The following is a 57,185-nucleotide window of genomic DNA, read 5'->3' on the forward strand; positions in this document are numbered from 1 at the left end:
TGGGTGTCTCCAATTATGGCGGCTGGTCGAACCCCGAAATCGACAAGCTGGTGGGAGAGGCGGCACAGGAACAGGACAACACCAAACGTCTGGCGCTTGAAGAAGCCGCATTGAAAATCGCCAAGGATGAGACCATGCTCGTTCCGCTGCATCAGCAACCCATTGCATGGGCCATGCTCGGAAAGGTCAAGAGCGTCGATTTCCGTGCCGATAACAAGCCGCGTCACTGGCTGACACAGCTCGACAAATAATGCAGACCGCTGGAAGGGCGTCGGCCGGTTGCCGAACGCCTTTCCAGCCTTTTCGGCGCAGTTCGTCTCAGCCGTTGAAACCGTGATCCTCACGGAAGGGACGGCCGAAACGCCATCCTCCGCCGGTACAATTGTCGACAATGTGACAGGCTCACGCGCAAGGCATCGTATCGTTGCGAAAGCTCTGCCCTGTCTCTGGAAGAGAATGGTCGAACCTGGCACGCGTTGTGGCGCGGGTTCGCATCCGAGAGGTAACCATGCTGGTTTTCATCATCAAGCGTTTGGGAAATGCCGTGCTCGTCATGCTTTCCGTCGCGCTTATCGCGTTTCTCATTTTTCGGCTCGCGGGTGACCCTGTTGAGCTGATGGTCGGCGAACAGACCTCGCAGGAGGATCGGGCGGCCCTGCGTGAGCGCCTCGGCCTCAATGACAGCCTGCCGACGCAATATCTGCGGTTCGTCAAAGATGCGGCAGAGGGCAATTTCGGCGTTTCCTATCGCAACGGCCAGCAGGTGCTGCCGCTGATAGCGGAGAGGTTTCCGGCAACACTGGAGCTTGTTCTTGTCGCCACTGTCCTTTCGCTGGTCGTCGGCCTTCCGCTCGGGGTGCTGACGGCAATCAGGCGCGGCAAATGGTATACGGAGGGCCTGCAGTTCCTGTCGATCGTCGGCGTTTCGCTGCCGAGTTTCGTCGTTGGCATTCTGCTCATTCTCGTCTTTTCGGTGTCGCTCGGCTGGGCGCCGGCCTTCGGTCGGGGAGATGTGGTGCAGATCGGCTGGTGGTCCACCGGGTTGCTGACCTCCTCCGGGCGTGCGGCCATCATTTTGCCGGCCATTGCGCTTTCGCTTTATCAGATCACGCTCGTCATGCGTCTGGTCCGCGCCGAGATGCTGGAGGTGTTGCGATCCGATTTTGTTAAGTTTGCGCGTGCCCGTGGCATTCCCCGCTGGCGCATCTACTTCCGCCATGCGCTTCGCAACTGTCTCATGCCTGTCGTGACGCTGACGACGATGAATGTCGGCTCGCTGATCGCCTTCGCGCTGATTACGGAAACGGTCTTCCAGTGGCCGGGCATGGGCATGCTGTTCATACAGGCGGTTACGTTTCTCGATATTCCCGTCATGGCGGCCTATCTCTGCATCATTTCCTTCATCTTCGTTGTTCTCAACACGTTCGTCGACATTGCCTATGCGGTGATCGATCCGCGTCTGCGCACCGCGCGTTAACCGAAGGGAGCCGGTTTCATGACAGACCTTCCACAAATGGCAAAACCCGCCCGCCGGTCGCTTTTCAGCCGCATGCGCGACAGCGATCTCTACTGGTCCTTCAGTCGCAGCAAATCGGCGAAGATCAGTGCGCTGGTCCTCTCAATCCTGATCCTCGCTGCCATATTCGCGCCGCTGATCGCGCCGCAAAACCCCTATGATGGCGCTTCGCTGGACATGTGGAAGGCCGAGTTGCCGCCGGTGTGGCAGGAGGGCGGCGAATGGCCCTATCTGCTCGGCACCGATACGCAGGGGCGGGACATGCTCTCCGCCATTCTTTACGGCACCCGCATATCGATCGTCATCGGTGTCGCTTCCGTGGCGCTGTCGCTGGTCATCGGCATGACGGCCGGGCTGGTCGCCGGTTATTTCGGCGGCTTTGCCGATAATCTCCTGATGCGGATCGGCGACATCACGCTCTCCATCCCGACAATTCTGGTAGCGATTCTTGTTTCCACGGTGGTGCGGCAGATGTTGCCGGACAGTCTGCGCGAGGTGGGGGCATCCGCCGTGCTCATTTTCGCCATCGCCCTTTCCGCCTGGGTGCAATATGCGCGCACCGTGCGCGCCCAGGCCATCGTCGAAACCGGCAAGGATTATGTGCAGGCGGCCAAACTCATCGGCGTTCCCGCCCGTCGCATCATGGCCAACCATATCCTGCCCAATACGCTCACACCAATCATGGTTGCCGCCACGCTCAATTTCGGCATGGCGATCCTCACCGAAGCGACGCTGTCCTTCCTCGGCATCGGCATGCCGCCCAGCCAGCCTTCGCTTGGAACGCTGATCCGCATCGGCAACCAGTTCCTGTTCTCGGGGTCGTGGTGGATCGTATTGTTTCCCGTTTTCCAGCTCTGTCTGCTCGTCGTCACCGTCAACCTTCTGGGTGACTGGCTGCGCGATGCGCTCAATCCGAAACTGAGGTGAGTTCCATGCACGATCTTCTGCTCCGCAACATCAGGCCCATGGCGGGCGATACCTGCGACATTCTGATCAGGCAGGGAAAGATAGCCGGTTTCGGAAAGTTCGAGGCCGAGCCGGGCATGCCGGTCGAGGAGGGGAATGGTGCGATTGCCGTTCCCGGCCTTATCGATGCCCATACCCATCTCGACAAGACGACATGGGGCATGCCCTGGCATGTCAATAATCGCGCGGCGATCCTGCGCCAGCGGATCGACTTTGAACGCGAAAACCGGACACAGATCGGCATCGATCCGCACCGCCAGTCCATGCGCCACGCCATCGGCCTTGCGGCCAATGGCGGTACGCATATTCGCAGCCACGTGGATATCGACCCGACCCATGGCCTGGCGCTTGTGGAGGGCATCTGGGAGACCCGCGAGAAGCTGAAGGGCATCATCGACATCGAAGTCGTCGCCTTCCCGCAATCCGGCGTCATGGTCATGCCCGGCACCGTGGAGCTTCTGGACGAGGCCCTGAAACAGGGCTGCGAAGTGCTTGGCGGCATCGATCCCTGCGGCATCGACCGCGATCCAAAGGGCCAGCTGGATATTCTCTTTGCGCTTGCGGTCAAGCACGGCGTGCCGATCGACATCCATCTGCATGAGGCAGCCGACCTCGGCGCCTTCACCATGGAGCTGATCTTCGAGCGTATCCGGGCCAACGGCATGGAAGGCAAGGTCGCTATCAGCCATGCCTTTGCACTCGGGATGAATGATTACCTGCGGGTCGGCAAGCTGATCGAAGAGATTGCAAGGCTCGACGTGGCGATCCTGACGACCGGTGCGCCTTCGGCAAACGTGCCGTCGATCATGCGGCTGAAAGAGGCGGGTGTGCGTGTGGGCGGCGGTTGTGACGGCATTCGCGATACCTGGGGTCCATGGGGTCAGCCGGATATGCTCGACCGGGCAAAGATCATCGGTATGAAGAACGGCCTGCGCTCAGATATAGAGCTTGCCCATGTGCTGCATGTGGTCTCGCAGGGCGGAGCCGATGTCATGGGGCTTGGCGATTATGGCCTCTCGGAAGGCTGCGCCGCAGACTTCACGCTGCTTACGGGCGAAACGCTCGCCCATGCCGTTGTTGATATTGCGCCCCGGCCGCTCGTCGTCAAAGGCGGCCGCGTTACCGCCAGAAACGGCAAAGCCATCGTGGAGGCGCCGTGATGAGTGCCGCTTTGCAATCTCTCGCGCTTGGCGAACGTCCGTCGGGCCGCACGCTGCTTACCGCAAGCTGGGTTGTCGGACACAAGGATGGATCACACCGGCTTTTGAAAAACGGCGAGGTGGTCTTCGAGAATGGTGAGATTCTGTTCGTCGGGCACGGTTTTCCGGGCGAGGTCGCCCGTCGCGTCGATTTCGGCAATGCCCTCATCAGCCCCGGCCTGATCGATCTCGACGCACTTTCCGATCTCGATACGACGATCCTGGGGATCGATCACTACCCCGGCTGGGCCAAGGGCCGGGTCTGGCCGCGATCTTATGTCGAGGCGGGTCCCTACGAGATGTATTCCGGGGAGGAGCTGGCCTTCCAGAAGCGTTTTGCTTTCGGCCAGCTGCTTCTCAACGGCATTACCACGGCTGCGCCCATCGCTTCCCTGTTTTATCGGCAATGGGGCGAAACCGTTGCCGAATTCGAGGCTGCGGCCGATGCTGCCGGCGAACTCGGCCTGCGCGTCTATCTCAGCCCCGCATACCGCTCCGGCGGCATGGTGCTGGAAGAGCCGGGGCGCATGGTGCCTGTTTTTGACGAAGAGCGCGGCTTTCAGGGGCTGAAGGATGCGGTGTCCTTCATCGAAAAACAGAGCGGACGGCATGGCGATCTTGTGCGCGGCATGCTCGCGCCGGATCGGGTCGAGACATCGACGCTCGCCCTGTTGCAAAGAACCGATGCGGCCGCGCGTGATCTTGGATGCAAGTTCCGTCTGCACATGGCGCAGGGCACGATGGAGGTCGATACCGTCCGCAGCCTTCATGGCTCCACTGCGCCCGTGTGGCTGGCCAAGGCCGGTCTCCTCAGCGACCGCCTTGTCGCGCCGCACGCCACCAATGCGACTGACGAAGATCTGGCGCTCTACGCTGAAAATGGCGTTTCCATCGTCCACTGTCCGCTGGTGTCGGCCAGAGGCGGCAGCAAGCTGTCGTCGTTTTCGTCGTGCCGGCAGCGTGGCATCAACATTGCGATGGGCACGGACACGGCACCGGCCGACATGCTGATGAACCTTCTGGTCGGGCTCATCACCTGCCGCATCAGCGACGGTGCTCCCGACAGGGTCCGCTCGGCCGATCTGTTCGACGCCGCCACGATCGGTGGCGCACGGGCGCTGGGTCGGTCCGATCTAGGACATCTCTCAAAGGGCGCCCGAGCCGATATCGCGGTCTTCGATCTCGATGATACCGTCATGGCGCCGAGCGTCGATCCGATTACGACCATCGTTACCGGCGGTTCCGGCAAGATCACACGTGCGGTCTTCGTTGATGGCCGCCTGTCGATGCGTTCAAGGCAGGTCGCGAATATCGACATGGAGCGCGCCCGCGTTCAGGCGCAGGCGCAGTTCGATGGGCTGATTGCGAAATATCCCGAACGAAGCTGGGCCAATCCGCCCGTTTCGGAAATTTTCCCCCCGAGCTACCCGGTGGAGGTTGACGCCAATGGATAATATGAACCAGTCGGTTATCGACGTTCGCAATCTGAAAGTCGAGTTTCCGGGACGCAGAGGCACGGTGACGGCCCTTTCGGATATCAGCCTGTCGATCCGCCCCGGCGAAATCCTCGGAGTGGTGGGAGAGTCCGGTGCCGGAAAATCCATGACCGGGCTTGCGATACAGGGCTTGCTGGAAAAGCCCGGCCGCATCGCCGAAGGCGAAATATGGCTTGGGTCGCGGCGTATCGACAAGTTGGACGACAGGGCGATGGAGAGCATTCGCGGCCGCGAGATCGGTGCGATTTTTCAGGATCCGCTCACCTCTCTCAACCCACTCTTTACGGTGGGCGCTCAGCTGGTCGAAACGATCCGCCAGCATCTGCCGCTCAATAAAAAAGAGGCGCGGGGGCGGGCGGTTCAACTCCTGAAAGATGTCGGCATTCCGTCTCCGGAAGACCGCATCGATCATTATCCGCATCAGTTCTCCGGCGGCATGCGCCAGCGTGTCGTCATCGCGCTGGCGCTGGCGGCCTCGCCAAAGCTCATCATTGCCGACGAGCCGACCACGGCGCTTGACGTATCCATTCAGGCGCAGATCATCTCGCTGCTGCGCAGGCTGTGCAAGGAGAAGCAGACGGCCGTCATGCTGGTCACGCATGATATGGGCGTCATCGCCGAAGCTGCTGATCGCGTTGCCGTGCTTTATGCCGGCAGGCTGATTGAGGTCGGGCCGGTCGAGCAGGTTCTGCATGCGCCGAAACATCCCTATACGCAGGGCCTGATGGCCTCCATCCCTTCCCTCGGCGCGCGGGTGGAGCGGCTCAACCAGATCGACGGGGCGATGCCGCGTCTTGATGCGATCCCCCCGGGCTGCGCCTTCAATCCGCGCTGTGGCTTTGCCGGCCCCCGCTGTCTTCGCGAGCGCCCGGAACTGGAAACGCAGGGCAACAGCGCAAGCGCCTGCTGGATGAATGCAGGAGGAACAGCATGAAAGCCCCGGTGACAAAAACGCCCGCACTGACGGTGAAGGGTCTGACCAAGACCTTCGATGTTTCCGCCCCATGGCTCAACCGCGTCATCGAGCGCAAGCCCCGTCTTTTTGTGCAGGCCGTCAACGACATCGACTTCACGGTGCCAGCCGGCGGCTGTCTCAGCATCGTCGGCGAAAGCGGCTGCGGCAAGTCCACGGTTGCGCGGCTGGTGACGGGGCTGTTCCGGCCGAGCGCCGGTGAGTTCCGCTTTGCCACGGGACGAAAGGGTGCGCCGCTTTCAGCGCAGATGATCTTTCAGGATCCTTATGCCTCGCTTAATCCGCGCTGGCGGGTGAAGAACATCATTGCAGAGCCGATCCGGGAACTGAAACTGCGCGCCACCCGTGCTGAGACGATGGAGCGGGTGGAGGAGCTGTTGCGAACGGTCGGTCTCTCTGCCTCGGACGGCGAGAAATTCCCGCATGAATTTTCCGGCGGCCAGCGCCAGCGCATTTCGATTGCCCGCGCCCTGGCAAGCGAGCCGGAGTTTCTGGTCTGCGACGAACCGACATCCGCGCTTGACGTGTCGGTGCAGGCGCAGGTGCTGAACCTGATGCGGCGGCTGCAGGACGAGCTGGGGCTGACTTATCTGTTCATCAGCCATGATATGAGCGTGGTTCGCCACATGTCGGACCGTATCGCGGTGATGTATCTCGGCCGCATCGTGGAGGAGGGCGATACGGAGGAGCTGTTCGCCCGCCCGCGCCACCCCTATACGCAGCTTTTGCTGCAGACCATTCCCAATATCGAGGCGCCGCGCCGCGACCGGGAACTGGTGGCAGGTGAAGTCCCAAGCCCGCTCAGGCCGCCTTCGGGCTGCACCTTCCATCCGCGCTGCCCGCTGGCAACGGCGCGCTGTTCGGCGGAAGTGCCGCAGGTGCGCACGCTTGCCGGCGGCACACGCGTTGCATGTCATCTGGTGGAGGACGAAGAGGTGTTGACGCAGGAACGGGAGCGCGCCTGACCGGCAAGGTCAGGCGAGTGCTGCCCGCAGATCATGGGAAAGGTCGCGGATTTCGCTGAGGTCGAGTTCCGCTTCCACATGTTCGAGGTGATGGGTCATCAGATGCGTGGCTCTCGACGGATCATTATTGGCAATCGCATCGACGATTTCCGCGTGCTCGTCAGGCCCGCAGTTGAAGCGGTCCGTGTTACGGTAAACGGCAGTGATGAGGGAGGAACGGGAAATGAGGTCGCGCATGGTGGTGAACAGGAAATCGGAACCGACCGTTTCCGCAAGCAGCAGGTGGAAGCCGCCGGAAAGCTTGATGATGTCGGTGGTGATATTGTGAGCATTGGCCAGGCGCTCCTTTTCGACATGGTCGCGAAGCCGTTTCAGATCAGCCTTGGTGGCCGATTTGCACAGTCGCTCAACGACGCATTGTTCTACCGTGCGGCGCACGAAGAACACGTCTCGCGCCTCTTCGACCGACGGTTTGGAAACGAAGGCGCCGCGATTGGGAACGATGGTGACGAGCCCGTCGCGCTCCAGCACGGAAAGCGCCTGGCGGATGCGCGCGCGGCTGACGCCGAAAATGGTGGCGAGCTGCTCCTCCTTCAGCTGCACGCCCGGGCGAAGCCGTCGTTCAGCGATCGACAGCCAGACTTTCTCGACAATTTGCTGCGTGGACTGGCCGTTTTGTTCGGTCATCGGGTTCACTCTCCATTGTGGGTAGAGAAGCGTGATGCGGTGGAAAAAGTCAACCGTTTCAACAGAGTTTTGGTTGCAAGATTGTCAACAATATGAAATAATATTGTGTACTATAAACAGGGCAGTTGTCATGGAATTCGACTTCACCACGCTCGAACCGCAGAGCCGTTATCGTCTGCTGACGAATTTTATCGGTCCCCGGCCGATAGCACTCGTCACGACGCGTTCGGCTGCCGGCCACAACAATGCGGCGCCGATGAGCTTTTTCAACGTTTTTTCCCATGATCCGCCGATCGTCGTCCTCGGTGTCCAGCCGCGTGTGACGGGTGAGGAGAAGGACACGATGGTCAATATTCGCCGCACCGGCGAATTCGTCATCAACATGGTGGACATGGCCCTGTCGGAACAGATGCTCGTCTGCGGCCTCGGCTTCGACAGCGAGGTGGACGAACTTTCCATGGCGCGGCTGACCGCGACCCCCTGCAACAAGATCGATGCAAGCTTTGCGGCGGAATCACCCTGCGCCTTTGAGTGCCGGGTGGAGCGCCTGATCGATTATCCGCGCCGCACGCTGGTTCTGGGTGAGGTTGTACACATGCATGTGCACAAGGATTGCCTTGATGAAGAGGGGCGTTATGTCGATCCGGACCGCTACCAGCCGATCGCACGTCTTCACGCCGACAATTACATTACTTCGGACCGCCAGTTCGTCCTCAAGGCGCCAGCGATGACCGACTTCATAAAGCCAGATGGCGCGTGAAGGTCCTGAAAGGCTTACCCCGATGCATATTCGCCTGATCAACCCCAACTCTACGGCCTCGATGACGGCGCAGGCGCTCGACAGTGCCTTGCGCGTCAAACACATGGATACGAAAATTTCCGCTGCAAATCCCGCCGATACGCCCGTGAGTATCGAAGGTGGGGCGGATGAGGCGCTGGCCGTTCCGGGCCTGCTGCAGGAAATCCGCAAGGGTGAACAGCTGGGCGTTAACGCCTATGTCATCGCCTGCTTTGACGACCCGGGGCTGCATGCCGCCCGCGAAGTGGCGCGCGGGCCGGTCATCGGCATCTGCCAGGCCGCCATTCAGGTGGCCATGACGATCAGCCGCCGATTTTCCATCATCACCACTCTGCCGCGTTCGATCCCCATCATCGAAGACCTTGTCGGCAACTATGGGGCGGAGCGGCATTGCCGCAGGGTCCGCGCCATCAATCTGCCGGTTCTTGGTCTCGAAGAAGATCCGCTCGCTGCCGAATTGATGCTGATCCGCGAAATCGAAGCGGCCAAAAAGGAGGATGCGGCGGAAGCGATCATCCTTGGATGCGCCGGCATGTCGGCTCTGTGCGACAGGCTGCGGGAGGCAACCGGCGTGCCTGTTATCGATGGCGTCACGGCAGCGGTGAAACTCGCCGAGGCGCTGGTGGGGGCGGGTTACGTGACCTCGAAGGTCAATGCCTATGATTATCCGCGCATCAAGGAAGCCATGCTGGTTGCCTGAGCCGGGAGAGGGCATACGGTTTCAGGCAATGTGGATGCCCGAAACCGCACTGTTTGCAGCCTTAATTAGCGGGCGTGCTTCAATTGCAGGCGTGATACGCCCGCTGCAATGTTTACACCCGTGCCGACCTCGGCGCTAATCGGCTGAAGCGCGAAATTCTTGGCGTTGCCGCCGATCAGGGCGTTTGCGCCAATACCGATGCCGACCGAGGCGGCGGCGGAAGCGCCAACATACTCGCCGCCAAGCGCGCCGTCGCCGATGCGGCTCGCCGCCGTGTTGAACACGATCCAGCTCATATAGGTCTTGCCCGTCACGCCGATATCGAGACCCAGCTTACCGATGGTGCCGGTGTAGCGCTCGGTCTTGCCGGAACGCTGGCGAAACTGGCAATCGACATTTTTGCTGGAACCGATCACAAGGCCGACCCCACCTGCGATTTCGCAGGACAAGGTCCCGACACGTTCCTTCTGGACGGTCTCAGTCGCGCGCTTCGAGTTGTGCTTGGTTTCGGCTGAAGCGAGCGGGGCAAGTGTCAGGGTTGCAATGGCGGTTGCGAGAACGAACTTCTTCATTGTTTATCACTCCTGTTATTGTTGGCGAGGTGGAGGCGCTGGGAGGCCGCGTCCAGCCTGATCGACGGCCGCTGGCGGATCGCCAGATCGGCGATGATGGGTCGCGATGCGAAACATTCGGCGATGATGACCGCACGTTCGAAGGCAGAGAGTGTTTCAACTTCGCCTGTGAGGACAATGCACCCATCAGAGGAACTGACGGAGATGCTGCTGTTTTCCTGCCCGTCCGCATAGGCGATCAGTGCCTGCAACGCGGCGCACAGGCTGATTTCCTGCGGATTGCAGCCCGGTGCCGTGTTTGCGTCCCATGAAAGCATCATCGTGAAACCTCCCGCCCTGAACAATCGGTAGATCACTTTAATGCTTTGGTGATGGCGTCTTTCGCCCGGCCAAGTTTCTCCTGTGCGTGGCCGGCGACTTTTTCTGCCTTGCCTTCCGCTTCAAGTTGCCCATTGCCGGTAATCTTTCCGGCCGCTTCCTTGATGGTTCCCTTGGCCTGGCGGGCAATGCCTTCGATACGGTTTTTGTCCATGATGCACTCCTTCCATCGTTGGATACTGCCGCTGCTGACAACGGCATGATGTGAAGGTAGTGCGGCGCAATGGCCTGAAGCAGAGCACTTTCTACTAGTTGAACTGGTATAAAGTGACCTATTTTTGCAAAAGCAGGCCGCTATTTTTCCCTGCGGCCGGAAAAGCCCCGTTCGCGTGCCCAGATGACCGCTGCAGTACGGCGGTTCACGCCGATCTTGCCATAAAGCGACGCGATATGATTACGAATGGTGTGCTTGGAAAGATGAAGCCTGTCGCTCATTTCCCTGTCGCTGCAACCGTCACAGATAAGCGACAGGATTTCCTCCTCGCGATCCGTCAGGTCCTTCAGCGATGCCGACGGCGTCGTGCTGCGCGCGTTCTGCCGCAGTCCCGCCAGTCTTTCGACGACGGTTCTGCTGAACCATGATGTATCGGTCATCACGCTTTCGATCGCCTCGATCAGTTCATTTTCCGAGCGTCTGCGTTCGGTCACGTCCTGTATTGCCCAGATGACGCATTGCTGGTCGTTGATCTCGGCGCGTTCGGCAGAAACGATGCATTCGGCAGCGCCGCCATCGCTCAGCTTCATGCGCATGTTTTCATTGCGGATGGGGATGTTGTCCTTCAGCCGTTTCTCTATATCCCGGCGTGCCGCCACGTCTTCCCAAAGTCGCAATTCGCCGGCGGTTTTGCCCACCACCTCCGGCTCCTTGCGGCCGCATAGTTGCAGGAAGGCGTCGTTGACTTCAGTCAGCACGAAATCCTCCAGCCGCGAAACGGCAGCCGGCGCGGGTGAAAGGCGGAAAGACTTGAAGAACCGTTCTTCGCTCTGGCGCAGCGCGTTCTGCGCCCTGCGACGCCCGTCAAGATCGGCGAAGGTGAAGAGCATGCAGGGCTCCTCGGCAACCGCGATGGTTTCGCCAGCGACGATCACCAGTCTGTCGCCTCCCGGTATGGGGATAAGCGCCTCCCGCTGGCGGATGATCCTGCCTTCATGCAGCCGCTTCAGCGCGTCCTCACCGGTGTCGCATTCGGAAAACAGTCCAAGCTCCTCGACGCTCACGCCGATAATCTCCTCACGTGTGAAGCCGGTCATTTCAAGAAAGCCCTGATTAACGCGGATGAAACGCTTGTCTTCCAGCCGGCAGATCAGGCCCGGGGCAGGGTTGGCGTTAAAGGCGCTTTCAAAGCGCGCTTCGGCCTCAAAACGGGGTGTTTCGTCCCGGATGATGAGGACGAGAACGTCGGGCCTGGCACCCGCATCCACAAGAACGAGGCCACGTATCGTATGGACCCAGCATTCCTCTTCATTGCCACTCGGCGATACTTCCACCGTCACGTCGTCGAAATCATCGCCGGCCAGAAGACGCTCGAGCGGATATTGTCCCTCCTCGAGCAGATGGTTGTTGCGATAACGAAGCGTAAAATTGCGCCTGTAGGCCGCTGCATCCTCTCCCAGATCCGTGAGCGCCTCGATCCGGTGCATACGAAGTGCCGCCCTGTTTACCCAGGCAATCGTTCCGTCCTTTTCGAGCAGGATCAATCCGTCGCTCAACCCGGCGATCAGATTTTGCAACACAAGCCGGTTGATCTTCGGAATGTCTGCGTGCTCGTCCATATTGCCCCCGGCATGTTGATCCCCGTGCGGGTTATAACGCATGGTTGAGGTAAGTGTTGCAGCAAACTCAAGGAGACGTGTCGCAATCCGGCGGTCTTTCGCTGCGACTGGATTTGCGACGGGGCTCACCTCACGTTAGTGTCGCCGTGCACGTCGTCCTACACAGCGACACGTGTTACGGGAGGCAGGATGATCGACAAGCTGGAGTTTTTCATCGCGCTTGCGCGTGCCGAGCACTTCGGGCGGGCGGCGGAGGAGTGTGGCGTTTCGCAGCCCACGCTTTCTGCGGCCATCCGGCAACTCGAGGATCAGCTCGGCGTCGTGCTTGTCGTGCGCGCGGCGCGGTATCAGGGCCTGACGCCGGAAGGCCAGCGGGTTCTGGAATGGGCAAGGCGCATCGTTGCCGATACACGCACCATGCGGGAGGAAATGCGGGCGGCGCGCAAAGGTCTTGCCGGTCATATCCGCCTTGCCGTCATCCCCACCGCCCTTGCCATGGTGCCGCGTCTTACCGAACCGTTTCAGGCGCGCCATCCGGCGGTCACCTTCTCCGTCACCTCCCGCACCTCGCTGCAGGTTCTGAGCCAGATCGAAAATCTCGAGATCGATGCGGGAATCAGCTATCTGGACAATGAGCCGCTCGGCCGGGTCACCACGGTTCCTCTTTATTCGGAGCGGTATCATTTGATCGCCGCAGCTGGCACGCCGCTTGCCGATCAGGAAAACGTGACCTGGAAGCAGGTCTCGGATCTTCGGCTTTGTCTATTGACTTCCGACATGCAAAACCGCCGTATTATCAACAAGCACATGGCCGAAGCGGGTGTCGAGGCGAAGCCCACGCTCGAATCCAATTCGATGATCGTGCTTTTTTCCCATATTCGCACGGGTCAATGGGCCTCGATAATGCCGCGTAACATTGCGGAATCGTTCGGTTTTCCAAAACAGATACGAATGATCCCCATCACCGAGCCGGATGCGGAACATCTGGTCGGGCTGATTGCGACCTATCGCGAACCGCATACGCCGCTCGTATCGGCGCTGCTGCACGAGGCGCGATTGCGCGCCGCCGCCTCCGTTTTTGATAGAAATTTCCTATCGACTGACGGAAAGGCGTTATTGACCTGATCTGGATCAGCTAGCCATTCTTTCCGGCATCAGGCGGGTGCGACGTAACGGGTCAGGATGTGGAGGTCCTCCGTTCGAACCATCTGCCCCAAGTCGGTTTGGGAGGACTGGCCTTATGAATATTCGTGCGGTGGCCGTGGATGAGGCGGCCCGTGTTTCCGCAATCATCGAAGACTGTCTGCATCTGGAAGGGCCGATGCTGCCCATTCTGCACAGGGTGCAGGAGGAGTTCGGTTATGTGCCTGAAAGCGCCAAGCAGATCATTGCCTTGGCCCTCAATGTCTCGCGGGCGGAAGTGCATGGTGTCGTCAGCTTTTATCCTGACTTCCGTGATCATCCCGGTGGACGCCATGTCCTGAAGCTCTGTCGGGCAGAGGCTTGCCAGTCGATGGGCGGCGAGTCTCTCAACAATACCATCAGACAAAAGCTCGGTCTTGACTGGCACGAGACGGCTGCGGATGGCTCGGTCACGCTTGAGCCGGTCTTCTGTCTCGGGCTCTGCGCCCAGGCGCCGGCCCTGATGCTGGACGGCGATGTTTATGCAAGGGTAGACGAGCACTGTCTTGGCGACATTCTGGCGGAGGCGCGCCGATGAGCATCACCGTTTTCGTACCCTGCGATTCCGCCGCTTTGGCTGTCGGTGCAGATCGCGTTGCCGAAGGCATCCGGAGCGAAGCGGCCGCCCGAGGCCATGATGTCCACATCGTGCGCAACGGTTCGCGTGGCCTGCTCTGGCTGGAAGTCTTGGTGGAGGTTCGCACCGATCACGGCCGTATCGCCTATGGCCCGGTCAAGGCTTCTGATGTTTCTGCACTTTTCGACGCCGGTTTTCTTGATGGTGGCGACCATGCGCTCTGTCTTGGGCCTACCAAGGATATTTCGTTCCTGAAAAGCCAGACGCGCCTGACGTTTGCGCGCTGCGGCGTCACCGATCCGCTGTCGCTTGAGGATTACCGCGCCTATCAGGGCATGAAAGGACTGGAAAAAGCCGTTTCCATGGCTCCTGCCGAGATCGTCGGCCAGGTAACGGAAAGCGGCCTTCGCGGGCGCGGCGGCGCGGGTTTCCCGACGGGCATTAAATGGAAGACCGTCGCCGATGCCATGGCCGACCAGAAATATATCGTCTGCAACGCCGATGAGGGCGACAGTGGCACCTTTGCCGATCGCATGATCATGGAGGGTGACCCCTTCGTGCTGATCGAGGGCATGGCCATTGCCGGGCTTGCGGTCGGGGCGACGAAGGGTTTCATTTACACCCGCTCCGAATATCCCCACGCCATCAGAACGATGGAAAAGGCCATCGAGATCGCCCGCCGCGAAGGCGTGCTTGGCAACTCGGTGCTGGGGTCGGGCCGCGCCTTCGATATGGAAGTGCGCATGGGGGCCGGCGCTTATGTGTGCGGTGAGGAAACCTCGTTGCTTAACAGCCTTGAGGGCAAGCGTGGCACGGTGCGCGCCAAACCGCCGCTTCCGGCGCTGCAAGGCCTGTTCGGCAAACCGACGGTGGTCAACAATGTCATCTCGCTCGCGTCGATCCCGGTGATCATGGATCGCGGCGCGGCCTTTTATCGGGATTTCGGCATCGGCCGTTCGCATGGCACGATCCCGATCCAGCTTGCCGGCAATGTCAAACATGGCGGATTATACGAGACCGCGTTCGGTTTGCCGCTCGGGCAACTGGTCAACGATATCGGTGGCGGCACGATTACCGGTCGTCCCGTCAAGGCGGTTCAGGTCGGCGGTCCTCTGGGCGCTTATTTTCCCGTCTCGCTGTTCGACACGCTGTTTGACTATGAGGCATTTACCGCCGCCGGCGGCCTGATCGGTCATGCCGGCATCGTCGTTTTCGACGACACGGCCGATATGCTGCGTCAGGCCCGTTTCGCGCTTGAGTTCTGCGCTGTAGAAAGCTGCGGAAAATGCACGCCATGCCGCATCGGTTCGACGCGCGGTGTCGAAACGGTCGATAAGATTTCCCTTGGAATAGAGCGGGAGCGAAATACAGCCCTGCTCGAAGACCTGTGCGAAACGATGAAGTTCGGTTCGTTGTGCGCGCTTGGCGGTTTCACGCCTTATCCCGTCATGAGCGCGCTGCGGCATTTCCCGCAGGATTTCGCACCCATCCCACGCATCGAAGCGGCGGAGTAAGACCATGGCCCTTGTTTTTGAAAACGACTACGGAACACCGAAATCCCTGTCCACCGAGATGGTGACACTGACTATCGACGGCCGTGAAATCACCGTGCCAGCGGGAACGTCGATCATGCGCGCTTCGAGGGAAGCGGGCATCGATGTTCCCAAGCTCTGCGCCACCGATATGGTCGATGCCTTCGGCTCCTGTCGTCTCTGTCTTATCGAGGTGGAGGGCCGCAACGGCACCCCCGCTTCCTGCACCACGCCGGTCGCATCCGGCCTTGTCGTGCACACCCAGACGGAGCGTCTGAAACAGATCCGCAAGGGCGTGATGGAGCTTTATATCTCCGACCACCCGCTTGACTGTCTGACCTGCGCCGCGAATGGCGATTGCGAATTGCAGGATATGGCCGGTGCCGTGGGCCTGCGCGATGTGCGTTACGGTTACGATGGCGACAACCATGTCAAGGCCCGTGCAGGTGATGGCCTTCTCAACGCCAACTGGATGCCGAAGGATGAGAGCAACCCTTATTTCACCTATGATCCGTCGAAATGCATCGTCTGCTCCCGCTGCGTGCGCGCCTGTGAGGAAGTGCAGGGGACGTTTGCGCTGACGATTGAAGGTCGCGGCTTCGAGAGCCGGGTGTCGCCCGGCGCGCATGAAGCGTTTCTCGATTCCGAATGTGTGTCCTGCGGCGCCTGCGTGCAGGCCTGTCCAACGGCGACGCTCACCGAAAAATCGGTGATCGAAATCGGCCAGCCGGAACATTCGCTGGTCACGACCTGCGCCTATTGCGGCGTCGGCTGTTCGTTCAAGGCGGAGATGCGCGGCGAAGAACTGGTGCGCATGGTGCCGTGGAAGGACGGGCAGGCCAATCGTGGCCACTCCTGCGTCAAGGGCCGCTTTGCTTATGGTTATGCCAGCCACCGCGACCGGATTCTCAACCCCATGGTCCGGGAGAAGATTTCCGATCCGTGGCGGGAAGTGACGTGGGAAGAGGCTTTTTCGCATGTCGCCTCGGAATTCCAGCGGATTCAGGGGGCTTATGGCCGCGAATCCATCGGCGGCATCACCTCGTCGCGTTGTACCAATGAAGAGACCTATCTGGTCCAGAAACTCATCCGCGCCGGTTTCGGCAACAACAATGTCGATACCTGCGCCCGCGTCTGCCATTCGCCGACGGGTTATGGTCTGGGACAGGCTTTCGGCACCTCTGCCGGCACGCAGAATTTCGATAGCGTCGAGCACTCGGATGTCGTCCTTGTCATCGGCGCCAACCCGACCGACGGCCATCCGGTTTTCGGCTCGCGCCTGAAGAAGCGGCTGCGCCAGGGCGCCAAGCTGATCGTTATCGATCCGCGCCGCATCGATCTCGTCCGCACACCGCATGTGGAAGCGTCTTTCCACCTGCCGCTGCAGCCGGGCACGAACGTCGCCGTGCTGACGTCGCTTGCCCACGTCATCGTCACCGAAGGACTGTTCGACGAGGCCTTTATCCGCGAGCGCTGCGACTGGTCGGAATTTGAAGACTGGGCCGCTTTCGTTGCGGAACACCAGCACAGCCCGGAGGAAACCGAAATCTTCACCGGCGTACCGGCAGAGGAGTTGCGCGGTGCCGCAAGGCTGTTTGCCAATGGTGGCAACGGCGCGATCTATTATGGTCTGGGCGTTACCGAACACAGCCAGGGCTCGACCACCGTCATGGCGATTGCCAATCTGGCGATGGCCACCGGCAACATCGGTCGGCCCGGCGTCGGCGTCAATCCGCTGCGCGGCCAGAACAATGTGCAGGGTTCCTGCGATATGGGGTCCTTCCCGCACGAGCTGCCGGGCTATCGGCATATTTCCGATGACGCCACCCGCGACGTCTTTGAAAAACTCTGGGGTGTGAAGCTCAACAACGAGCCGGGGCTGCGCATTCCCAATATGCTGGATGCTGCCGTCGACGGCAGCTTCAAGGGCATCTATATTCAGGGCGAAGATATTCTTCAGTCCGATCCGGACACCAAACATGTCTCCGCCGGTCTCGCCGCCATGGAATGCGTGGTGGTTCACGATCTATTCCTCAACGAAACGGCCAACTACGCGCATGTCTTCCTGCCCGGTTCGACCTTTCTTGAAAAGGACGGAACCTTCACTAATGCGGAACGCCGCATCAACCGCGTTCGTAAGGTGATGACGCCGAAAAATGGCCTTTCGGACTGGGAGGTCACGCAGAAACTTGCCCAGGCCATGGGGCTTGGCTGGAATTACACGCACCCGTCGCAGGTCATGGACGAAATCGCAGCCACCACGCCAAGCTTTGCCGGTGTTTCCTATGACTATCTGGAGGTCAACGGTTCGGTGCAGTGGCCCTGCAACGAGAAATTCCCGATGGGCTCGCCGATCATGCATGTGGACGGTTTCGTGCGCGGCAAGGGCAAGTTCATCCGCACCGAATATGTGGCGACGGATGAGCGCACCGGCCCGCGCTTCCCGCTGCTTCTGACCACGGGACGCATTCTGTCGCAATACAATGTCGGCGCGCAGACACGGCGCACGGAAAACGTCGTGTGGCACGAGGAAGACCGGCTGGAAATCCATCCGCACGATGCCGAACAGCGCGGCGTCAAGGATGGAGACTGGATCAAGCTCGTCAGCCGCTCCGGCGATACCACGCTCAGAGCGCTGATCACCGACCGCGTCGCCCCCGGTGTGGTTTATACCACCTTCCACCATCCGGGCACGCAGGCCAATGTCATCACCACCGACTTCTCCGACTGGGCGACCAACTGTCCGGAATACAAGGTGACCGCCGTGCAGGTGTCGGCTTCGAACGGGCCGACGGAGTGGCAGGAGGAATATGACGCGCTTGGCCGCCGGTCGCGGCGGATCACCGGCAAGCTGGAGGCAGCCGAATAATCGGGGCCGGGGGTGACCCGGTCATTTGAAACACGGACGCCGACCGGCAGGCGGCGCGGGGGAACAGCATGTTGCTTAATCACACCGACGAAAAACTGGTGAGGATGGCGAACCAGATCGCGACTTTTTTCCTCTCGCAGCCGGAGGGTGTCCGCATCGACGGCGTCGCCACCCATATCAACAAATTCTGGGAGCCGCGCATGCGCCGCCGGTTTTTCGAGATCGTCGATGCCGGTGCCGGAGAGTTTTTGCCGCTGGTGATAGCGGCCTCGCAGGAGATCAAAAGGCCCGGAACGCCTGTCGATGATGCGGTCGGCCTTGGGGAGGATGCCAAGGGTGCGCCGGGCGGCAAAGGGCCGGCTGCGGGTGAGTCCCTGTCCGAACCGAGCATTCCTGAAACCAGACATTGAGCGGCGGCGAGGGGGCCGCGTTCGCCGCATGGGAGAGCATTCGGCGGTTTCGCCCTGCCATACGGGGCGCGAAATTTGTCCAGACATCCACGAGGGAGGTAGTGTCAATGGCAGTAGCAGGCGTATCTGCGGGAGAACCGGTGCAGGCCGGAATTCTGGACCGCGAACGGATCATAGCGAAACCCGGATTTAACCGGTGGCTGGTGCCGCCGGCGGCTCTGGCCATTCATTTATGCATCGGCATGGCCTATGGCTTCAGCGTCTTCTGGCTGCCGCTGTCGAAGGCGCTGCCGGTGACGGATCCCAGTTGCTCCAGCATCACCCTTGTCGGTGCGTTGTTCACAACGGATTGCAACTGGCGTGTGGCCGATCTCGGCTGGATTTACACGCTGTTTTTTGTCCTTCTGGGTTGCTCGGCGGCAATCTGGGGCGGCTGGCTGGAAAGGGTAGGGCCGCGCAAGGCCGGTTTCGTCTCCGCCTGCTGCTGGTGCGGCGGCATTCTGGTTGCGGCGCTGGGCGTCATGACGCATCAATTATGGCTCATGTGGCTCGGGGCCGGCGTTATCGGCGGCATCGGGCTGGGGCTCGGTTATATCTCGCCGGTCTCGACCCTGATCAAATGGTTTCCGGATCGTCGCGGCATGGCGACCGGTATGGCAATCATGGGCTTCGGCGGCGGTGCGATGATCGGTGCGCCACTTGCCAATATCCTGATGAACACCTTCAAGACGGATGTCTCCGTCGGCGTGTGGCAGACTTTCGTCGTCATGGCCTTGATCTATTTCGCCTTCATGATGGCGGGTGCTTTTGGTTATCGTATTCCGCCCGCCGGCTGGCGTCCGGAAGGCTGGACGGCGCCCGCAGCCAAAAGCGCGATGATCACCCATCGTCACGTGCATCTGCGCGATGCGCACAAGACGAAGCAATTTTGGCTGATATGGGTGGTGTTGTGCCTCAATGTTTCGGCTGGCATCGGCGTCATCGGCATGGCGTCACCCATGTTGCAGGAAATCTTTGCCGGTTCGCTGATCGGCCTTCCGGGCGTCGGTTTTGCGGATCTGGATGCCGGTCAGAAGGCACAGATCGCCGCCATTGCGGCGGGGTTCACCGGCCTGCTGTCATTGTTCAACATCGGCGGGCGGTTCTTCTGGGCCTCCATGTCCGACAAGCTGGGCCGCAAGAACACATACTTCTGCTTCTTCATCCTCGGCATCATTCTCTATGCCCTGGCCCCGACATTTGCGACCATGGGCTCCAAGGCGTTCTTCGTTCTGGCTCTGGGCATCATCCTGTCGATGTATGGCGGTGGTTTCGCGACCATTCCCGCTTATCTAGCTGATATCTTCGGCACGCAGTTCGTCGGCGCCATCCATGGTCGGCTGCTGACGGCATGGGCAACGGCCGGCATCGCCGGACCGGTGGTCGTCAACTACATCCGTGAAGCGCAGATCGCTGCCGGTGTTGCACCGGGTCCGGCGCTATACACCAGCACCATGTATATATTGGCGGGCATGCTGGCGATCGGCCTTATCGCCAACGCGTTCGTGAAGCCGCTGCCGGAAAAATGGTTCATGTCGGATGCGGAGGTTGCCGCACTTCAGGCGAAAACCGCGGCCGCCAGCGCCGGCCCGACCGGCTCATTCGGCATCGGCAGGGGTGGTCTCGACGCCAAGGCCGCCTTCGCGTGGCTTGCGGTCGGCATACCGCTTCTCTGGGGCGTGTGGGTCACGGTCAGAAGCAGCCTTGCGCTGTTTGGCTGAGCGGATTTCGTTCGGTCATGCAGAATGAGTGCGCCGCTGACGAGGAATGCGTCTGCTTGTAGTCGGTGTGTTGCCTGATCAAGGCGCTAAAAAGAGGGAGGTGGTTCAGGTTCCATGAGCCGCTTCCCCAAACTCGCAAACACTGTCGGCCTCGTCGCAGGTTCAAATCTGAGCCACGCCAATGCGCGCTTTAATTTTCCGGGGGCTGAATTTCTCTTTTATTATCCCGGCCGGCCTTTGGTGGCCGCACCTCTTTCCGCTGATTAGCGCCCGCGTGCACGCTTGGCGAGGAGAGCGGACGTGGCCGAAGCGCGGTCCGACTGTTCTTTTGCAAGACGTGCTTCCCGAAGCCGCAGGCTCTTTGCTTCGCGGGATCGCGCAATGGAATCAAGCTCTTCGAATGCTTCTTCCTTCGCGAAAAACGGTGCCTGAATATGGCTGAAGGCAATCTCCGCCTTCTGGCGAGAGATGCTGTATTTTTCTGTCATCGGTGTTCCGGTGGTAAGGCTCGGCAAGCGAGCAAAAAACAAAAGGCCAGGCGATGTGCCTGGCCTTGATTGGGTTAGTATGCTTCCGGCAGTGCCAGTACATCCGTGGTCAAAGGAAAGCAAATACCCGTTCAGGCAGCCTGCAGGTTGCAGGCCGACATTTTACCCGACTTGTTGTCGCGCTCCAGATCGAAGCTGACCTTCTGGCCTTCGACGAGTTCACGCATACCTGAACGCTCAACGGCGGAGATATGAACGAAAGCATCGGTGCCGCCATTGTCAGGCTGAATGAAGCCGAAGCCCTTGGTGGAATTAAACCATTTAACTGTGCCAGTGGTCATGATGAACCCTTTCATAGCAATAGAGAAACCACAGCACTCAGGCGCTGCGGATGATGATAGCGATTTTGAAAGGAAAGGTTCGTTCAGAACGCGTTGCCAAGACACGTGATAAGCAAAGCTAAGCAAGCAAATTCGATTACCTCTTCTATCGGGTCGATGTCGCAATGTCAACTATTGGTTTCCGTATCGAAATCTTCGTCAAGAAATTGCGTCGCGGTGGGGATCGGTAGGTTGGCCGAAAGCTGAGCATTAACAAAGGCCAAGCTTGAGGCTCGGCCTTTGCAGATGGCTGGCTTGAGCGCGGATCGGTGTCACCGCCAGCTGGCAAGCAACCCTTCAAGTGTGGCGCGATCTTGCTTATCGAGACGCGCAAGCCCTGGCGCGCGAACGGGACCGACCGTAAGCCCGAGGATTTCCATCGCTTCCTTCACCACCGTCACATTCGCGCCGTTGCGGTACCGTGTCCGCAGCCGTTCGAACAGCTCGATCTTTTCGACGATCTTTCGGGCCGCGTCGAAATCCCCTGATGTCAGTGCGTCGAGGACCTGCAATGAAAACTGCGGCGCGACGTTGACGAGACCCGATGTGAAACCGCGTGCGCCGGCCGCGCAGAAGGCGGGCGCCCAGCTTTCCGCCAGTCCGCAGACGTACAAAGCGCCGTCCGGATCGGAAGCTGCAATCGCGCGTGACAACAGCATGATGTCGGTGGTGGCGAATTTGATGCCGGCGACATTCTGGTGGCTGGAAAGCCTGACCATGTCATCGACCGAAAAACCGTCGGCACGGACATAGGCCACCAGCGGCAATTCGCTGCCCTCTGCAAGGCCGATAAAATAGTCGATCTGTGATTGCGGAGCTGCAAAAGGGTCGACCGGCTGATGCGACATGACGGCAGAGGCGCCCATTTCCTTTGCCTGCCGCGCCATGGACAGTGCCTCTCGCTGCGAGCGCCCGATCGCCGCTGTTACCGGGGCTTTCCCGTTCACGCCTTTGATCGCGGCCTCATAGACCGTCAGAATTTCAGCGGGCGTCAGGGCGTAGAACTCGCCGGTATTACCCGCCGCGACGATATTATGGATGCCCGCCTTTGCCACGCGGGCGTAAACCTCGGCGGTGACACTGGCGTCCACTTCGCCGCCTGCATCATAAGCCGTCACGGGAACGCCGGAGATGCCTTGCAGGGCCTGGCGAAAATCGAATGTCGTCATCAATTTGTTCCTCAAGGTAAAAGGGCGTATCAGATGGAGAATTTGTGCACGGGCGTGCCGGCGACAGGCGCATCGAATGCAACGACCGTGCCCGCCGTGGAAACACCGTTGGTTTCGGTCACGAGACTGGTGAGATAGAGCGTCTTAAGGTCCGGGCCGCCGAAACACGGCATGGTCGGCCCCTTGAACGGCAGCCTGTAGATCTCGAATAACTCGCCTTCAGGCGTAAAGCGGTTGAGACGTCCGGCCTGAACGCCGGCGCTCCAGTAACAGCCTTCGCTATCGGTCGCAGCACCATCCGGCCTGCCTTCGTCGGGCGCGAAATCGTGAAGGCGTTCGGCCGGGCCGAGCTTGCCGGTGGCGACATCGAAATCGAATGCCTGATACATGAGCCCGCTGCTGTCGGAGTGATACATCCGTTTTCCGTCAGGGCTCCAGGCAAGCCCGTTCGATGTGAACATATTGCCGTTGATGATACGCTCGATGCCGCCGTCAGGCGCAACACGATAGAGACGCGCATTGCCTGTGGGTACGGCGGCCTCGTCGCGGGTTCCTACCCAGAAATGCCCGTCCGGGCCAACCTTGCCGTCGTTCAGGCGGCTGTCGAGTCGCCCTTGATCGGGATCGCACAGAAGGTCGAGCTTGCCACTTGCGGGGTCGAGCAGATGCACGCCGGTCTTGAGGCCCGCCACAACAAGGCCATTGTCGCACAGACCGAGACAGCCCACCTGGGCGGGCATGTCGAACCTGTCCAGCTTTCCGTCCGCATGCAGGCGGAAAATCGCCGGGGCGAGAATATCGACGAACCACAGATTGCCCGTCCGCTCGTCCCATGCGGGCGATTCGCCAACCTTCAAAGGCGTATCGACGAGGGATCGAAGTTTCGGTTCTATGATGCGCGGCTGGCTCACTGATTATTCTCCATCGCCCGTTTAGGCCTCGTTTTTTTGAATTGCGGGATCGGTTCTAGCCGCCGACGCCCTGAAACATGCGGGCGCGGGCTTTGAGGATGTGGTCTTTCATCGCGTTATGCGCCGCCTGCTCGCGCCGCGCAAAAATCGCTTCGACGATGGCAGTGTGCTCGTTCTGCACTTCGCGCACATGCTGCGGCGTGCGTTTGAGGCTGAGACTGCGTGTGACCGACTGGCCGATGGCGAAATGCGGTTTGAACCAGATCCGCACGGTGATGTGGAACTGGTTATGGCTTGCCCTCGCAATGGCTTCGTGCAGGGCGAAATCTTCCTCTGCGCCAAGATCGTTGCGCTCGAGACATTGTTCCAGAGCGGCAATTGCCTGCTCGATCCGCGTCTTGTCGGCCGCCTGCCAGTTGCGCGCCGCAAGTTCTGCCCCCGAGGCCTCAAGGCCGGCCCGGAACTCGAAAAAGCGTTGTACGTCGGCGAGCGAACCGACCGGCACCTGCTGCAACACCGATGAGTCGGGTTGCTGGCGCACGTAGGAGCCGGAGCCTTTCTGCGAAACGACAAGTTCGTCATTGCGCAGCCGCTCCAGCGCTGCGCGCACCACCGGCCGGGAAGCCCCGAACAGCGAGGCCAGGCTTTGTTCGGATGGTAGCCGCTCGTTTATGGGAAACCGCCCGTCCGAAATCATGCCGACGATCTTTTCGTAGACGATGTCGCTGAGCCGGGTCTCGCCGCGTGCGGCCGGCGATGTGGTCATATTGTCCATCAGCACACCTTTCGTTGCAAATCGCTGAAGTTGAACGGTTTCCTGTATGTCATCCGCAACAGAAATACCGGGGTTTTATCAGCGGGGGGCGCTGCCGTTCCGATCTTTATCGTCAAGCCTGTCTTCGAAAATCGCTCTACGAATAAAAAATATGTAAAAAGCTGTCAATACTTGTAATCATCTGAAAACGCCCATATGGTCTGCCCCTGCCGGTGGAGGATCGGCGTGCTGGCTGGCCGGGAGGGCCGTTGCGACACAGTGAAAGCTGTTTTGCTGCCGGTGATTTTTTGGGAGGATAATCGATGCGCGATGGGGATAAATTTTCGCTGGGCGTGACGCGCCGAACCTTTGTGGCGGGGCTTGGGGGTGTCGCTGCCCTTTCCGTCATCGGGACTTCGGCCAAAGCCGCCGCCGGCAAGGAAGCGCCGGAGCTGGCAGCTCTGGTAAAGGACGGCAAATTGCCGCCATTGGCCGAGCGCCTGCCTAAAAATCCGATGGTGGTGACGCCGCACGAAAAGATCGGCACCTATGGCGGCACATTGCGCCGTGGCCTGCGCGGCTCGTCGGACCATAACGGCATCCTGCGCATGGTCGGCAACCAGGGGCTGGTTCGCTGGAACATGGACTTCACCGAAGTTCTGCCCAACCTTGCTGAAAAATGGGAGGTCAATGACGACGCTTCGCAGTTCACCTTCCATCTGTTGCAGGGCGCAAAATGGTCTGACGGCCATCCCTTCACCGCAGATGACGTGGTGTTCGCCATCGAGGACTGCATCAAGAACAAAGAACTTTACAGCGCGACGCCAGCGCAGCTTTCCGTCGCCGGCAAGGCCGTCGATGTCGAAAAGGTCGATGATTTCACGGTAAGGTTCAAATTCGCAGCGCCAAATGCGCTCTATCTCGAAAACCTCGCCACGCCGCTTGGTCAGCACCCAACGCTGTTTGCCAAGCATTATTGCAGCAAGTTCCTGCCGAAATACAACACGTCGCTCGATGCCGATGTGAAGGCGGCCGGCGTTTCCAGCTGGACGGAACTGTTCCGCGCCAAGTGCGGTGACATCGAAATTCCATCCCGCTGGTCGAATGCCGAGAAGCCCACGCTTGACCCGTGGGTGGTGAAGGAACCCTATTCCGGCGGCGCGACACGCGTGGTGATGACCCGCAACCCCTACTTCTGGCAGGTCGATACCGAAGGCAACCAGCTTCCCTACATCGATGAAGTCAATTTCGGCATCTCGCAGGATGTCGAATCGCTGATGCTGAACGTCATTTCCGGCAAGATCGACATTCAGGAACGCCATATCAGCGTTCTCGCCAACAAGCCGACCCTGTCGCAGAACATGAAAAAGGGCGATTACCGCCTGCTGACGCTGGTGCCATCCGCCTCGCAGCAGTGCCAGATCTACCTCAACATCACCCATAAAGACCCGGCAATGCGCAAGATGTTTGCCGACAAGTCGTTCCGTCAGGCGCTGTCTGTCGCTCTCAACCGGCAGGAAATCATCGACATCGTCTATTTCGGCCAGAGCGAGGGATATCAGGCGGGACCACGCCCGACCCACCCCTGGTACAATGAGAAGCTGGCGCGTCAGTACACCGAATATGATGCCGCCAAGGCGAATGAACTTCTCGACAAGGCCGGTTACGACAAAAAGAATGGCAACGGCATGCGGCTTAGGCCCGATGGCCAGCCGATCTTCTTCTCGATCGATGTCATCCCGACGCTCTATCCCGATCTGGTCGATGCGCTGGAACTGGTGAAGGCGCAATGGGCGCAGATCGGCGTCGATATCAAGGTCAACACCATCGAACGCGCGCTGTATTACACACGCGGCGATGACAATGCCCATGATGCGGCGGTGTGGCCCGGCCCCGGCGGTCTCGATCCGATGCTCGACCCGCGCGATTTTTTCGCCTTCCATCCGCAGGGTTCGCGCTACGCCATTCCGTGGGCGCTCTGGTACACATCCAACGGCCAGAAGGGCGAGGAACCGCCGGAAAGCCAGAAGAAGCGCTTCAAACTGTTCGATGAAGCGCGCTCGACAGCCGACCTTGCCAAGCGCGGCGCGAAGATGAAGGAAATCTTCGATATCGCGGCGGATGAGTTCGAAACGATCGGCCTCTGCCTTGCGGTGGGTGGTTTCGGCATCATCCGCAACAATCTGCGCAACGTGCCGGAAACCGAGCCTGACAGCTGGTCGTGGCCCAACCCCGGCCCGGCGCTGCCGCAACAGTTCACCTTCACAAGCTGACACCGCCATATGGGCGTCGCTGCCTCACCGCGGCGACGCCTTTCAGGTTGTTTCTACCACCCACAAACCCGTCTCCTTAGCGGTGCGTGCGGTATAATGTGATTGCGAGAGCGACATGCTGCTTTTTATCGTCAAACGCCTGCTGTGGATGATACCGTCCCTGTTTGCCGTCAGTTTCCTTGCCTTTGTCCTGATACAGCTGCCACCCGGCGACTATGTAACGACCTATATCGCCACCCTGGCCGCTTCCAACGAGGTCATCGACCACAATACGGCGGCGCAGCTGCGTGAACGTTTCGGCCTCGATGATCCGATGATCGTGCAATATCTGAAATGGATATGGGGCATCATCAGCCGGGGTGATTTCGGCATCTCTTTCGAGTGGCAGCAGCCCGTTTCAGGCCTGATCTGGGAGCGTATGGCGCTGACGCTGGTTCTGGCCGTCGCCAGCCTTCTCGCCACCTGGGCCATCGCCCTTCCCATCGGTGTTTTCTCCGCCGTGCGCAAATATTCGATCGGTGATTATCTCTTCACCGCCTTTTCCTTTTTCGGCCTGTCCATACCGTCATTCCTGCTGGCGCTGGTGCTGATGTATGTCGCGGCGGTGGAGTTCGGGGCCGATGTCGGCGGGCTGTTTTCGGCGGAATATGAAACGGCGTCGTGGAGCATCGCCAAGATGATCGATCTGATGGCCCATATCTGGCTGCCGGTCGCCATCCTTGCCGTGTCGTCCACCGCAAGCCTCATCCGCGTCATGCGCGCCAACATGCTGGATGAATTACCCAAACCCTATGTGACCACAGCGCGTGCAAAGGGATTGTCCGAGTTCAGGCTGCTGACGAAATACCCGTTGAGAATTGCGCTCAACCCCTTCATTTCCACCATTGCATGGCTGCTGCCCAACCTTATTTCAGGCTCCGTGGTTGTCGCCATCGTGCTCAACCTGCCCACGGCCGCACCGCTGCTTTTGCAGTCGCTGATGGCGCAGGACATGTATCTCGCCGGCGCTTTCGTACTTTTGATCTGCGCGCTGACGCTGATCGGATCGCTGATCAGCGACATCCTGCTTGCGCTGGTCGATCCGCGCATCCGTCTCGAATAGGAGGGCGCCATGAGCGATATCGCTATTACCACCAACACCCGGCCGGACCGCGCCGCCGTCGCCTCGCAGTGGCAGCTCATCTGGTGGGCGTTCAAGCGCCACAGGCTGGCCATGGTCGCCCTGTTCATCACCATCGCCATGTATATCGTCGCGCTTTTGCCTGGTTTCTTCGCCATCAACGATCCGGTGTTGCAAAATGCGCGCGCCACCTTCCATCCGCCGCAACGCGTGCATTTCATCGATACGACGGACGGCTTCTCGCTCGGAATGCATTATTATCCGCTGAAGCTGACGCGCGATCCTGAAACGCTGGCTGCTGTGTTCGTCGAAGATACGGCGAAGAAAATCCCGGTCCAGCTTTTCGGTCGCGGTTACGAATATTCCGTGCTCGGCCTGTTCACCACGGATATCCACCTGCTGGCCTCGACCGACAAGACGCGGCCGCTCTTCCTTTTCGGTGCTGATCGCCTTGGCCGCGATGTTTTCAGCCGGGTGGTGCAGGGATCGCAGATTTCGCTGTCCATCGGCCTCGTCGGCGTGTTCTTCTCGCTGCTGCTCGGTGTCGTCCTCGGCGGTATCTCCGGTTATTACGGCGGCCGCATCGATTTCGTCATGCAGCGGGTGATCGACTTCGTTCTGTCGCTGCCCACCATTCCCATCTGGCTGGCGATGGCTGCCGCCCTGCCGCAGGGCTGGCCGGCAACGCTGCAATATATGATGATCACCATCATCCTGTCCTTGACCGGCTGGGCGCAGCTTGCCCGCGTCGTGCGCGGCCGGTTTCTGTCGCTGCGGACCGAAGAGTTCGTGGCGGCAGCGCGGCTGGATGGCGTGTCGGAAGGGCGCATCATCTTCCGCCACATGCTGCCGAGTTTTTCGAGCCATATCATCGCCTCAGTCACGCTGGCCGTTCCGGCGATGATCCTTGCGGAAACCTCGCTGTCCTTCCTCGGTCTTGGCCTCCAGCCGCCGACGATTTCCTGGGGCGTGCTGCTTCGCGAGGCACAGAATATTCGCTCGATTGCAACCGCACCGTGGCTGTTTCTGCCCGGCGTGGCTGTCGTCGTTGCCGTCATGGCGCTCAATCTGCTCGGTGACGGTCTGCGCGACGCAGCCGACCCCTATAACAAGTGAGGCCCCGGATGAGCGATATTCTCTCCATGAAGTCTGCCCGACCGCTGCTTGACGTCCGCAATCTGGTCACCGAATTTCCCGTGCGAAACGGCATTTTCCGGGCGGTCAACGATCTGTCTTTCTCCATCGATCCCGGCAAGACGCTCTGCGTCGTCGGCGAAAGCGGTTCCGGCAAATCCGTTACCGCCCGCTCGATCCTGCAGATCATCGACAGCCCCGGTTACATCGCCTCCGGGTCGATCATCCTCAACCGTGCCGACGGCACCTCGCTTGATCTCGCAAAGCTCGATCCGCGCAGCCGGGCCATCCGCTCGGTGCGCGGCGCAGACATCTCGATGATTTTTCAGGAGCCGATGTCATCGCTGTCGCCGGTGCATACCGTCGGTGACCAGATCACCGAAGTTCTGCGGCTGCACTTGAAGATGAGCAAGGCCCAGGCACGGGCGGAAGCCATCGAGCTGCTGCGGCAGGTGGAAATTCCCAACCCCGAAAAGGCGCTGGATCGTTATGCCTTCCAATATTCCGGCGGCATGCGCCAGCGCGCCATGATCGCCATGGCGCTGGCCTGCAAACCGCAACTGTTGATCGCCGACGAACCGACGACGGCGCTCGACGTCACGACACAGGCCGAAATCCTCGACCTGATATCGCGGCTGCAAAAGGCGCATGGCATGGCGGTGCTGTTCATCACCCATGACATGGGCGTGGTGGCGCAGATCGCCGATGACGTGCTGGTCATGCATCACGGCGTCGCCAAGGAATATGGCACTGTCGACGAGATATTCCATAATCCGCAAGACCCCTATACGCGCATGCTGATCGGCTCGGTTCTGAAACTGGAGCAGAAGGCGGAAATCCGGCTTGCCCGCCCGCCGCTCGATCTTGCCGCCGCCCCGATCCTCGAGGTGAACGACCTCTCCATGCATTTCGGTGAGATGAAGGCGCTGGATGGCGTTTCCATCAAGCTGCTTCCGGGCGAGACGCTTGGCATCGTCGGCGAAAGCGGCTCCGGCAAGACCACGATGGGCCGCTCGATCATGCGCCTCTACGATCCGAACGGCGGCGAAATGCTTTATCGCCGGGCGGATGGCACGGTGGTCGATCTCGCCAAGATCGAAGGTGCGGAACTGAAAGCCGCCCGGCGTGAGTTGCGCATGGTGTTTCAGGACCCGTTCGGCTCGCTCAATCCGCGCATGACAGTGGCGCAGGTCATCGGCGAGCCGCTGCTGGTCAACGGCATCGCGAAAGGCAAGGAGCTGGATGAGCGCGTCTGCGCCCTGATGGAGCAGGTGGGTCTCGACCCGGCCGGGCGTGAGCGTTATCCGCACGCCTTTTCCGGCGGCCAGCGCCAGCGCATCGGCATCGCCCGCGCCATCACGCTCAGGCCCCGCATCATCGTTGCGGATGAGGCGACATCGGCGCTTGATGTTTCGGTGCGGTTTCAGGTGCTCGATCTGCTGATGCGGCTGCAGGATGAGCTTGGCCTCGCTTACATCTTCATCAGCCATGACATCGGCGTCATCAGATACATGTGTGACCGCGTCGGGGTGATGTATCGCGGCAAGCTGGTGGAAGTGGGAGACGCCGAAAAGGTCTGCAACGCACCTGACCATCCTTACACGCAGGCGCTTCTATCGGCCATTCCGCGCCCCGATCCGCGTGACCGGGATCGCACCCGACGGTTCCGTTACGTCGAGCCACCAGAGATCAAGAACGGGGCTGCCGCCCGATAGCGTCGCGGCTGTTGCATCCTGAAATTCATGAGGAAGACTAAAGCATGAAAATCGATCGCATGCGGGTATTCGTCACCCGCGACAAGGACCGTCCCCGCGTTGTCGTCGCTCTCGATACCGACGACGGTCTGACCGGCTGGGGTGAATGTTACAATCACGGCCCCGATCTCGCCCTGCCGCCGTTGCTGGATTACCTCTACGGTTTCCTTGCCGGGCAGGATCCGACACGGGTTGAATATCTCTACAATCTCCTTCTCCAGCAGAACCGCTTTCCGCCCGGCGCGCTCGGTCTTTCGGCGATCTCCGCGCTTGACCATTGCCTGTGGGACCTTGCCGCTAAGGCGGCGGGGGTGCCGGTCTACAAGCTGCTGGGCGGCGAAGTGCGCGACCGTATCAAGGTCTATGCCGGCGTCTACACGGCCCCGGACGCACCGGCGGCAAAGGAAGAATTCGACCGTCTGAATGAGGACTGGGGCTTCACGGCCTTCAAGCTCAGCCCGTGGCGCCTCGATATCCACGCCCATCGCTGGGGTGAGGTGGTGCGCAGTTCGGCCGAATATTTCCGCTCGCTTCGCGAAACCGTGCGGCCTGACTACGATATCGCCTTTGACGCCCATGCCAAGATTTTCGAACCCGCCGCCGCCCGCCAGCTGGGTAACGCGCTCGCCCCTTACGATCCGCTGTTCTTCGAAGAGCCGTTGCGCCCGGAAAACATCGAGATGTGGGGAGACCTGAAACAGGGACTGAACTGCACGCTGGCAACAGGTGAAAGCCTTTATAATCGCAATGAGTTCCTGCGTCTTCTTCAAGTAAAGGGTGCTGATATCATTCAGCCCGACATCTGCGTTGTCGGCGGCATTTCGGAAATGCGCCGCATCGCCACGCTTGCGGAAGCTCACTTCGTCAGCATCGCGCCGCATAACCCGATGGGGCCGCTCGCCACCGCCGTCAACGTCCATTTCTCCGCCGCTCAGCAGAATTTCCGCATTCTGGAATACAGGCTGCCGAAGGGACAGTGCTACGTCTACGGCGGCACCGATCTTGAAAAACGCGAGGACGAGACCCGTTATGTTGTCGACCCCTATCTGCCCAAGGACGGCTATCTGGAATTGAGGCCGGATCGCCCGGGCTGGGGTGTCGAGATGGACGAAAAGGCCATGCAGGAAGATGGTTATGTTCACTGGCAAAGACGGGTGCCGAAACGGCCAGACGGCTCCTATGCCTTCGCCTAAAACTGTTGAGATTGCCTGCGGGCCGCTTTCGGCCCGCCTGCGCCCCGCCTGGGGCGGGAGGATGACCCATCTGCGCCATGCGGATTATGGTGACATTCTAGTGCCGACATCAGAGCCGGATTTCGAGCCGTCCAACTGGCCGAGAGCCGGTGCATATCCGCTGTTTCCGTACCACAACCGGCTTTATGGCGGCTCCTTCGTCCATGCGGGCATCCGCCATGATCTGCTGCCCCATCCGGCCCTTGCTCCGGACGCCATGCATGGCCCCGCGCACCGTCGAGCGTGGGAGATTTCCAGTCTGTCTTCCGATTGCATCGGGCTGATGCTGGAATACAAAGCTGACGGTGAATGGCCGTTTTCTTTCCGCGCCGAACAGTCTTTCCTGCTGGACGATAACGGCCTCGCCGTGGAACTGTCGATCACCAATCTGGCGGATGTGCCTGCGCCGATGGCGCTTGGCTGGCATCCCTACTTTGCTGCCGGGCTCAACTGTGACGCATCGACGGACGCCAGGCTGCAATATCCTCTGGATGCGCAAAACGTACCGACCGGTCAGCCGGCCGCGCCTTTCGCGGAACCTGCCATCCCCGCCACGACGGGATACACCCTGCACTTCACCTGTTGGTCAAAGGCGCAGGTTCAATGCGGCGGGTTTTCACTGCGGCTCGAGGCTGACCCCGTTTTTTCCCATCTGGCCGTGCACCGCATGGACCGTTATCTTTGCCTCGAACCCGTTTCCATGGCAGCCGGAACGCTTGGTTTGCCGCAGACGGGACGAGAGGGGCAGGGTCTGAGGATAGCCGCTCCCGGCGAGCGACTGTCGGGGCGCATCAGGCTCTCCATCAATCCTTGAAGAGATTCGCTGTATCGGCAAGGCCAGGGGCGGCCCCGCCCCACATGGTTCACTTTCAAAAAAAACGCCACTTGCCCATATTTTGAGCGCTAATTATGACCGCTCAAAAATGCGCTTGACGTGCGTGAAAATTTCTCACCAAATGAACCAATATGAGATTGGTTCAATGATTGGTGCGATGTGGCGGTGAACCCTAACGACAACTCCAACTACGCCCTGGCGAAGCTGCGTGACTATATTCAGACGCAGGATCTGACGAAAGAAGGTCGTTTGCCAACGGAGCGGGCTTTTGCGGAGAGTTTTAATGTCGGCCGTCGTTCGATTCGTCGTGCGCTGGAAGTTCTGGAGGCCGAAGGCCTGATCTGGCGGCGGCAGGGGGCCGGGACCTTTGTGGGTGAAAAGCCTGACGATTGGTCCGCTCAGGTCACCGAACTGGTGGCCGGCACTGATATCATGGAAATCATGGAGGTGCGTCTGCGTATCGAGCCGCAACTGGCGCAACTGGCGGCCATGCGCGCCAAGCCGGCCGAGGTGGAGCGCATGCGCGCCCTTGTTCAAAAGACCGGCCAGAGCACGGATGCCGACGCAAAGGAACTGTGGGATGGCTCGCTCCATCGGCAGATCGCCCAGAGTGCCGGCAACAAACTCTTCCTGTCGATCTTCGATGTCGTCAACCGCATCCGTCAGGATGATGCATGGCAGTCGATACGGGAACTCGCCCGGCGTAGCGGCACGAATGGCAGGGCATCTTTCGAACAGCATATGGCCATCGTCGATGCCATCGCCGACCGCGATCCCGCAAGAGCCGGTGAAGCGATGCGCCAGCATCTTCTCATGCATCAGGAAAGGCTGATCCGCGCCACCTCGCTTGGCTTTCTGGAGGAGGGAACCGGGGAGGGCAATGCGGCCGAAGCCGATGATTCACTGACCGCAGCCTCTTGAGGCCGCGGATGAAAACCGTCGTCCCTTCAAGGGCGGCCAATGACAAAAAGTCAAAATAACCAGACCAGAGGAAAGAATATGAAGAAAATCCAGACTTTGACTGCGGCGCTGTTTGCCAGCGCATTGCTCGCCGCGCCGGCGCTATCGTCGGAATTGCGCATTGGCCTTAATGACGACGCCGACGTGCTCGACCCGGCGCAATCGCGCACCTTCGTCGGCCGCATCGTCTACACCGCCATGTGCGACAAGCTGGTGGACATTTCGCAGGACATGAAGATCGTGCCCCAGCTTGCCACCGAATGGGCCTGGTCCGAAGCCGGCAAGGTGCTGACCATGAAAATCCGCGATGGCGTCAAGTTCCACAATGGCGAGACGCTTGATGCGGCCGCCGTCGTCGCGACCATCGAGCGCAATATGACGCTGCCGGAATCGCGCCGCAAAAGCGAGCTGTCCTCGGTCGAGAAGGTTGAGGCGACGGGACCGCTGGAGGTGAAATTCACGCTGAAGACGCCTGACGTTACCCTTTTGGCGCAGCTTTCCGACCGCGCCGGCATGATCGTTGAACCCAACGCGGCCAAGGAACTGGGCGCGAATTTTGGTTCGAAACCGGTTTGCGCCGGGCCATTTAAATTCGTCGAGCGTATCCAGCAGGACCGTATCGTGCTCGAGAAATTCGCTGACTATTGGGACAAGGACAAGGTCCTCGTCGACAAGGTCGTTTATCTGCCGATCCCCGACACGACCGTGAAGCTTGCGAACCTTCGCGCCGGCGACCTCGATATCGCCGAGCGTATTTCGGCGTCCGATGCGGAATCCGTCAGGAACGACTCCAAGCTGACCTATGCCGATGTGATCGGGCCGGGTTACATGGCCATGTATGTCAACATGAACAATGGCGCGCGCGCCGACAATCCGCTCGGCAAGGACAAGCGTCTGCGGCAGGCATTCTCCTATGCGATCGACCGCGAGGCGATCGGCCAGATCGTTTTTGAAGGCACCTCCAAGGGCGGTAATCAGGCCTTCCCGCCGACAAGCCCCTGGTTCAACCAGAACCTGCCCGTGCCGCCGCGCGATATCGACAAGGCCAAGCAGTTGATGAAGGAAGCGGGTTACGAGACGCTCGACGTCGAGCTTCAGCACGCCAACAACACCACGCAGACGCAGATGATGCAGGTCATCCAGTCGATGGTGGCCGAGGCCGGTTTCAACGTCACCCTGAAGGCGACGGAATTTGCGACGCTGCTGTCCGAGCAGACCGCCGGCAATTACCAGCTCAGCCGTTCCGACTGGTCGGGTCGTATCGATCCCGATGGCAACCTGCACCAGTTCGTCACCTGCAAGGGTGGCATCAACGATGTGAAATATTGCAACCCTGAAGTCGACAAGCTGCTGAACGAGGCTCGCGCCTCGACCGAAGATGCGGTGCGCAAGGAAAAATACGATGCCGCAAGCGTCATCCTCAACGATGACATGCCGATCATCTATCTCGGCCACCAGCCTTATGCCTATGCCATTTCCAACAAGGTCAAGGGCTGGGCGCCGTCACCCGATGGGATGATCCGTCTTCTCGGCGTCAGCAAGGACTGACAGTTTTGAACAGGTCGCACGGCTTGCCGTGCGGCCCCCAGCACCGGACTCAAACGGGGACAATGCCATGCCTGTCTATATCGGCAAGCGACTGCTGGTCGCGATCCCGACGCTTCTGATCATTTCCATCTTCGTTTTCTCGCTGCAGAAATTGTTGCCGGGCGATCCGGTCCTTGCCATGGCGGGCGAGGAGCGCGATCCCGCGACGATTGAATTCCTGCGGGAAAAATATCGCCTCAACGACCCGGTGCCTCTTCAGTACCTCAACTGGCTGGGCGGTGTGGTGACCGGCGATTTAGGCATTTCGCTGCGCACCAACCAGCCGGTGCTGGAGCTTATCGGTCAGAAGCTGCCGGTCACCATTCAGCTGGCGGTCATGGCGATGTTCTTCGCCATGGTCATCGGCATTCCCATCGGCATTCTGGCCGCCGTCAAGAAGAATACGTGGATCGATTATACGGCTAATATCGTGGCGCTTTCCGGCCTGTCGATCCCGAATTTCTGGCTCGGCATTATGCTCATCCTGCTGGTGTCGGTGAAACTCGGCTGGCTGCCGGCATCCGGTTATGAATCGATCTTCGTCGACCCTGTTCGTTCCATCGAAACCATGATCATGCCTGCCTTCGTGCTCGGCAATGCGCTTGCGGCGACGCTGATGCGTCATACCCGCTCGGCGATGGTGGCGGTTTTGAGTTCCGACTATATCCGTACCGCCCGCGCCAAGGGGCTTTCGCCGCGCGAAATCATCCTGTCGCACAGTTTCCGCAATGCGCTTCTGCCGGTCATCACGCTGCTGGCGCTACTCTTCGGAGAGTTGCTGGCCGGCGCGGTGCTGACGGAGCAGATTTTCACCATTCCCGGCTTCGGCAAGATGACGGTCGATGCGGTGTTCACGCGGGACTACGCCGTCGTGCAGGGCATCGTTTTATGCACCGCCGTTGGTTTCATCCTCATGAACCTTCTGGCCGATATCGCCTATGTCCTGCTCAACCCCCGCCTCAGGGCGACAATCTAAGGCCCTGATATCATGACCGTTCTTGATCAAAACATCTCCGTACCGGCGACACGGCAGGAAAGCCGCGCCTGGAAGAAAATGAAGCGCAACAAATCGGCGCTTGTCGGCATGGTGATTGTGCTGTTTTTCGCAGTACTTGCCATAGCCGCGCCGATCCTGCCGATTGCGGACCCAATTGCGACCAGCTGGTCGGCCATCCGCAAGGCGCCATCGGCGGCCCATTGGCTCGGCACCGACGATCTCGGCCGCGACATTCTCTCCCGCATGATCTATGGCGCGCGCGCCTCGCTGATGGCAGGCGTCGTCTCGGTGATGATCGCGGTGGTCATCGGCGTACCCTTCGGCCTTATATCCGGTTATTTCGGCGGCTGGGTGGACATGGTCATATCCCGCATCACCGAAGCGCTGCTGGCCATGCCCTTCCTCATCATGGCGATTGCGCTTGCCGCCTTCCTCGGCCCGAGCCTTACCAATGCGATGATCGCCATCGGCCTTTCCGCCATGCCGATCTTCGTGCGGTTGACCCGCGGGCAGGTGCTGGCGGTCAAGATGGAGGATTATGTCGAGGGTGCAAGGTCGATCGGCCTCAACCATATCGACATCATGACCCGTTACATCCTGCCGAATGTCTTTGCTCCCATCATCGTGCAGGCAACGCTGACGGTGGCGACCGCCATCATCGCGGAGGCAAGCCTCTCTTTCCTCGGCCTTGGCCAGCAGGCGCCGGCTCCTTCATGGGGTTCGATGCTGAACACCGCGAAGAATTTCCTCAGCCAGGCGCCCTGGATGACGATGTGGCCCGGCATCGCCATCTTCCTCGTCGTCATCGGTTTCAATCTTCTGGGCGACGGCCTGCGTGACGCGCTCGATCCGCGCGAAGCATGATTTTTTACAAGGAATATCGGAATGACTGAATTCACCACACGCCCTGAAATCCTTGGCACCTTCGGCGTCGTCACCTCAACGCACTGGATCGCCTCGGCCGTCGGCATGGCCATTCTCGAAAAGGGTGGCAATGCTTTCGACGCCGCCGTCGCCACCGGTTTCGTGCTGCAGATCGTCGAGCCGCATCTGTGCGGCCCCGGCGGCGATATGCCGGCCGTGTTTTATTCAAAGCAGAAGGACAAGGTCGAAGTCATCTGCGCCCAGGGTCCGGCCCCGAGCGGCGCAACCATCGAGCACTATACCTCGGAGGGGCTGAAGCTGATCCCCGGCGACGGGCTGCTTGCCACCGTCATTCCCGGCGCTTTCGATGGCTGGATGCTGATGTTGCGCGACTATGGCACGATGAGCGTGCGCGACGTGCTGGAACCGGCCATCTATTATGCCGAACAGGGGCATCCGACGCTGCCGCGTGTTTCCGCCACCATCAAGGGACTGGCGAATTTCTTCGAGAAGGAATGGCCGACTTCCCACGAGACGTGGCTGCCGGGAGGTGCTGCCCCTGAGCCTCATGCCAATTTCAGGAACCCGGTTCTGGCCGCAACCTATCAGCGGATCATCACCGAAGCCGAAGCGCGTTCCGGCCGCGAAAACCAGATCGAGGCCGCGCGGGATGCGTATTATCGGGGTTTCGTTGCGGAAGCTATTGACGGTTACGTGAAGACGGCGGAGGTCATGGATGCCAGCGGCTCAAAGCACAAAGGCGTGCTGACGGCGCAGGACATGGCCGGGTGGAGCGCGACCGTCGAAGCGCCGCAGACGTTCGATTATCATGACTGGACGATTGCCAAGACGCCTGCCTGGGGGCAGGGTCCGGTTCTGCTGCAATCGCTCGCTTTGCTGAAGGGCTTCGATATTGCGGCCATGGACCCGTCCGGGCCTGATTTCATCCACACCACCGTCGAAGCCATGAAGCTCGCCTTTGCCGACCGCGAGGTCTATTATGGCGATCCGGAATTCGGGCAGATCCCGACCGAGTATCTCCTCTCTGAAGGCTACAACGCCGGGCGTCGCAAACTGATCGGCAGCGAGGCATCGCTCGGCCTGCGCCCCGGCACCGTGCCGGGTTACGAAAAGCAGGTGGATGCCACCATGGCGATGCTGGCCGAGATGAGCGGCAAGGGCACCGTCTACGAGCCGACCATGTCGCACCTGACCGAAAAGCGCGGTGACACGGTGCATATCGATGTCATCGACCGCTGGGGCAATATGGTTTCCACCACGCCCTCGGGCGGCTGGCTGCAATCTTCGCCCATCGTGCCCGGTCTGGGTTTCGCGCTCAATTCTCGCGCCCAGATGTTCTGGCTGAAGGAAGGCTTGCCGACCTCGCTTGCGCCGGGCAAACGCCCACGCACGACGCTGACGCCGTCGCTCGCGCTGCATCAGGGCCGCCCCTCGATGGTGTTCGGCACGCCGGGCGGCGATCAACAGGATCAATGGCAGCTGCCGTTCTTCCTGCGTTATGCGCATCACGGTAAGAACCTGCAGGCGTCCATCGATATGCCGCTGTTCCACACCTCGCATTTTCCGGGTTCGTTTTACCCGCGCACCAGCTCGCCGGGTGAAATCATGGTGGAAAGCACGGTGGGTAAGGCCACACTCGATGAGCTTCGCCGTCGCGGCCACCGGGTCACGGTTGCCGATGCCTGGTCGGTCGGGCGGCTCACCGCAGCAAGGCGGGATGCGGATGGCCTGTTGCGGGCGGCCGCTACCCCCCGGCTGATGCAGGCCTATGCGGTAGGGCGCTGACATCATGGAGACAAAACCCGTCCTCTCCGTCCGTAACCTGACGACGTCCTTTCTCGTCGATGACGAATGGAAAAGCGTCGTGCGCAACGTCTCCTTCGATGTTGCGCCCGGCGAAACCGTCGCGATTGTCGGAGAATCCGGTTCCGGCAAGTCCGTCACCTCGCTGTCGCTCATGCGGCTGCTCGCACCGGCCTCCAGCCGGATCGAAGGTGAAGTGCTGCTCAACGGGCGCAATCTGCTGGCGCTTTCCGAAAAGGAGATGCGTGGCGTGCGCGGCAACGATATCTCGATGATCTTTCAGGAGCCGATGACCTCGCTCAACCCGATCTTCACCATCGGCCGGCAGATTTCCGAAGTGCTTATCAGGCACAAGGGGCTTTCCAAGCAGCAGGCAAGGGCGGAGACGGTGCGGCTTCTGGAAAAGGTTCGCATTCCCAACGCATCCAGCCGCTTCGACGAATATCCGCATCAGTTTTCCGGCGGCATGCGCCAGCGCGTGATGATCGCGATGGCGCTCGCCTCCCGCCCGAAACTGCTGATTGCCGACGAGCCGACGACTGCGCTCGATGTCACCATTCAGGGCCAGATCCTCGACCTCATCAAGCTGCTGCAGGAAGAGGAAGGCATGTCGGTGCTCTTCATCACCCATGACATGGGTGTCGTGGCCGAGATTGCCGATCGCACTATCGTCATGTATCGCGGTGATGAGGTCGAGACCGGGCCGACCGAGGATATATTCCAGCGTGGCAAGCATCCTTACACGCGCGCACTGCTCTCGGCGGTGCCGAGGCTCGGTTCGATGCATGACCGTGCGTGGCCGACGCGGTTTCCGGTGCTCGACATGAAAACCGGTCTTTCGACTGAAGCGGAGGAAGTGGCCGAGACGGTTGTGAGCGGGCAGACGCCGGTTCTGTCGGTCAAGAACCTCGTGACCCGTTTTCCCATCCGCTCCGGCCTGCTGGCGCGGCAGACGGGTGCCGTTCACGCCGTCGAAAACGTCTCCTTCGATCTGTTTCAAGGGGAGACTCTCGCTCTCGTCGGTGAATCCGGTTGCGGAAAATCCACCACCGGCCGCTCGATCATGCGCCTCCTGGAGCCGTCGTCCGGCGATGTATCGCTCGACGGTTACGATGTGATGCGGCTCGACACCGTCGGTCTGCGCAATATGCGAAAATCCGTGCAGATGATCTTTCAGGACCCGTTCTCGTCGCTCAATCCGCGCATGACGGTAGGGACGGCGATTTCCGAACCCTTCATCAAGCACAGGCTTGGCACCTCGAAACAGGCAAGGGAAAAGACCGCCGATCTTCTCGAAAAGGTCGGTCTGTCCGCCGATATGGCCAGTCGCTACCCGCATGAGTTCTCCGGCGGCCAGCGCCAGCGCATCGCCATTGCCCGCGCGCTGGCGCTAGACCCGAAGGTTATCGTTGCCGATGAAAGCGTCTCGGCACTCGATGTCTCGATCAAGGCGCAGGTCTGCAATTTGCTGCTCGACCTGCAACAGAGCCTCAACCTCGCCTTCCTGTTCATTTCGCACGACATGGCGGTGGTGGAGCGCGTCAGCCATCGGGTGGCGGTGATGTATCTCGGCGAGATCGTCGAAATCGGCCCGCGTGCTGCCGTCTTCGACAATCCGCAACACGCCTATACGAAAAAGCTGATGGCGGCGGTGCCGGTACCCGATCCCGCACGACGCGGAATAAGACGCGGCATCTCCAATGACGAGCTGAAAAGCCCGATACGGGCGATGGGTTATGAAACACCTGAGCGGACCTACAGAACCGTTTCACCCGGTCATTTCGTGCAGGTGGCCTGATGCGGCAAAGACAGGCCCTTGAAGTGAATGCCGGTCGTCTGAAATAATGGCGCGGCTTGCACCACGGTGCCGGCATTCTTTCGAGGTGATGATGCGACGTCTGGTTTTATGTGGAGTGCTGATGATGACCCTTGGCGCAAATGCGCAGGCTGCCGTGCTGGAAGCGGTCGTGGCGAAGGATCACGTGCAGCTCGAACAGCTGCTGAAAAACAGTGGCCCGACCGAAGAGCGAAACGCGCAGGGTCAGACACCGCTGTTGGTGGCGGTATGGCAAAACGACGTGGAAGCGGCGCGTTTGCTTCTCGATGCCGGTGCCGATGTCAACGCTCGTGACAGTATCGAGGACAGCCCCTTTCTGGTGGCCGGTGCGCAGGGCAGGACGGAAATCCTGCGGATGATCCTCAAAAACGGTGCTGATCTTAAAAGCACCAACCGCTTTGGCGGCACGGCGCTCATCCCCGCTGCCGAAAAGGGGCATCCGGACGCCGTTGATGTTCTGCTTGCAGCGGGTGTGGATGTCGATCACGTCAACCGGCTCGGATGGACGGCCCTGCTTGAAGTGGCGATCCTGAGAGACGGCGGCGCGATATCGCAGCGGATCGTCCGGTCGCTTCTTGCGGGCGGTGCCAATGTCGCGTTGAAGGATTTCGACGGAAGGAGCGCGCTTGCCCATGCCCGTGAAAGAGGACTTAAGGAGATTGTTGCACTGCTGGAGGCCGCCGGCGGGAAGGACTGACCGGCTGTTTGCCGAGCGTGGAAGCGGCTTTAAGCCGACCTGCTCGCCAGCCCGGCGCCGGCCGGAAATGTCAGCTGCACCTTCGCCCCTTCACCGGGTTTCGAACTGATATGCGCTTCGCCGCCGCTCTGGCGCACGAAGCCATAGACCATGGCAAGGCCAAGGCCCGCGCCGCCATGGTCGCCACGGGTGGTGAAATAGGGCTCGAAGGCCTTGTCCACCGCCTCCGGCGTCATGCCGATGCCCTCATCGGTGACTGATATCACCAGCGCCTCCTTTTCGAATGTGGCCTCAATCGAGATCAGGCCGCCATCGGGCATGGCGGCCGCGGCATTCAGGCAGAGATTGAGGATGGATTGCTCGAAGAGCGCCGGGTCGAGCGGTATGGCGGGAAGATTGTCGTCGAGATCGAGTTCGATCCGGCATTTCGGGCCGACCGCGATCTCCAGAATATCGGCCATGCCGCGCAGCAGATTGGCGACATTGATGCAGCTTGGATGGATCGGCTGCTGGCTGCCGATGGTCAACATGCTGCTGGCGAGAGACCGGCCACGATCCGCCGCCTTGCGGATGCGGGCGATGTGGCGATTCTGCCGGTCGTTGAAACCGGCCTCGCGTTCAAGAAGACCGAGACTGCCGGTGATGATGCCGATCATGTTGCCCACCTCGTGGCTGACCTGGTGGGTCATGCGCATGATGCCGTCCAGCCGCTGGGCTTTCACGGCTTCCGCTTCCTGCCGGTCGAGCGCGGTGACATCGCGGGCAAGCAGCACGATGCCGCCATCCGGCTGGCGCGACATCGATACTTCGATCACCCGCTCGTCTGCGGTGCGGTGGCGCACGACGGCCCGCTCCATCAGCTCGCCCTTTTCGCTCTCGAAGGGTAGCAGCAACGGATCGATTTCCGGGACCGGCTCAACAAACCGGCGGATTGGCAGTTTTCGCGACGAGCCGGAGCGTCCGACCAGTTCGATGATGCGGCGGTTCATGGTGATCGGCCGGCCGGTCGGATCAAACAATGCTATGCCCTCATTCATGGTGCGGAAGGTCGAGCGGATGGTGCGGGCCGCCGCTTCCGCCGTGCGTCTGAGGCGGGAGACGCGGTCGACGCTGTCATGGAAGGCCCGGAAGGCGTCGAGTAGGCGGATCAGCTCCGTCTCCGGCCCGGTATAGGATGGCGGGCCGACATCCTTCTCGCCTTTGGCGAGCGCATTCATGCCATTCGAAAGCGTCGCGATCCCGCGCGATACCCGCATCACCGAGCGGATGGAGAAGATCGCCACCACCAGAACCAAAAGCGAGGCGACGGCGACGATGACCAGCAGCCGGCTCAGGGCATCGGAGGTCGAGATCAAATCCTCATTCAGGCTGCGGGCAACCGCATCGCCCTGCGTTTCCGTGACATGCGACAGATCGCGCGACACGGTATGAAGCCGCGACACCGAAGCGCGGATGGCGAACATCTCCAGAAGGTAGCGGCTCTGGGCCGCAAAGACCCGCTCATAGGGTTGCATCTCGGCCGTGGGAAGCCGTTCGCCCGGATAGCCTTGCTGCCGCGCCGTGGTTTCAGCCACATAGCGACGGCGCAATTCGCCTAGCTGGAAGAGGCTGTCGGAAGCGGAGGCGGCCTGCACGATGCCGTTCATGCGGCGGCGCAGTTCCGGATCGGCGATGCCGCGACCGGTGGCGATTTCGCCCAGTGCCGCCGCCGCTTCCGCCTTGTGGCCCTGCGCCGCATCGGCATCCTTGGCAAGATCGAGCGTCTGCGCCCTGATTAGCTGGAGGAGTTCGACGATGCGCTCACTTGCAAATCCGCGTGCGGCCCTTTCGCCGCTTTCCGGCCCCGTCATCTGCAACAGCAGATCGACCTGCTGAACCACGGAGCGGCTTTCGCTGGAAACACGGTAGGGCGAGGCGGCGTTCATCAGGAAAGGCGCGCTCGAAACGAGGTCGGAAACCTGTCGTGAAATCAGCGATGCCTTGGCAAGGCTGGAAAAGGCCTGCAAGCCATAGGCCGCCATCTCATCGCGGGCGCGTTGCAGGCCATAAATGGCGATGGCGGAGAGGCTGAAGACGAGCACGCAGATGAAGACGATCGCAAAGGGCAGGCGAAAGGCGATCGAGGAAAGAAAGGAGCGGCTGATCACGGGGAAAGCTCGCCCTCATCGGTATGCAGCACATAACCCTTGCCGCGCCGCGTCTTGATATGGCGCGGCAGATCGGGATTGATCTCGATCTTGCGCCTGAGCCGCAGCACCAGCACATCGACGTTGCGATCGATATAGCGGTCGCTTTCTGAGCCCAGCCTGTCGAGGATCTGCGAGCGGCTGACGGGCTGGTTGGGGGTTTCGGCGAGAATTTCCAGCAGTGCGAATTCGGCGCTGGTCAGTGTGCGGCTGCGGTCCGCAAGGCAGACGGCCCGGCGTGCATTGAGATCGATGGCCCAGTCGCCGAGCCGAAGGGCCGCGCGGCCGTGGTCACGCTCGCTGTCCTTTTCCTGTTTCAGCGAAGGGATCGTCCGGCGCAAAACGGCCTTGATCCGCGCCGTGAGTTCGATGGGTTCGAAGGGTTTCACCACATAATCGTCGGCGGCGGTTTCAAGGCCAAGAACCCGGTCGGCGGCGCTGCCGGCAGCGGTGACCATGACGATACCGATATCGCTATCGACCCTGCTGCGCAGCCGCTGGGCAAAGGTGCGGCCAGACGCACCGGGCAGATTGTGATCGACCAGCACAAGCTGCATCCTGTCCCGCGCCAATATCTCGTCGGCCTCCTCGGCGGAGCGGGCGCAGGTGGGCAGCCAGCCTTCGGCCTCGATGAGGTCCGAGATAAGCTCTGCCATATCCGGATCGTCCTCAACGATCAGAATGCGAACCTTCTGATTAAGCACTGTGTATTCCTCCCGCCATCATCATAGGCATGGCGGCGGCGATGTTCAAAGGCTCGCTGGTTATCTCTCCTGTGATATTTGTAATATCTGTAATCTTGTTCGGCGGTGCGGTGAAAGATTGGTAACCATTCTTCGATTGCGGTGCAGACAGGATGTGACATGTTGTTGGTGGAGACTGGAACGGGGAGGTTCCAGACAGGGAGGATTTAAGTGAAAGCATTGACCGCACTTGCGGCGAGCATGGCCCTGTGGCTGTGCGGCGCAGGGCATGGCATGGCCGCGCCGAAGTTGAACGTCCTGTGCGGCGTCGACGAGGCGTGGTGTGTGACCATGCAGCGGGCTTTCGAGGCGAAGGCGGGTCTTGAGATTTCGATGGTGCGCAAAAGCACCGGCGAAATTCTCGATCAGATCCGCGCCGAACGCTCCCATCCGACCGTCGACGTCTGGTGGGGCGGCACGGGTGACACGCATTTGCAGGCCGGTTCGGAAGGACTGCTGGACGAATACCAGCCCCACGATCAGCAGGATCTTTTGCCATGGGCGCAGAATTTCTATGCCATGTCCGGATCGCGATCGGCTGGAATCTATGCCGGGGCGCTGGGTTTTGCCTATAATTCGGAACTGCTTGCCAAAAACAAGCTGCCGGCTCCCACTTGCTGGAAGGATCTGGCCAAGGAGATTTATCGCGGCCACATCCTGACCGGCAATCCGAACTATTCCGGCACGGCCTTCACCACGCTCGCCACCCTTGTCCAGCTGTTTGGTGAGGACGAGGCCTTCGGTTTCATGACGAAGCTGAACCTCAATGTTGTGGGTTACACGAAGGTCGGTTCAGCGCCCGTCAAGGCCGCAGCGCGGGGGGAGGTTCTGATCGGGATTTCCTTCATGCATGATGCCGTGACCCAGAAGATCGAGGGTTTCCCGCTTGTCATCGTCGCCCCTTGCGAGGGCACCGGTTACGAGATCGGGGCGGTCAGCATCGTCAAGGGCAACCGCAACACGGCGCTTGCGCAAAGTTTCGTGGAGTTTGCGCTCAGCCCGGAAGGACAGGAAACCGGAGCCATAGCCGGCCAGAACCAGGTGCCGTCCAATGCAAGGGCGACATTGCCGCTGACCGCGCCTGATATATCGATGATCAAGATGGTGGATTACGACTTTGCCACCTTTGGCCAGCCTGAAGAGCGAAGTCGATTATTGAGCCGCTTCGACAGCGAAATCCACCCGAGCCAGACCCAGTAAGGGCCAGACAACCGACATCCCGAAAGACAACGTGCGCGCCGCAAGGCGCCGCGACCGGCAGCGCCATGTCCGCGCGTTGCCCAAGAATTCAGACGCAAGCTACAGGAGGATAACCATGCGACTGACGATACTTTCCACCCTGCTTTTTGCAGGCACGGCGCTCAGCACCACATCGGTGCAGGCGGCAGGCGAACTCAACCTGATCTGCTCGGCCGATGTCGTCATCTGCGAACAGATGAAGGGCGATTTTGAAAAAACACACGACATTAAGGTCAATATGGTGCGCCTGTCTTCGGGTGAAACCTATGCCAAGGTGCGTGCGGAAGCCCGCAACCCGAAGACCGATATCTGGTGGGCGGGCACCGGCGATCCGCATATGCAGGCGGCATCCGAAAATCTCACGCTCGAATATAAGTCGCCAATGCTGGACCAGTTGCAGGACTGGGCCGTGAAACAGGCGGAAAGCACCGGCTACCGCACCGTCGGTGTTTATGCCGGTGCGCTGGGCTGGGGCTACAACACCGAAATCTTCAAGTCCAAGGGCTACAAGGAGCCGAAGTGCTGGGCCGATCTGCTGGCACCTGAACTGAAGGGTGAAATCCAGATCGCCAATCCGAATTCTTCGGGCACCGCCTACACGGCGCTTGCCTCGCTGGTGCAGATCATGGGCGAAGATCAGGCGATCGATTACCTGAAGAAGCTCAACGCCAATATCTCGCAATATACCAAGTCCGGCTCGGCTCCGGTCAAGGCGGCGGCGCGCGGTGAAACGGCGCTCGGCATCGTCTTCATGCATGATGCCGTGGCGCAGACGGCGGAAGGTTTTCCGGTCAAATCGATCGCGCCGTGTGAAGGCACCGGCTACGAAATCGGCTCCATGTCGATCATCAAGGGCGCGCGCAACCTCGACAATGCCAAGACCTGGTACGACTGGGCGCTGAAGCCGGACGTCCAGTCGCGCATGAAGGACGCCAAGTCCTTCCAGCTGCCGTCCAACAAGACGGCGGAAGTGCCCAAAGAAGCACCGAAGTTCGAGGACATCAAGCTCATCGACTACGACTTCAAGACCTATGGCGATCCGGCCAAGCGCAAGGCGCTGCTGGAACGCTGGGACCGCGAAGTTGGTGCTGTCGCCAACTGATCTGAACTCCGGCGATCGGCATCCCGGCTTATGAAGCCGGGGTGTCCGCCACTCTTTCATCGGCATGAAATAAGCGAGGTCGGCCATGACACGTGGCAATCGCAGGCTGGACATCGTCCTGGCGCTCGGGGCGTTCGCCCTCATTCTTCTTCCCTGGTATCGCATTGAAGGCGGTTTTTTCAGCTTCCGTTGGTTGTCAGGATTTTTTTCCACCGCCAGCAATGCGCCGGGTGTGTTGCAAATCCTGTCCTATGGAAAACCATGGCTGGTTGGCGTCGTTATCTTTTTCCTCGCCGCATGCCTTGTCCGGCCAATGCGTGATCCGATGCGGCGCGGTGGGCTGGTTGCCATGATCGGTGCTGCCGGTCTGGTTTTTCTGGCTTTGCAGGGGCTGGCGATCGGCTTTACTGGCTGGACCTGGACAATCAGCGAAAACCTGTTCGGCATGCTTGCCGATGGTCAGGCATCTATGGGTGCCGGAGCCGTCGTCATGTCATTCGTCTTCGTGCTTCTCTTTGCCTTCGGGCTTGCTGAGCGTGGCGTCATGAAGGGCGATGCCTTCGTCGTCGGCGCCATTTCCGTTCTGGTCTTTCTCGTTGCGGTTTTTGTCTTTTATCCAATCGGCAGCATGCTGATCGCATCCGTTCAAGATTTCGACGGCTCCTTCAACGCCGATGGTTTCATCCGCAATATCAAGGACCCCGGCATCTGGAGCCTTGGCTGTGTTATGGGCGAAGAGCGCTGCGGTGTTGCCTGGCGCACGCTGTCCCTTGCCCTGCTGACCGCTTTCGGCTCGACCGTGCTTGGCCTCGGCTTCGCATTGATCGCCACCCGCACCCGTTTTCCGTTCAAGAAAGGCCTGCGACTTCTCACCGTTCTGCCGATCATCACGCCGCCATTCGTTATTGGCCTTGCACTGACGCTGCTTTTCGGCCGCGCCGGTGTCGTCACCGAATGGCTGTCCTATCTCTTCGGCATCGAACCCGGCCGCTGGCTTTATGGTCTTACCGGCATCTGGATCGCGCAGGTTCTTTCCTTCACGCCCATTTCGTTTCTGGTGCTGATCGGCGTTGTCGAAGGCGTCAGCCCGTCGATGGAGGAGGCGTCGCAGACGCTGCGCGCCGACCGCTGGCGCACTTTCTGGCGGGTGTCGCTGCCGCTGATGAAGCCCGGTCTTGCCAATGCTTTCCTCATCGGCTTCATCGAAAGCATGGCGGATTTTGGCAACCCGCTGGTGCTGGGCGGCACCCACGGCGTGTTGTCGACGGAAATCTTCTTTGCCGTCGTCGGCTCGCAGAACGATCCGTCGCGCGCCGCGGTTCTCGCCATCATTCTCCTGTGCTTCACGCTTTCGGCTTTCCTTGCCCAGCGCTTCTGGCTATCCGGCAAGAATTTCGCGACGGTCACCGGCAAGGGCGACAGCGGTGCGCACATTGCCCTGCCGCGCGGTATCTCAATCGGCGTGCACGCCATCGTCGTCCCGTGGATGCTTTTCACCATTGTCGTTTATGGCATGATCCTCGTCGGCGGTTTCGTGAAGACTTGGGGTCTCGACAATTCGCTGACGCTTGACCACTACATCCGCGCCTTTTCCGTCAGCTTCTCCAATGGCTCGATTGCCTGGACCGGCGTTGCCTGGAACTCGTTCTGGACGACCATGGAGATTGCGCTGGTTTCGGCGCCGCTCACCGCTGCCGTCGGCCTGCTGACCGCCTATATCATCGTGCGTCAGAAATTCGCCGGACGGAACCTCTTCGAATTCGCGCTGATGATGAGCTTTGCCATTCCCGGCACGGTCATCGGCGTCAGCTACATCATGGCCTTCAACCTGCCGCCGGTGGAAATGACGGGATCGGCGCTGATCCTGATCGCCTGCTTCGTGTTCCGCAACATGCCGGTCGGCGTGCGCGGCGGCATCGCGGCGATGAGCCAGCTCGACAAGAGCCTCGACGAAGCTTCGCTGACGCTGCGGGCCAATAGTTTCCGCACCATCCGCAAGGTCATCCTGCCGCTCTTGAGGCCCGCGATCACGGCGGCGCTGGTCTATTCCTTCGTGCGCGCCATCACCTCCATCAGTGCTGTCATCTTCCTCGTCAGCGCCCAGTACAACATGGCGACGTCCTACATCGTCGGCCTCGTCGAAAACGGCGAATATGGTGTGGCGATCGCCTATTCCTCCATGCTGATCGTGGTGATGATCACCGTCATTACCGGTTTCCAGCTCATTGTGGGCGAACGCCGCCTGCGGCGCGAAAACCGCGTCGCCGGCCTGCCGTCCGCTTCCTCCGTTCCTCTCGCTCAGGAGAAAACCGCATGATTTCCGTAAAGCCCGGCTCCGTTACCTTTCAGAATGTCCGCAAGACTTTCGGCGCCTTCACCGCCATCCCCGACCTGTCGCTGACCATCGAACCCGGCACGCTGGTAACCCTGCTTGGTCCCTCCGGCTGCGGCAAGACGACGACATTGCGCATGCTGGCCGGCCTCGAGCACCCGACCTCCGGCCGCATCCTCATCGGCGACAAGGACGTGACCATGCTGCCGGCCAATGAGCGTGATGTCTCGATGGTCTTCCAGTCCTATGCGCTGTTCCCGCATATGACGGCGCTCGACAATGTCGCCTATGGCCTGCAATCCTCGGGATTGCGCAAGGCGGAAGCGCGGGAAAAGGCGGAAGAGGGGTTGAAGCTCGTCGGCCTCGCCGGCATGGGCCACCGCCTGCCGGCCGAACTTTCCGGCGGCCAGCAGCAGCGCGTGGCGGTCGCCCGCGCCTTGGTGCTGGAGCCGCAGGTGCTGCTGCTCGATGAGCCTCTTTCCAATCTCGACGCCCGCCTTCGCCGCCGTGTCCGCACCGAAATCCGCGAATTGCAGCAGCGGCTCGGCTTTACCGCCGTTTATGTGACGCATGATCAGGATGAGGCGCTGGCCGTTTCCGACCGGATCATCGTGATGAAGGATGGCGAGATCGCCCAGTCGGGTGCGCCCCGCGATCTTTACGAGGCACCGGCCTCCGCCTTCATCGCCGATTTCATGGGCGAGGCGAATGTCGTCGGCTGCGAGGTCATCAGCATTGAGGGTCCGGAGGCGCTGATCCGCGTCGGCGGCATCAATCATCGGGTTTCGGCGCGCAATGCCAAACCCGGCCCGGCCAAGCTTGCTGTTCGCCCCGGTTCGATTGCCATCGGCCAGGCAGGCGGGCAAGGGGTTGCCGGCCGGGTGCTACACAGTGCCTATCTCGGCGGGCATGTCGAATATGAAGTCGAGACCGATATCGGCACGCTCTTCATCGTCGACCATGCGGTCGAGACCAGCCTGCCGCCGCAAAGCGATGTGACGCTCGGCTTCAAGAACCGCGGCATCGCGCTGATCCAGTCCTGACAGGCCTTAGTTCTGCGGGTCCGGCATGATCCACCAGAACAGCTGCACGAGGTCGCTCCAGGTGCGGGCGAGATCATCCATCATGGCGTTCACCTCCATATAGAGGTGAATGGCCAGAAGCGTGAAAAGCCCCAATAACAACCAAGGCCAGATCGGGCGTCTGCCCGCTGGTTTCGTTTCGTGCTTTTCGTCCTGATTGATGTCCAATAGCCATCTCCCCGTAACCTTGAGACCTACGACCAAAACCTCACGGCCGCAACCAGTTGTCTAAAAGAGCGCGGCCTCATCCTCGCCATGAAGTGCGGCACCCTGCCACAAAAACACCCAGATTCATTCAGCCGCAGTTCACCCGCCGGGGCGCTAAATCCCCCCATCCCATAAGGAGGGAGATGACATGCGTAAGATGATTTTTGGCGCGGGAATGCTTCTCAGCGCCCTGTTCGGCACCGGCGCGAACGCCATGCCCGTGGGTCAGCCGTCTGCACCCGCGACATCCAATGTTCAGACCGTCGACTATGCCTGCGGACGCGGCTTTCATCTGTCGCCGCGCGGCAATTGCCGTCCGAACGGACCGCCGCGTTATGAGCGCGGCTGGGACAGGCGCGACCGCTGGGAAGGTCGCCGCGAATGGCGCGAACGTCAGGCCCGCAGAGAATGGCGGGAACGGCGAGACCGCCGCGATTGGCGAGAGCACCGTGAATGGCGCGACCGTCGCGATTATTATCGCTGGTAACAAGATAAGGCCCTCCCTAAACCGGGAGGGCCTTTTTGGTTGTGATCCGCCCCGGCAAACTGCGCCGGCGATCCCTCCGGACCGCTTTTGCGGCAGCGGCGGCCATGGGTTGCTCTCGAGGGCTTTTGAGCTACTATGCCGGCATGGCGGGGAGGCCATGTTAAAGGAGGGTTCATGAATTACCGGTTTTCGAAACGGCGTATGGTGTTGAAGCTTGCCGCCACGGCAGCTTCTTTTTGCATGCTGGGAATGACGGCGAGCGCCGAGGGTTTTCCCGATCGGACCATGACGCTGGTCGTGCCTTTCGCGGCGGGCGGCTCCACCGATGTGGTGGCGCGCGTCATCGCGCAGAAGATGGGCGATGAGCTTGGCCATCAGATCGTCGTTGAAAATGTCGCCGGCGCGGGTGGCAATCTCGGTGCCGACCGTGTCGCCCGGGCCGAGCCAGATGGCTATACGATCCTGATGGGCACGGTCGCGACCCATGCGCTCAACCCGCTTATCCTTAAAACAAAGCCTTACGATCCGGAAAAGGATTTCGCCCCGGTCTCGCTGCTGGTGGTGGTGCCGAATGTGCTGGTCGTCAATCCGAAGCTCAACGTCAACAGCGTTGCGGAACTGATTGCGCTTCTGAAAGCCGAGCCGGACAAATATGCCTATGCCTCTTCCGGCAATGGCACGCCGCTGCATCTTTCAGGCGAATTGTTCAAGAGCATGGCTGGTGTCAGCATGCAGCATGTTCCCTATAAGGGAGCAGGCCCCGCGCTCAACGATCTGCTCGGCAACCAGATTTCGATCATGTTCGACAATCTGCCGTCGTCATCAGGCCACATCAAATCCGGCACGCTGCGCGCGCTCGGCGTCACCACCACCGAACGCGCCTCATCCTTCCCGGATCTGCCGACCATTGCCGAGACCGTCCCGGGTTATGAAACCTACACCTGGAACGCGCTCTTTGCGCCCGCCGGCACGCCGGCCGAAGCGATCGACAAGCTGAATGCCGCCGCCAAGAAAGCGCTTGCCGATCCGGCCGTCGCCGCGCGCATGGCGGAGTTCAGCGCCAAGATCGTCGGGTCGTCACCGGAAGAGCTGAAAACCCACGTCGCGGCCGAAATCGCCAAGTGGGAACCCGTCGTCAAGAATGCAAATGTGCAGATGGACTGATCGGGAGCGGTAACCCGGTTCTTCGATACCTCGCTGCGCACCTCTGCCTTGAGGTGCGCAGTACCACCTGTTGCTGAAGACCCGTAGCCGAAGCTGTCATCATGGCCCGGCCAAAAACGGGCCTGTCGCATCGACCAATGTGTCGTTTCCGCATCACTTGCCATAAGGTTGCAAAAATCGGCTTGGCAAGCTCAAATCACTCAGCTACAAAACGTATCACCGCGTCAGATCAAACAAAGGGAGGCGTTGCATGACACCAGCATTCACCGAAATCCTCCCGCAGGGAATGACCCGACACTAGGTCATATCCATTCGTGGCCCGCCCTGCGCGCGCCCGACATGCGGTTTTATTTTCCTTCATGGCCCGATTGATCTGACGGGATCATTTCGTCTCCCGTCCGGGCTGTGCCATCCAACTTCCGTTTTGAGGACCGGTTGCCGATTTTCTGGCGCCGTGCTGGTTAAAATGTCTCGCAAGAAGCTCGATTTCCGCGCCGATGCCTATCGTCATGTGCTCGGCTTTGTTTTTCACCACTGGAGCCACAGGCCGGCACTGGTGGGTTTCATCATTGTGCTGGTTGTCGCCAGCACGCTGGCCGAAGTCATGGTGCCGGTTTTTTCCGGCCAGATCGTTGATGCCATTGCCGGCGGCAACGGGGCGGACAAGGCGCTGCACGCCTTCGTCGTCGTGGTGTCGCTTGGTCTCACCAGCGTGGTGCTGCGCTGGTTCATCTTTAACGGCATCATCAGGCTCACGCTGAAAACCATGGCTGATGTCACCAATAACGGCTTCCACAAGGTGCAGCGTTTCTCCACGGACTGGCATGCCAACAGCTTCGCCGGCTCTACGGTGCGCAAGATCACGCGCGGCATGTGGGCGCTGGATTCGCTGAACGACCTGCTGCTCATCGCCCTTCTGCCGTCCCTCGTGATGCTGGTCGGCGCCACCATCGTGCTCGGCAGCTACTGGCCGGTCATGGGCCTCATCGTCGGCCTGGGCTCGCTGATCTATGTCGGTGTCACCGTGGCTCTTTCCATGGGTTATGTGTCGCCTGCGGCACGGCTTGCCAATGCCTGGGATACAAGGCTTGGCGGGGCGCTGGCGGATGCCATCAGCTGCAACTCGGTCGTCAAGGCCTTTGGTGCCGAGACGCGTGAGGAAGCGCGGCTGGGCCATGTGCTGGTGAAATGGGATAACCGCACGCGCAGAACATGGCGGCGCGGCACGCTGAATGGCACCATTCAGAGCTTCATGATGGTGTCCATGCAGGCCGGCATTCTCGGCACCGGCCTCATCATGTGGCGACAGGGGCTGGCGACGCCGGGTGATATCACCTTCGTGCTTGCCATGTTCTTCGTGCTGCAGGGTTACCTGCGTGATGTGGGGCAGGATATCCGTAACCTGCAACGCGCCGTCAACGATATGGAAGAGTTGGTGCTGCTGGACAAGATGCCGCTTGGCGTCGAAGACAGGCCGGATGCGGCGCGGCTTGATATCGGCAGGGGCGAGATCGTCTTCGATCACGTCACGTTCCAATATGGCGCGCATCCCACCCCGCTTTATGATGACTTCTCGGTCACCATCAAGCCGGGCGAGCGTGTGGGGCTGGTTGGCCATTCCGGCTCGGGCAAGACTACTTTCGTCAAGCTCATCCAGCGTCTCTACGACATCAAGTCCGGCGCAATCCGCATCGACGGGCAGAATATCGCCGGTGTCACGCAATCGAGCCTGCGCGGCCAGATCGCCATCGTGCAGCAGGAACCCATCCTGTTCCACCGCACGCTGGCGGAAAACATCGCTTATGGCCGGCCGGGTGCCACGCGGCGTGACATCGAGCAGGCGGCAAAACAGGCCAGCGCCCATGAGTTCATCATGTCCCTTCCAAAAGGATATGAGACCATGGTCGGCGAACGTGGCGTCAAGCTTTCGGGCGGGGAACGCCAGCGCGTCGCCATTGCCCGTGCCTTTCTCGCGGATGCGCCGGTGCTGATCCTTGACGAGGCCACCTCAAGCCTTGACAGCGAAAGCGAAGTGCAGATCCAGCAGGCCATGGAACGGCTGATGGATGGCCGCACGACGCTCGTCATCGCGCACCGGCTCTCCACGGTCAGGGCACTGGACCGGCTGCTGGTGTTCGACAAGGGCAAGATTGTCGAAGAAGGTGACCATCAGGCGCTTATCCGCCTCAATGACGGCATCTATCGCCGGCTGTTCGAACGGCAGGCGCTGGAACTGACCAAGGGCCTGGTGGCCTGAAACAACGAAACGCCGGAGTTCATCCTCCGGCGTTTCATCCGCAACTTCTAACCAGTGCCACGAACGCGCCGCTTTTTTCCATTAGTGGCGTTCTCTCCGCAATACCAACAGGATGGTGAACCATGGATTTCAACCCGATCACAAAGCCGCAACGCCTTGTCATCAGGGGAAACCATATCCATGCCTTGTTCCATCACCCTTTCAGACCTCTCATGGTCCACGCCTGACGGTCATCCGCTTTTTTCAAACATCAATCTTCGCTTCGGTCTCGAACGAGCCGGCCTTGTCGGGCGCAACGGCGTCGGCAAGACGACGCTTCTGAAGTTGATTGCCGGTGAATTGTCACCGTCCGCCGGTACGGTCTCCGTCTCCGGCAGGACCGGCTTTCTGCGGCAAATCGTGCAGGTCATGCCCGGGGAGACCGTCGCGGATCTCTTCAATGCGCGTGAGGCACTCAAGATACTTTCCCGCGCCCAGGCGGGGCAGGCTACACTCGAAGAGCTTGGTGATGTCGACTGGATGCTGGAGGAAAAAATTGCCGATGCGCTGGCTGAGGTCGGGTTGGACGCCTTACCGTCAACGCTGCTTTCGGCACTTTCCGGCGGGCAGCGCACACGGGCGGCACTTGCGGCCCAAATCCATGCCGCGCCCGACTTCTTGATCCTCGACGAGCCGACCAATAATCTCGACCGCGACGGTCGTCTGTTCGTTGCGGATTTTCTGGCGGGTTGGCGTGGCGGAGCGATTGTCGTCAGCCATGATCGGGAACTTCTCGATACATTTGATGCCATCGTCGAAATGACGACGCTGGGCGCAACGCGTTATGGCGGAAACTGGAGCCATTACCGCGCGCAAAAAGCACAGGAACTGGCCGCTGCCGAACAGGATCTCGCCAGCGCCGAAAAGCGCCTGTCCGAGGTCAAACGCCGGTCGCAGGAGGCACTGGAACGCAAGGCCCGGCGCGACGCAAAGGGCGCCGCCAAAGCGGCAAAGGGGGATATGCCCCGCATTGCCGCCGGCGGCATGAAAAGACGAGCCGAGCAGACCAGCGGCGACAATGCCAATCTCGCCAGTCGCCTGAAAGCCGAAGCGACCGGGGATTTGCAGACGGCACGCCAGAGGATCGAGATCCTTCAGGACGTTACTGTCGTCTTGCCACCCAGCGGCTTGCACAAAACCAAGACCGTGCTGAGCCTGCAAAACCTGACCGCAGGATATTCGGGAAAACAGCCAGTATTCGCCGATCTGTCCTTCGAAATCACCGGCCCGCAACGTGTCGCCGTCACCGGCCCGAACGGATCGGGAAAAACGACGCTGCTTTCCGTGATCAGGAAGGAATTGATGCCGTTGTCAGGGGCAGTCCACCTCGGTGTGACGTCCGTCTTTCTGGACCAGCAGATCAGCCTGCTGGATACGAAGCTTTCTATCCGCGACAATTTCCTTCAACTTAACCCGCAGGCCGGTGAGAACGCCTGCAGGGCAGCGCTTGCCCGCTTCATGTTTCGTGCCGATGCCGCCTTGCAGATCGTCGGAACGCTTTCGGGCGGACAGATGCTGCGCGCGGGTCTCGCCTGCGTTCTTTGTGGTCCGCAGCCGCCGCAATTGCTGATCCTCGATGAACCGACAAACCATCTGGATATCGATTCCATCGCGGCCGTGGAGGCCGGCCTGCGGGCCTATGATGGCGCGCTCCTGGTTGTCAGCCATGACGAAGCGTTTCTTAGCAATATTGGCATCGATCGGCGGCTTACCCTTGGGCGACCGTGAGGCGCCGCGATTGCGCACGCCGAAGCCGGACATCCATCTGCCGTTTTGCCTGGATGTCACCCATTTTCGTGGCAACCGCGCTGCCCTCAACCCACGCGGCAATCGCACCGTCGTCGTCTGCGAGACGCATAAGGCATTCGCCAAGCGCCGCCCAGGCGGCCGAGTAATCGGGGTCCTGGTGAACCGCCTCGCGCAGATGCTGCGCCGCATCGTCGAATTGCCGCGTGGCCATCAGGGCCTTTGCGAGTGAAAAACGCAGGAGGGGCGCATCTTTGCCGTCTTTCAGCATCTTCAGGAGCTTTTCGATCATCGTCATTCCATTGCAATGGTGGGCTTCATGCAAATCGGTACGACGTCAAGTGCGGTTGAGGTCAAGCGGAATTGGCGCTTCTCCGAAGGGCTCCTCCGCTGATGGAGCGGAACGTTTCACCTTGATATGCGGCGTACCGCGACCGGATCCCAGATGTCATCAAGCGGCCCTTCAAGGGCGGTGCGCGGGGGAATGAGCTGCGGTTCGATAATGGTGACTTCGGGCTCTGCCCGGTTCTCTTCCAGCAGTTCGAACCCTTTTTCGAGCATTTGCGCAATATCCGGTTTGATCATGTAAACGGGAAAGGGAAGAAATGACGCGAATGGGTCGTAGTCAAAACAGCCGACGACGATGTCGCCGAACGCTTCCCCGTCATGACGCCCCATGAAACGAAGCAACCCCTCGAAGTTGATCGATGAATTGACGAAGAAACAGCGGGGAAGACGGCCCCTGCGCTCGAAGAAGCGTTCGAAGGCCAGTTCCGTCATGCGCGGCGAATAACCGGTGATCTCGATATCGTCACCACTCTGCACGCCGAAATAATCGGCCTTCGCGGCATGAAAGCCATCAATACGCTCGCGGCTGGCGTGGTCGTCATGACCGCCGAACAGGATGACGTCGTCAGGACCGAGCGACCCACCCTTTGCCGCATGGGCAAGGATTGCCGATGTCAGGATTTCCGCGCCGTGCCGGTTGTCGGAAATGACGGACGACGCAAATTTGCCGGGCAGGTCGATATTGACGTGTGGAAGGGCGGCGCGGGCGCAGACCTGGTGAACGCCATCCGGGTCGGTTACGCCGGCAATGAACAGGGCGTCAATCGAATAGGCGATCAGCGTCTCTACGGTCCGGCGTTCCTCCTCGGGGTCACGCCGCCCGGAAACCACCATCGGCGACAGGCCGCGTTTGCGTGCCTGCCCCTCGAAGGTCTGCGCCATGGATGAAAAGAACCGGTTGTCATAAACCGGCACCAGAAGCCCGACGAGACCGGATTTTGAGCTCCTGAGGCCACGGGCCTGCAGGTTGGTGGTGTAGCGCTGTGCCTTGGCGAGCGAGAGTATCTTGTCTGCGGTCTCCTCCGAAATCCGCCGCTTGCGCCATGATCCATTCAACACCGCGCTCACTGTCGAGGCTGACGC

At 60.4% G+C, this 57,185-nt stretch carries 51 protein-coding genes (2 of these 51 running past the window's edge); 36 read left to right on the forward strand and 15 right to left on the reverse strand.

Features of this window, described 5'->3' with window-relative positions; genetic code table 11:
- The 7 genes from FCH38_RS21280 to FCH38_RS21310 form a co-directional block, all read left to right on the forward strand.
- Nucleotides 1-251, forward strand: the 3' portion of a protein-coding gene (locus tag FCH38_RS21280) for an ABC transporter substrate-binding protein (RefSeq protein WP_174375063.1). Its footprint begins 1,315 nt before the window's first position; the window shows 251 of its 1,566 coding nt (coding positions 1,316-1,566); its start codon lies off the left edge, out of view; its stop codon occupies nucleotides 249-251.
- Nucleotides 252-508: 257 nt separating this feature from the next.
- Entirely contained in the window at nucleotides 509-1,477 is a 969-nt protein-coding gene (locus tag FCH38_RS21285; protein ID WP_046801232.1) for an ABC transporter permease, read from the forward strand.
- Between the two features lie 18 nt (nucleotides 1,478-1,495).
- Entirely contained in the window at nucleotides 1,496-2,443 is a 948-nt protein-coding gene (locus FCH38_RS21290; RefSeq protein ID WP_110759555.1) for an ABC transporter permease, read from the forward strand.
- 5 nt (nucleotides 2,444-2,448) lie between these two features.
- Nucleotides 2,449-3,642 (forward strand): amidohydrolase family protein, encoded by a 1,194-nt coding sequence (locus FCH38_RS21295; RefSeq protein ID WP_174375064.1) that lies wholly within the window; start codon nucleotides 2,449-2,451, stop codon nucleotides 3,640-3,642.
- Entirely contained in the window at nucleotides 3,642-5,135 is a 1,494-nt protein-coding gene (locus tag FCH38_RS21300; RefSeq protein ID WP_174375065.1) for an amidohydrolase family protein, read from the forward strand. Before FCH38_RS21295 ends, FCH38_RS21300 begins: the two co-directional genes overlap by 1 nt.
- The gene (locus tag FCH38_RS21305; protein WP_149901018.1) at nucleotides 5,128-6,111 is read left to right on the forward strand and encodes an ABC transporter ATP-binding protein; all 984 of its coding nucleotides are present in this window, start codon (nucleotides 5,128-5,130) and stop codon (nucleotides 6,109-6,111) included. Before FCH38_RS21300 ends, FCH38_RS21305 begins: the two co-directional genes overlap by 8 nt.
- Entirely contained in the window at nucleotides 6,108-7,115 is a 1,008-nt protein-coding gene (locus FCH38_RS21310) for an ABC transporter ATP-binding protein (protein WP_174375066.1), read from the forward strand. Before FCH38_RS21305 ends, FCH38_RS21310 begins: the two co-directional genes overlap by 4 nt.
- Before the next feature lie 9 nt (nucleotides 7,116-7,124).
- Here FCH38_RS21310 and FCH38_RS21315 read toward each other — a convergent pair whose 3' ends face one another.
- Complete coding sequence (locus FCH38_RS21315; RefSeq protein WP_149901020.1) at nucleotides 7,125-7,802, reverse strand: GntR family transcriptional regulator; 678 nt, start codon at nucleotides 7,800-7,802, stop codon at nucleotides 7,125-7,127.
- Between the two features lie 130 nt (nucleotides 7,803-7,932).
- Here FCH38_RS21315 and FCH38_RS21320 point away from each other — a divergent pair, with 130 nt between their 5' ends.
- Nucleotides 7,933-8,562, forward strand: a complete 630-nt coding sequence (locus FCH38_RS21320; protein WP_174375067.1) for a flavin reductase family protein — start codon at nucleotides 7,933-7,935, stop codon at nucleotides 8,560-8,562.
- Between the two features lie 22 nt (nucleotides 8,563-8,584).
- On the forward strand, nucleotides 8,585-9,301 hold the full coding sequence (locus FCH38_RS21325) for an aspartate/glutamate racemase family protein (RefSeq protein WP_149901021.1): 717 nt from the start codon (nucleotides 8,585-8,587) through the stop codon (nucleotides 9,299-9,301).
- Between the two features lie 65 nt (nucleotides 9,302-9,366).
- On the opposite strand, the gene FCH38_RS21330 is transcribed toward FCH38_RS21325, so the two are convergent.
- From FCH38_RS21330 to FCH38_RS21345, 4 genes are all read right to left on the reverse strand, one after another.
- Nucleotides 9,367-9,873: a DUF992 domain-containing protein gene (locus FCH38_RS21330; RefSeq protein WP_174375068.1), complete on the reverse strand. Its 507-nt coding sequence runs from the start codon at nucleotides 9,871-9,873 to the stop codon at nucleotides 9,367-9,369.
- The gene (locus FCH38_RS21335; protein ID WP_174375069.1) at nucleotides 9,870-10,193 is read right to left on the reverse strand and encodes a BON domain-containing protein; all 324 of its coding nucleotides are present in this window, start codon (nucleotides 10,191-10,193) and stop codon (nucleotides 9,870-9,872) included. Before FCH38_RS21335 ends, FCH38_RS21330 begins: the two co-directional genes overlap by 4 nt.
- 32 nt (nucleotides 10,194-10,225) lie before the next feature.
- Nucleotides 10,226-10,405: a CsbD family protein gene (locus tag FCH38_RS21340; RefSeq protein WP_149901023.1), complete on the reverse strand. Its 180-nt coding sequence runs from the start codon at nucleotides 10,403-10,405 to the stop codon at nucleotides 10,226-10,228.
- A gap of 140 nt (nucleotides 10,406-10,545) precedes the next feature.
- Nucleotides 10,546-12,024, reverse strand: a complete 1,479-nt coding sequence (locus tag FCH38_RS21345; protein ID WP_174375070.1) for a helix-turn-helix transcriptional regulator — start codon at nucleotides 12,022-12,024, stop codon at nucleotides 10,546-10,548.
- Between the two features lie 189 nt (nucleotides 12,025-12,213).
- Between FCH38_RS21345 and FCH38_RS21350 the strand changes: the two genes are divergently transcribed.
- From FCH38_RS21350 to FCH38_RS21375, 6 genes are all read left to right on the forward strand, one after another.
- Nucleotides 12,214-13,149, forward strand: a complete 936-nt coding sequence (locus FCH38_RS21350) for a LysR family transcriptional regulator (RefSeq protein ID WP_149901025.1) — start codon at nucleotides 12,214-12,216, stop codon at nucleotides 13,147-13,149.
- 115 nt (nucleotides 13,150-13,264) lie between these two features.
- Nucleotides 13,265-13,744: a formate dehydrogenase subunit gamma gene (locus tag FCH38_RS21355; protein WP_153516088.1), complete on the forward strand. Its 480-nt coding sequence runs from the start codon at nucleotides 13,265-13,267 to the stop codon at nucleotides 13,742-13,744.
- Entirely contained in the window at nucleotides 13,741-15,297 is a 1,557-nt protein-coding gene (locus tag FCH38_RS21360; RefSeq protein ID WP_174375071.1) for a formate dehydrogenase beta subunit, read from the forward strand. The genes FCH38_RS21355 and FCH38_RS21360 overlap by 4 nt, the downstream gene beginning before the upstream one ends.
- Nucleotides 15,298-15,301: 4 nt before the next feature.
- Complete coding sequence (fdhF, locus tag FCH38_RS21365) at nucleotides 15,302-18,184, forward strand: formate dehydrogenase subunit alpha (RefSeq protein ID WP_174375072.1); 2,883 nt, start codon at nucleotides 15,302-15,304, stop codon at nucleotides 18,182-18,184.
- Nucleotides 18,185-18,252: 68 nt separating this feature from the next.
- Nucleotides 18,253-18,594, forward strand: a complete 342-nt coding sequence (locus FCH38_RS21370) for a formate dehydrogenase subunit delta (protein ID WP_174375073.1) — start codon at nucleotides 18,253-18,255, stop codon at nucleotides 18,592-18,594.
- 107 nt (nucleotides 18,595-18,701) lie between these two features.
- Nucleotides 18,702-20,354, forward strand: a complete 1,653-nt coding sequence (locus tag FCH38_RS21375) for an OFA family MFS transporter (protein ID WP_149901030.1) — start codon at nucleotides 18,702-18,704, stop codon at nucleotides 20,352-20,354.
- A 263-nt stretch (nucleotides 20,355-20,617) separates the two neighbouring features.
- Here FCH38_RS21375 and FCH38_RS21380 read toward each other — a convergent pair whose 3' ends face one another.
- The 5 genes from FCH38_RS21380 to FCH38_RS21400 all read right to left on the reverse strand — a co-directional run bounded on the left by FCH38_RS21380 (nucleotide 20,618) and on the right by FCH38_RS21400 (nucleotide 24,077).
- Nucleotides 20,618-20,842: a hypothetical protein gene (locus FCH38_RS21380; protein ID WP_149901031.1), complete on the reverse strand. Its 225-nt coding sequence runs from the start codon at nucleotides 20,840-20,842 to the stop codon at nucleotides 20,618-20,620.
- A gap of 131 nt (nucleotides 20,843-20,973) precedes the next feature.
- Complete coding sequence (locus FCH38_RS21385) at nucleotides 20,974-21,183, reverse strand: cold-shock protein (RefSeq protein ID WP_153516092.1); 210 nt, start codon at nucleotides 21,181-21,183, stop codon at nucleotides 20,974-20,976.
- A gap of 311 nt (nucleotides 21,184-21,494) precedes the next feature.
- Nucleotides 21,495-22,391 carry a dihydrodipicolinate synthase family protein gene (locus tag FCH38_RS21390; protein ID WP_174375074.1) on the reverse strand — a complete coding sequence of 299 codons (897 nt, stop codon included), beginning with the start codon at nucleotides 22,389-22,391 and terminating at the stop codon, nucleotides 21,495-21,497.
- Nucleotides 22,392-22,420: 29 nt separating this feature from the next.
- The gene (locus FCH38_RS21395; protein WP_174375075.1) at nucleotides 22,421-23,302 is read right to left on the reverse strand and encodes an SMP-30/gluconolactonase/LRE family protein; all 882 of its coding nucleotides are present in this window, start codon (nucleotides 23,300-23,302) and stop codon (nucleotides 22,421-22,423) included.
- Nucleotides 23,303-23,357: 55 nt separating this feature from the next.
- Nucleotides 23,358-24,077, reverse strand: coding sequence for a FadR/GntR family transcriptional regulator (locus tag FCH38_RS21400; protein ID WP_174375076.1), 720 nt, complete (start codon nucleotides 24,075-24,077; stop codon nucleotides 23,358-23,360).
- 302 nt (nucleotides 24,078-24,379) lie between these two features.
- Between FCH38_RS21400 and FCH38_RS21405 the strand changes: the two genes are divergently transcribed.
- The 13 genes from FCH38_RS21405 to FCH38_RS21465 all read left to right on the forward strand — a co-directional run bounded on the left by FCH38_RS21405 (nucleotide 24,380) and on the right by FCH38_RS21465 (nucleotide 41,170).
- Nucleotides 24,380-26,329, forward strand: a complete 1,950-nt coding sequence (locus FCH38_RS21405) for an ABC transporter substrate-binding protein (protein ID WP_174375077.1) — start codon at nucleotides 24,380-24,382, stop codon at nucleotides 26,327-26,329.
- Nucleotides 26,330-26,444: 115 nt separating this feature from the next.
- The gene (locus tag FCH38_RS21410; protein ID WP_149901037.1) at nucleotides 26,445-27,431 is read left to right on the forward strand and encodes an ABC transporter permease; all 987 of its coding nucleotides are present in this window, start codon (nucleotides 26,445-26,447) and stop codon (nucleotides 27,429-27,431) included.
- 9 nt (nucleotides 27,432-27,440) lie between these two features.
- The gene (locus FCH38_RS21415; RefSeq protein ID WP_153516096.1) at nucleotides 27,441-28,565 is read left to right on the forward strand and encodes an ABC transporter permease; all 1,125 of its coding nucleotides are present in this window, start codon (nucleotides 27,441-27,443) and stop codon (nucleotides 28,563-28,565) included.
- An 8-nt stretch (nucleotides 28,566-28,573) separates the two neighbouring features.
- The gene (locus tag FCH38_RS21420) at nucleotides 28,574-30,298 is read left to right on the forward strand and encodes an ABC transporter ATP-binding protein (RefSeq protein ID WP_174375078.1); all 1,725 of its coding nucleotides are present in this window, start codon (nucleotides 28,574-28,576) and stop codon (nucleotides 30,296-30,298) included.
- A gap of 44 nt (nucleotides 30,299-30,342) precedes the next feature.
- A complete protein-coding gene (locus tag FCH38_RS21425) occupies nucleotides 30,343-31,530 on the forward strand; it encodes a galactarate dehydratase (RefSeq protein ID WP_142857958.1) in 1,188 nt (395 codons plus the stop codon).
- A complete protein-coding gene (locus tag FCH38_RS21430; RefSeq protein WP_174375079.1) occupies nucleotides 31,517-32,383 on the forward strand; it encodes an aldose 1-epimerase in 867 nt (288 codons plus the stop codon). Before FCH38_RS21425 ends, FCH38_RS21430 begins: the two co-directional genes overlap by 14 nt.
- A gap of 180 nt (nucleotides 32,384-32,563) precedes the next feature.
- On the forward strand, nucleotides 32,564-33,325 hold the full coding sequence (locus FCH38_RS21435) for a FadR/GntR family transcriptional regulator (RefSeq protein ID WP_149901041.1): 762 nt from the start codon (nucleotides 32,564-32,566) through the stop codon (nucleotides 33,323-33,325).
- Between the two features lie 78 nt (nucleotides 33,326-33,403).
- Nucleotides 33,404-34,912, forward strand: a complete 1,509-nt coding sequence (locus tag FCH38_RS21440) for an ABC transporter substrate-binding protein (RefSeq protein WP_174375080.1) — start codon at nucleotides 33,404-33,406, stop codon at nucleotides 34,910-34,912.
- 67 nt (nucleotides 34,913-34,979) lie between these two features.
- Nucleotides 34,980-35,927, forward strand: a complete 948-nt coding sequence (locus FCH38_RS21445) for an ABC transporter permease (protein WP_174375081.1) — start codon at nucleotides 34,980-34,982, stop codon at nucleotides 35,925-35,927.
- Between the two features lie 12 nt (nucleotides 35,928-35,939).
- Nucleotides 35,940-36,812, forward strand: a complete 873-nt coding sequence (locus FCH38_RS21450) for an ABC transporter permease (protein ID WP_174375082.1) — start codon at nucleotides 35,940-35,942, stop codon at nucleotides 36,810-36,812.
- Between the two features lie 21 nt (nucleotides 36,813-36,833).
- Nucleotides 36,834-38,618 (forward strand): gamma-glutamyltransferase family protein, encoded by a 1,785-nt coding sequence (locus tag FCH38_RS21455; protein ID WP_174375083.1) that lies wholly within the window; start codon nucleotides 36,834-36,836, stop codon nucleotides 38,616-38,618.
- Between the two features lie 4 nt (nucleotides 38,619-38,622).
- Nucleotides 38,623-40,434 (forward strand): ABC transporter ATP-binding protein, encoded by a 1,812-nt coding sequence (locus FCH38_RS21460; protein ID WP_174375084.1) that lies wholly within the window; start codon nucleotides 38,623-38,625, stop codon nucleotides 40,432-40,434.
- 121 nt (nucleotides 40,435-40,555) lie between these two features.
- Nucleotides 40,556-41,170, forward strand: coding sequence for an ankyrin repeat domain-containing protein (locus FCH38_RS21465; protein ID WP_236776676.1), 615 nt, complete (start codon nucleotides 40,556-40,558; stop codon nucleotides 41,168-41,170).
- A 29-nt stretch (nucleotides 41,171-41,199) separates the two neighbouring features.
- On the opposite strand, the gene FCH38_RS21470 is transcribed toward FCH38_RS21465, so the two are convergent.
- Entirely contained in the window at nucleotides 41,200-43,317 is a 2,118-nt protein-coding gene (locus FCH38_RS21470; protein WP_174375086.1) for an ATP-binding protein, read from the reverse strand.
- Complete coding sequence (locus FCH38_RS21475; RefSeq protein WP_174375087.1) at nucleotides 43,314-44,060, reverse strand: response regulator; 747 nt, start codon at nucleotides 44,058-44,060, stop codon at nucleotides 43,314-43,316. The genes FCH38_RS21470 and FCH38_RS21475 overlap by 4 nt, the downstream gene beginning before the upstream one ends.
- 240 nt (nucleotides 44,061-44,300) lie before the next feature.
- On the opposite strand from FCH38_RS21475, the gene FCH38_RS21480 reads away from it, so the two are divergent.
- From FCH38_RS21480 to FCH38_RS21495, 4 genes are all read left to right on the forward strand, one after another.
- Nucleotides 44,301-45,299, forward strand: coding sequence for an ABC transporter substrate-binding protein (locus FCH38_RS21480; protein ID WP_174375097.1), 999 nt, complete (start codon nucleotides 44,301-44,303; stop codon nucleotides 45,297-45,299).
- Nucleotides 45,300-45,414: 115 nt separating this feature from the next.
- A complete protein-coding gene (locus FCH38_RS21485; RefSeq protein WP_174375088.1) occupies nucleotides 45,415-46,440 on the forward strand; it encodes an ABC transporter substrate-binding protein in 1,026 nt (341 codons plus the stop codon).
- Between the two features lie 85 nt (nucleotides 46,441-46,525).
- Complete coding sequence (locus FCH38_RS21490; RefSeq protein WP_174375089.1) at nucleotides 46,526-48,757, forward strand: ABC transporter permease; 2,232 nt, start codon at nucleotides 46,526-46,528, stop codon at nucleotides 48,755-48,757.
- The gene (locus FCH38_RS21495) at nucleotides 48,754-49,815 is read left to right on the forward strand and encodes an ABC transporter ATP-binding protein (protein WP_149901050.1); all 1,062 of its coding nucleotides are present in this window, start codon (nucleotides 48,754-48,756) and stop codon (nucleotides 49,813-49,815) included. The genes FCH38_RS21490 and FCH38_RS21495 overlap by 4 nt, the downstream gene beginning before the upstream one ends.
- Before the next feature lie 6 nt (nucleotides 49,816-49,821).
- Here the strand turns inward: FCH38_RS21495 and FCH38_RS21500 are convergent, their stop codons facing one another.
- Nucleotides 49,822-50,022 carry a hypothetical protein gene (locus FCH38_RS21500; RefSeq protein ID WP_149901051.1) on the reverse strand — a complete coding sequence of 67 codons (201 nt, stop codon included), beginning with the start codon at nucleotides 50,020-50,022 and terminating at the stop codon, nucleotides 49,822-49,824.
- Nucleotides 50,023-50,209: 187 nt separating this feature from the next.
- Between FCH38_RS21500 and FCH38_RS21505 the strand changes: the two genes are divergently transcribed.
- From FCH38_RS21505 to FCH38_RS21520, 4 genes are all read left to right on the forward strand, one after another.
- Complete coding sequence (locus FCH38_RS21505; RefSeq protein WP_149901052.1) at nucleotides 50,210-50,548, forward strand: GCG_CRPN prefix-to-repeats domain-containing protein; 339 nt, start codon at nucleotides 50,210-50,212, stop codon at nucleotides 50,546-50,548.
- 174 nt (nucleotides 50,549-50,722) lie between these two features.
- Entirely contained in the window at nucleotides 50,723-51,712 is a 990-nt protein-coding gene (locus FCH38_RS21510) for a tripartite tricarboxylate transporter substrate binding protein (protein ID WP_174375090.1), read from the forward strand.
- Nucleotides 51,713-52,178: 466 nt separating this feature from the next.
- Nucleotides 52,179-53,969, forward strand: a complete 1,791-nt coding sequence (locus FCH38_RS21515) for an ABC transporter ATP-binding protein (RefSeq protein WP_174375091.1) — start codon at nucleotides 52,179-52,181, stop codon at nucleotides 53,967-53,969.
- Nucleotides 53,970-54,149: 180 nt separating this feature from the next.
- On the forward strand, nucleotides 54,150-55,736 hold the full coding sequence (locus FCH38_RS21520; RefSeq protein WP_174375092.1) for an ABC-F family ATP-binding cassette domain-containing protein: 1,587 nt from the start codon (nucleotides 54,150-54,152) through the stop codon (nucleotides 55,734-55,736).
- Here the strand turns inward: FCH38_RS21520 and FCH38_RS21525 are convergent.
- The gene (locus FCH38_RS21525) at nucleotides 55,717-56,046 is read right to left on the reverse strand and encodes a tetratricopeptide repeat protein (protein WP_174375093.1); all 330 of its coding nucleotides are present in this window, start codon (nucleotides 56,044-56,046) and stop codon (nucleotides 55,717-55,719) included. The two genes, FCH38_RS21520 and FCH38_RS21525, sit on opposite strands and share 20 nt — an antisense overlap.
- Nucleotides 56,047-56,162: 116 nt before the next feature.
- On the reverse strand, nucleotides 56,163-57,185 hold the 3' portion of the coding sequence (locus tag FCH38_RS21530; protein WP_174375094.1) for a LacI family DNA-binding transcriptional regulator. Its footprint extends 57 nt past the window's final position; the window shows 1,023 of its 1,080 coding nt (coding positions 58-1,080); its start codon lies beyond the right edge, outside the window — the gene reads right to left on this strand; it ends in the stop codon at nucleotides 56,163-56,165.

The organism is Agrobacterium tumefaciens (assembly GCF_013337285.1).
In the GTDB taxonomy this organism is placed as follows: domain Bacteria; phylum Pseudomonadota; class Alphaproteobacteria; order Rhizobiales; family Rhizobiaceae; genus Agrobacterium; species Agrobacterium burrii.

What these genes read in the sequence shown, in the direction of transcription:
- FCH38_RS21330 (WP_174375068.1), bottom strand. Translation starts at nt 9,873, where the DNA reads ATGAAGAAGTTCGTTCTCGCAACCGCCATTGCAACCCTGACACTTGCC.
- FCH38_RS21325 (WP_149901021.1), top strand. Translation starts at nt 8,585, where the DNA reads ATGCATATTCGCCTGATCAACCCCAACTCTACGGCCTCGATGACGGCG.
- FCH38_RS21375 (WP_149901030.1), top strand. Translation starts at nt 18,702, where the DNA reads ATGGCAGTAGCAGGCGTATCTGCGGGAGAACCGGTGCAGGCCGGAATT.
- fdhF (WP_174375072.1), top strand. Translation starts at nt 15,302, where the DNA reads ATGGCCCTTGTTTTTGAAAACGACTACGGAACACCGAAATCCCTGTCC.
- FCH38_RS21345 (WP_174375070.1), bottom strand. Translation starts at nt 12,024, where the DNA reads ATGGACGAGCACGCAGACATTCCGAAGATCAACCGGCTTGTGTTGCAA.
- FCH38_RS21455 (WP_174375083.1), top strand. Translation starts at nt 36,834, where the DNA reads ATGACTGAATTCACCACACGCCCTGAAATCCTTGGCACCTTCGGCGTC.
- FCH38_RS21450 (WP_174375082.1), top strand. Translation starts at nt 35,940, where the DNA reads ATGACCGTTCTTGATCAAAACATCTCCGTACCGGCGACACGGCAGGAA.
- FCH38_RS21295 (WP_174375064.1), top strand. Translation starts at nt 2,449, where the DNA reads ATGCACGATCTTCTGCTCCGCAACATCAGGCCCATGGCGGGCGATACC.
- FCH38_RS21305 (WP_149901018.1), top strand. Translation starts at nt 5,128, where the DNA reads ATGGATAATATGAACCAGTCGGTTATCGACGTTCGCAATCTGAAAGTC.
- FCH38_RS21445 (WP_174375081.1), top strand. Translation starts at nt 34,980, where the DNA reads ATGCCTGTCTATATCGGCAAGCGACTGCTGGTCGCGATCCCGACGCTT.
- FCH38_RS21420 (WP_174375078.1), top strand. Translation starts at nt 28,574, where the DNA reads ATGAGCGATATTCTCTCCATGAAGTCTGCCCGACCGCTGCTTGACGTC.
- FCH38_RS21415 (WP_153516096.1), top strand. Translation starts at nt 27,441, where the DNA reads ATGAGCGATATCGCTATTACCACCAACACCCGGCCGGACCGCGCCGCC.
- FCH38_RS21485 (WP_174375088.1), top strand. Translation starts at nt 45,415, where the DNA reads ATGCGACTGACGATACTTTCCACCCTGCTTTTTGCAGGCACGGCGCTC.
- FCH38_RS21380 (WP_149901031.1), bottom strand. Translation starts at nt 20,842, where the DNA reads ATGACAGAAAAATACAGCATCTCTCGCCAGAAGGCGGAGATTGCCTTC.
- FCH38_RS21410 (WP_149901037.1), top strand. Translation starts at nt 26,445, where the DNA reads ATGCTGCTTTTTATCGTCAAACGCCTGCTGTGGATGATACCGTCCCTG.
- FCH38_RS21320 (WP_174375067.1), top strand. Translation starts at nt 7,933, where the DNA reads ATGGAATTCGACTTCACCACGCTCGAACCGCAGAGCCGTTATCGTCTG.
- FCH38_RS21425 (WP_142857958.1), top strand. Translation starts at nt 30,343, where the DNA reads ATGAAAATCGATCGCATGCGGGTATTCGTCACCCGCGACAAGGACCGT.
- FCH38_RS21300 (WP_174375065.1), top strand. Translation starts at nt 3,642, where the DNA reads ATGAGTGCCGCTTTGCAATCTCTCGCGCTTGGCGAACGTCCGTCGGGC.
- FCH38_RS21355 (WP_153516088.1), top strand. Translation starts at nt 13,265, where the DNA reads ATGAATATTCGTGCGGTGGCCGTGGATGAGGCGGCCCGTGTTTCCGCA.
- FCH38_RS21515 (WP_174375091.1), top strand. Translation starts at nt 52,179, where the DNA reads ATGTCTCGCAAGAAGCTCGATTTCCGCGCCGATGCCTATCGTCATGTG.
- FCH38_RS21370 (WP_174375073.1), top strand. Translation starts at nt 18,253, where the DNA reads ATGTTGCTTAATCACACCGACGAAAAACTGGTGAGGATGGCGAACCAG.
- FCH38_RS21385 (WP_153516092.1), bottom strand. Translation starts at nt 21,183, where the DNA reads ATGACCACTGGCACAGTTAAATGGTTTAATTCCACCAAGGGCTTCGGC.
- FCH38_RS21340 (WP_149901023.1), bottom strand. Translation starts at nt 10,405, where the DNA reads ATGGACAAAAACCGTATCGAAGGCATTGCCCGCCAGGCCAAGGGAACC.
- FCH38_RS21390 (WP_174375074.1), bottom strand. Translation starts at nt 22,391, where the DNA reads ATGACGACATTCGATTTTCGCCAGGCCCTGCAAGGCATCTCCGGCGTT.
- FCH38_RS21465 (WP_236776676.1), top strand. Translation starts at nt 40,556, where the DNA reads ATGATGACCCTTGGCGCAAATGCGCAGGCTGCCGTGCTGGAAGCGGTC.
- FCH38_RS21400 (WP_174375076.1), bottom strand. Translation starts at nt 24,077, where the DNA reads ATGGACAATATGACCACATCGCCGGCCGCACGCGGCGAGACCCGGCTC.
- FCH38_RS21520 (WP_174375092.1), top strand. Translation starts at nt 54,150, where the DNA reads ATGCCTTGTTCCATCACCCTTTCAGACCTCTCATGGTCCACGCCTGAC.
- FCH38_RS21460 (WP_174375084.1), top strand. Translation starts at nt 38,623, where the DNA reads ATGGAGACAAAACCCGTCCTCTCCGTCCGTAACCTGACGACGTCCTTT.
- FCH38_RS21510 (WP_174375090.1), top strand. Translation starts at nt 50,723, where the DNA reads ATGAATTACCGGTTTTCGAAACGGCGTATGGTGTTGAAGCTTGCCGCC.
- FCH38_RS21490 (WP_174375089.1), top strand. Translation starts at nt 46,526, where the DNA reads ATGACACGTGGCAATCGCAGGCTGGACATCGTCCTGGCGCTCGGGGCG.
- FCH38_RS21335 (WP_174375069.1), bottom strand. Translation starts at nt 10,193, where the DNA reads ATGATGCTTTCATGGGACGCAAACACGGCACCGGGCTGCAATCCGCAG.
- FCH38_RS21405 (WP_174375077.1), top strand. Translation starts at nt 24,380, where the DNA reads ATGCGCGATGGGGATAAATTTTCGCTGGGCGTGACGCGCCGAACCTTT.
- FCH38_RS21480 (WP_174375097.1), top strand. Translation starts at nt 44,301, where the DNA reads ATGGCCCTGTGGCTGTGCGGCGCAGGGCATGGCATGGCCGCGCCGAAG.
- FCH38_RS21525 (WP_174375093.1), bottom strand. Translation starts at nt 56,046, where the DNA reads ATGATCGAAAAGCTCCTGAAGATGCTGAAAGACGGCAAAGATGCGCCC.
- FCH38_RS21430 (WP_174375079.1), top strand. Translation starts at nt 31,517, where the DNA reads ATGCCTTCGCCTAAAACTGTTGAGATTGCCTGCGGGCCGCTTTCGGCC.
- FCH38_RS21310 (WP_174375066.1), top strand. Translation starts at nt 6,108, where the DNA reads ATGAAAGCCCCGGTGACAAAAACGCCCGCACTGACGGTGAAGGGTCTG.
- FCH38_RS21285 (WP_046801232.1), top strand. Translation starts at nt 509, where the DNA reads ATGCTGGTTTTCATCATCAAGCGTTTGGGAAATGCCGTGCTCGTCATG.
- FCH38_RS21360 (WP_174375071.1), top strand. Translation starts at nt 13,741, where the DNA reads ATGAGCATCACCGTTTTCGTACCCTGCGATTCCGCCGCTTTGGCTGTC.
- FCH38_RS21495 (WP_149901050.1), top strand. Translation starts at nt 48,754, where the DNA reads ATGATTTCCGTAAAGCCCGGCTCCGTTACCTTTCAGAATGTCCGCAAG.
- FCH38_RS21350 (WP_149901025.1), top strand. Translation starts at nt 12,214, where the DNA reads ATGATCGACAAGCTGGAGTTTTTCATCGCGCTTGCGCGTGCCGAGCAC.
- FCH38_RS21290 (WP_110759555.1), top strand. Translation starts at nt 1,496, where the DNA reads ATGACAGACCTTCCACAAATGGCAAAACCCGCCCGCCGGTCGCTTTTC.
- FCH38_RS21315 (WP_149901020.1), bottom strand. Translation starts at nt 7,802, where the DNA reads ATGACCGAACAAAACGGCCAGTCCACGCAGCAAATTGTCGAGAAAGTC.
- FCH38_RS21440 (WP_174375080.1), top strand. Translation starts at nt 33,404, where the DNA reads ATGAAGAAAATCCAGACTTTGACTGCGGCGCTGTTTGCCAGCGCATTG.
- FCH38_RS21505 (WP_149901052.1), top strand. Translation starts at nt 50,210, where the DNA reads ATGCGTAAGATGATTTTTGGCGCGGGAATGCTTCTCAGCGCCCTGTTC.